The organism is Mycobacterium sp. (genome assembly GCF_047975165.1).
GTDB lineage: Bacteria > Actinomycetota > Actinomycetes > Mycobacteriales > Mycobacteriaceae > Mycobacterium.
On record NZ_JBKECZ010000033.1, the window covers coordinates 1 to 48,628 of the forward strand.

42 protein-coding genes and 1 pseudogene are annotated in these 48,628 nt (G+C 68.5%); 16 read left to right on the top strand and 27 right to left on the bottom strand.

Annotation, left to right across the window (positions count from 1 at the left end):
* The 4 genes from nudC to ACK5M9_RS02980 all read right to left on the bottom strand — a co-directional run.
* Positions 1-856: NAD(+) diphosphatase (gene nudC, locus ACK5M9_RS02965; RefSeq protein WP_416891714.1), on the bottom strand; the 856-nt coding region annotated here is incomplete at its 3' end.
* A complete protein-coding gene (locus ACK5M9_RS02970) occupies positions 853-1,923 on the bottom strand; it encodes a potassium channel family protein (RefSeq protein WP_416891715.1) in 1,071 nt (356 codons plus the stop codon). The genes nudC and ACK5M9_RS02970, both read right to left, overlap by 4 nt.
* 53 nt (positions 1,924-1,976) lie before the next feature.
* Entirely contained in the window at positions 1,977-5,339 is a 3,363-nt protein-coding gene (locus ACK5M9_RS02975) for an ATP-dependent helicase (RefSeq protein ID WP_416891746.1), read from the bottom strand.
* Positions 5,336-8,476 carry an ATP-dependent helicase gene (locus tag ACK5M9_RS02980; protein ID WP_416891716.1) on the bottom strand — a complete coding sequence of 1,047 codons (3,141 nt, stop codon included), beginning with the start codon at positions 8,474-8,476 and terminating at the stop codon, positions 5,336-5,338. The genes ACK5M9_RS02975 and ACK5M9_RS02980 overlap by 4 nt, the downstream gene beginning before the upstream one ends.
* Before the next feature lie 116 nt (positions 8,477-8,592).
* Between ACK5M9_RS02980 and ACK5M9_RS02985 the strand changes: the two genes are divergently transcribed.
* Together ACK5M9_RS02985 and ACK5M9_RS02990 are read left to right on the top strand one after the other, a co-directional pair.
* Positions 8,593-9,372 (top strand): alpha/beta fold hydrolase, encoded by a 780-nt coding sequence (locus ACK5M9_RS02985; protein WP_416891717.1) that lies wholly within the window; start codon positions 8,593-8,595, stop codon positions 9,370-9,372.
* Positions 9,373-9,374: 2 nt separating this feature from the next.
* The gene (locus ACK5M9_RS02990; RefSeq protein WP_416891718.1) at positions 9,375-9,677 is read left to right on the top strand and encodes an MGMT family protein; all 303 of its coding nucleotides are present in this window, start codon (positions 9,375-9,377) and stop codon (positions 9,675-9,677) included.
* Between the two features lie 42 nt (positions 9,678-9,719).
* Here ACK5M9_RS02990 and ACK5M9_RS02995 read toward each other — a convergent pair whose 3' ends face one another.
* The 3 genes from ACK5M9_RS02995 to ACK5M9_RS03005 form a co-directional block, all read right to left on the bottom strand.
* Entirely contained in the window at positions 9,720-10,574 is an 855-nt protein-coding gene (locus tag ACK5M9_RS02995; RefSeq protein ID WP_416891719.1) for a TIGR02569 family protein, read from the bottom strand.
* 63 nt (positions 10,575-10,637) lie between these two features.
* Positions 10,638-11,816 (bottom strand): adenylyltransferase/sulfurtransferase MoeZ, encoded by a 1,179-nt coding sequence (moeZ, locus tag ACK5M9_RS03000; RefSeq protein WP_416891747.1) that lies wholly within the window; start codon positions 11,814-11,816, stop codon positions 10,638-10,640.
* 14 nt (positions 11,817-11,830) lie between these two features.
* A complete protein-coding gene (locus tag ACK5M9_RS03005) occupies positions 11,831-12,862 on the bottom strand; it encodes a DUF3152 domain-containing protein (protein ID WP_416891720.1) in 1,032 nt (343 codons plus the stop codon).
* Between the two features lie 206 nt (positions 12,863-13,068).
* Here ACK5M9_RS03005 and ACK5M9_RS03010 point away from each other — a divergent pair, with 206 nt between their 5' ends.
* Entirely contained in the window at positions 13,069-13,755 is a 687-nt protein-coding gene (locus ACK5M9_RS03010) for a TetR/AcrR family transcriptional regulator (RefSeq protein WP_416891721.1), read from the top strand.
* 4 nt (positions 13,756-13,759) lie between these two features.
* On the opposite strand, the gene ACK5M9_RS03015 is transcribed toward ACK5M9_RS03010, so the two are convergent.
* Positions 13,760-14,014, bottom strand: coding sequence for a DUF3107 domain-containing protein (locus ACK5M9_RS03015; RefSeq protein ID WP_416891722.1), 255 nt, complete (start codon positions 14,012-14,014; stop codon positions 13,760-13,762).
* 546 nt (positions 14,015-14,560) lie between these two features.
* Here ACK5M9_RS03015 and ACK5M9_RS03020 point away from each other — a divergent pair.
* Positions 14,561-15,298 (top strand): annotated as a pseudogene (locus ACK5M9_RS03020) (MmpS family transport accessory protein); the annotation flags it as partial.
* 10 nt (positions 15,299-15,308) lie between these two features.
* On the opposite strand, the gene ACK5M9_RS03025 reads toward ACK5M9_RS03020, so the two are convergent.
* The gene (locus ACK5M9_RS03025; protein ID WP_416891748.1) at positions 15,309-15,953 is read right to left on the bottom strand and encodes a ferritin-like fold-containing protein; all 645 of its coding nucleotides are present in this window, start codon (positions 15,951-15,953) and stop codon (positions 15,309-15,311) included.
* A gap of 400 nt (positions 15,954-16,353) precedes the next feature.
* On the opposite strand from ACK5M9_RS03025, the gene ACK5M9_RS03030 reads away from it, so the two are divergent.
* Both ACK5M9_RS03030 and ACK5M9_RS03035 read left to right on the top strand, forming a co-directional pair.
* The gene (locus ACK5M9_RS03030; RefSeq protein ID WP_416891723.1) at positions 16,354-17,937 is read left to right on the top strand and encodes a DEAD/DEAH box helicase; all 1,584 of its coding nucleotides are present in this window, start codon (positions 16,354-16,356) and stop codon (positions 17,935-17,937) included.
* Positions 17,938-17,957: 20 nt separating this feature from the next.
* Positions 17,958-19,172, top strand: coding sequence for a hypothetical protein (locus ACK5M9_RS03035; RefSeq protein WP_416891724.1), 1,215 nt, complete (start codon positions 17,958-17,960; stop codon positions 19,170-19,172).
* Between the two features lie 16 nt (positions 19,173-19,188).
* On the opposite strand, the gene ACK5M9_RS03040 is transcribed toward ACK5M9_RS03035, so the two are convergent.
* Positions 19,189-19,980 carry a ParA family protein gene (locus tag ACK5M9_RS03040; protein ID WP_416891749.1) on the bottom strand — a complete coding sequence of 264 codons (792 nt, stop codon included), beginning with the start codon at positions 19,978-19,980 and terminating at the stop codon, positions 19,189-19,191.
* Positions 19,981-20,076: 96 nt separating this feature from the next.
* Between ACK5M9_RS03040 and ACK5M9_RS03045 the strand changes: the two genes are divergently transcribed.
* On the top strand, positions 20,077-20,688 hold the full coding sequence (locus ACK5M9_RS03045) for an acid phosphatase (RefSeq protein ID WP_416891725.1): 612 nt from the start codon (positions 20,077-20,079) through the stop codon (positions 20,686-20,688).
* The gene (locus ACK5M9_RS03050; protein WP_416891726.1) at positions 20,685-21,782 is read left to right on the top strand and encodes an isochorismate synthase; all 1,098 of its coding nucleotides are present in this window, start codon (positions 20,685-20,687) and stop codon (positions 21,780-21,782) included. Before ACK5M9_RS03045 ends, ACK5M9_RS03050 begins: the two co-directional genes overlap by 4 nt.
* Before the next feature lie 24 nt (positions 21,783-21,806).
* Here ACK5M9_RS03050 and ACK5M9_RS03055 read toward each other — a convergent pair whose 3' ends face one another.
* On the bottom strand, positions 21,807-22,223 hold the full coding sequence (locus ACK5M9_RS03055; RefSeq protein WP_416891727.1) for a hypothetical protein: 417 nt from the start codon (positions 22,221-22,223) through the stop codon (positions 21,807-21,809).
* 268 nt (positions 22,224-22,491) lie between these two features.
* Between ACK5M9_RS03055 and ACK5M9_RS03060 the strand changes: the two genes are divergently transcribed.
* Positions 22,492-22,746 (top strand): WhiB family transcriptional regulator, encoded by a 255-nt coding sequence (locus ACK5M9_RS03060; RefSeq protein ID WP_416891728.1) that lies wholly within the window; start codon positions 22,492-22,494, stop codon positions 22,744-22,746.
* A gap of 11 nt (positions 22,747-22,757) precedes the next feature.
* Here ACK5M9_RS03060 and ACK5M9_RS03065 read toward each other — a convergent pair whose 3' ends face one another.
* Together ACK5M9_RS03065 and ACK5M9_RS03070 are read right to left on the bottom strand one after the other, a co-directional pair.
* Positions 22,758-24,260 carry a sensor histidine kinase gene (locus ACK5M9_RS03065; protein WP_416891729.1) on the bottom strand — a complete coding sequence of 501 codons (1,503 nt, stop codon included), beginning with the start codon at positions 24,258-24,260 and terminating at the stop codon, positions 22,758-22,760.
* 53 nt (positions 24,261-24,313) lie between these two features.
* Positions 24,314-24,529 carry a biotin/lipoyl-binding carrier protein gene (locus tag ACK5M9_RS03070; protein WP_416891750.1) on the bottom strand — a complete coding sequence of 72 codons (216 nt, stop codon included), beginning with the start codon at positions 24,527-24,529 and terminating at the stop codon, positions 24,314-24,316.
* Positions 24,530-24,703: 174 nt separating this feature from the next.
* Here ACK5M9_RS03070 and ACK5M9_RS03075 point away from each other — a divergent pair, with 174 nt between their 5' ends.
* Positions 24,704-24,778: a 50S ribosomal protein bL37 gene (locus ACK5M9_RS03075; RefSeq protein WP_011728008.1), complete on the top strand. Its 75-nt coding sequence runs from the start codon at positions 24,704-24,706 to the stop codon at positions 24,776-24,778.
* 20 nt (positions 24,779-24,798) lie between these two features.
* Here ACK5M9_RS03075 and rsrA read toward each other — a convergent pair whose 3' ends face one another.
* A complete protein-coding gene (gene rsrA / locus ACK5M9_RS03080) occupies positions 24,799-25,110 on the bottom strand; it encodes a mycothiol system anti-sigma-R factor (RefSeq protein ID WP_416891730.1) in 312 nt (103 codons plus the stop codon).
* Positions 25,107-25,748, bottom strand: a complete 642-nt coding sequence (locus ACK5M9_RS03085; RefSeq protein ID WP_416891751.1) for a sigma-70 family RNA polymerase sigma factor — start codon at positions 25,746-25,748, stop codon at positions 25,107-25,109. The genes rsrA and ACK5M9_RS03085 overlap by 4 nt, the downstream gene beginning before the upstream one ends.
* Before the next feature lie 298 nt (positions 25,749-26,046).
* Between ACK5M9_RS03085 and ACK5M9_RS03090 the strand changes: the two genes are divergently transcribed.
* Positions 26,047-26,895 carry an SDR family oxidoreductase gene (locus ACK5M9_RS03090; protein WP_416891731.1) on the top strand — a complete coding sequence of 283 codons (849 nt, stop codon included), beginning with the start codon at positions 26,047-26,049 and terminating at the stop codon, positions 26,893-26,895.
* An 85-nt stretch (positions 26,896-26,980) separates the two neighbouring features.
* On the opposite strand, the gene ACK5M9_RS03095 is transcribed toward ACK5M9_RS03090, so the two are convergent.
* The gene (locus tag ACK5M9_RS03095; protein WP_416891732.1) at positions 26,981-28,489 is read right to left on the bottom strand and encodes a long-chain-fatty-acid--CoA ligase; all 1,509 of its coding nucleotides are present in this window, start codon (positions 28,487-28,489) and stop codon (positions 26,981-26,983) included.
* 87 nt (positions 28,490-28,576) lie between these two features.
* A complete protein-coding gene (locus ACK5M9_RS03100) occupies positions 28,577-29,320 on the bottom strand; it encodes an SOS response-associated peptidase (RefSeq protein ID WP_416891733.1) in 744 nt (247 codons plus the stop codon).
* A 60-nt stretch (positions 29,321-29,380) separates the two neighbouring features.
* On the opposite strand from ACK5M9_RS03100, the gene aroA reads away from it, so the two are divergent.
* A complete protein-coding gene (gene aroA, locus ACK5M9_RS03105) occupies positions 29,381-30,691 on the top strand; it encodes a 3-phosphoshikimate 1-carboxyvinyltransferase (protein WP_416891734.1) in 1,311 nt (436 codons plus the stop codon).
* A complete protein-coding gene (rsgA, locus tag ACK5M9_RS03110; RefSeq protein ID WP_416891735.1) occupies positions 30,688-31,668 on the top strand; it encodes a ribosome small subunit-dependent GTPase A in 981 nt (326 codons plus the stop codon). The genes aroA and rsgA overlap by 4 nt, the downstream gene beginning before the upstream one ends.
* A gap of 317 nt (positions 31,669-31,985) precedes the next feature.
* Here the strand turns inward: rsgA and ACK5M9_RS03115 are convergent, their stop codons facing one another.
* From ACK5M9_RS03115 to ACK5M9_RS03135, 5 genes are all read right to left on the bottom strand, one after another.
* A complete protein-coding gene (locus ACK5M9_RS03115; protein WP_416891736.1) occupies positions 31,986-33,218 on the bottom strand; it encodes a fatty acid desaturase family protein in 1,233 nt (410 codons plus the stop codon).
* An 86-nt stretch (positions 33,219-33,304) separates the two neighbouring features.
* Complete coding sequence (locus tag ACK5M9_RS03120; protein ID WP_416891737.1) at positions 33,305-34,480, bottom strand: ferredoxin reductase; 1,176 nt, start codon at positions 34,478-34,480, stop codon at positions 33,305-33,307.
* Between the two features lie 132 nt (positions 34,481-34,612).
* Positions 34,613-35,113 (bottom strand): DUF6912 family protein, encoded by a 501-nt coding sequence (locus ACK5M9_RS03125; protein ID WP_416891738.1) that lies wholly within the window; start codon positions 35,111-35,113, stop codon positions 34,613-34,615.
* 12 nt (positions 35,114-35,125) lie between these two features.
* Positions 35,126-35,956 carry a polyphosphate kinase 2 gene (gene ppk2, locus ACK5M9_RS03130; protein WP_416891752.1) on the bottom strand — a complete coding sequence of 277 codons (831 nt, stop codon included), beginning with the start codon at positions 35,954-35,956 and terminating at the stop codon, positions 35,126-35,128.
* Between the two features lie 44 nt (positions 35,957-36,000).
* Positions 36,001-37,410, bottom strand: a complete 1,410-nt coding sequence (locus tag ACK5M9_RS03135) for a WS/DGAT/MGAT family O-acyltransferase (RefSeq protein ID WP_416891739.1) — start codon at positions 37,408-37,410, stop codon at positions 36,001-36,003.
* A 294-nt stretch (positions 37,411-37,704) separates the two neighbouring features.
* Between ACK5M9_RS03135 and ACK5M9_RS03140 the strand changes: the two genes are divergently transcribed.
* The gene (locus tag ACK5M9_RS03140) at positions 37,705-38,262 is read left to right on the top strand and encodes an Rv3235 family protein (protein WP_416891753.1); all 558 of its coding nucleotides are present in this window, start codon (positions 37,705-37,707) and stop codon (positions 38,260-38,262) included.
* 101 nt (positions 38,263-38,363) lie between these two features.
* Here ACK5M9_RS03140 and ACK5M9_RS03145 read toward each other — a convergent pair whose 3' ends face one another.
* The 5 genes from ACK5M9_RS03145 to ACK5M9_RS03165 form a co-directional block, all read right to left on the bottom strand.
* Complete coding sequence (locus ACK5M9_RS03145; protein ID WP_416891740.1) at positions 38,364-39,512, bottom strand: cation:proton antiporter; 1,149 nt, start codon at positions 39,510-39,512, stop codon at positions 38,364-38,366.
* Positions 39,513-39,516: 4 nt separating this feature from the next.
* Entirely contained in the window at positions 39,517-39,999 is a 483-nt protein-coding gene (locus ACK5M9_RS03150) for a cation:proton antiporter regulatory subunit (protein WP_416891754.1), read from the bottom strand.
* 27 nt (positions 40,000-40,026) lie between these two features.
* Positions 40,027-42,879 carry a preprotein translocase subunit SecA gene (gene secA, locus ACK5M9_RS03155; protein WP_416891741.1) on the bottom strand — a complete coding sequence of 951 codons (2,853 nt, stop codon included), beginning with the start codon at positions 42,877-42,879 and terminating at the stop codon, positions 40,027-40,029.
* Between the two features lie 121 nt (positions 42,880-43,000).
* Positions 43,001-43,690 carry a ribosome hibernation-promoting factor, HPF/YfiA family gene (hpf, locus tag ACK5M9_RS03160; protein ID WP_416891742.1) on the bottom strand — a complete coding sequence of 230 codons (690 nt, stop codon included), beginning with the start codon at positions 43,688-43,690 and terminating at the stop codon, positions 43,001-43,003.
* 315 nt (positions 43,691-44,005) lie between these two features.
* Positions 44,006-44,647, bottom strand: coding sequence for a ComF family protein (locus tag ACK5M9_RS03165; RefSeq protein WP_416891743.1), 642 nt, complete (start codon positions 44,645-44,647; stop codon positions 44,006-44,008).
* An 891-nt stretch (positions 44,648-45,538) separates the two neighbouring features.
* On the opposite strand from ACK5M9_RS03165, the gene ACK5M9_RS03170 reads away from it, so the two are divergent.
* Entirely contained in the window at positions 45,539-46,417 is an 879-nt protein-coding gene (locus ACK5M9_RS03170; protein WP_416891744.1) for a L,D-transpeptidase, read from the top strand.
* A gap of 251 nt (positions 46,418-46,668) precedes the next feature.
* Positions 46,669-48,384, top strand: coding sequence for a PPE domain-containing protein (locus ACK5M9_RS03175; RefSeq protein WP_416891745.1), 1,716 nt, complete (start codon positions 46,669-46,671; stop codon positions 48,382-48,384).
* Positions 48,385-48,628: the final 244 nt, after the last annotated feature.

Here is a 48,628-nt window from a genome sequence, read left to right on the forward strand (position 1 = left end):
CCGTCGCACTGGTCCAGTCGCCGGCGGCCAGCGCCGCCCGGACCTCGTCCCGGGTGAACCAGGCCGCCTCGGCGATTTCGCCGTCGTTGAAGGAGAATTCTTCGGCCGGGTCCCCCAGCGCGTGAAATCCGATCATCAGCGAGCGCGGGAAAGGCCACGGCTGGCTACCGAGGTAGCGGACATCGCGGACGGTCAGGCCGATCTCCTCGCCGATCTCGCGCACCACACATGCTTCGAATGATTCTCCGGCCTCGACGAAGCCGGCCAGCAGCGAGAACATCCGGGGCGGCCAGGCATCCTGGCGGGCCAGCACCGCGCGGTCGGCGCCATCGTGAACCAGGCAGATCACCGCCGGGTCGATGCGCGGGAACTCCTCGTGCCCGGTGACCTGATTGACCCGCGACCACCCGGCGCGGGCCGGCTTGGTGGGTGTGCCGTCGACCGCGCTGAATCGGGCATTGTCATGCCAATTCAGCAATGCCAGCGCCGAGGACACCAATTGGCTGCCGGTGTCGTCGGTGACGTGGCGGAGCCGGCGCAGGTCGAGTACCTCGACCCGGGCATCTTCGGGGCCGTCCTCGGGCGGCACCAGTGCGGCCCGGACCGCCCAAACATGCCGGCCACCGTCGATGCACCCCAGAAAAACGGCCTCGGCGGGAGGTGTGTCGTCCAGCGCCACCGCCGGGGCCAGCAGCACCCGGCCATCGGCGACCAGGACCTGATTGCGGGAGTCCACCCGTAGCAGGGCGGCGTCGGCCCAGCCGGATTTCATCGCCTCGGGGTCGGTGCGCAACTCCTCGGCCCGGTCGACGCCACCGCGCGACAACAGGGGGACTTGGTGCAGATGGAGGGTCACGTCCCGGCTTTGCGGATGTAGAGCAGGCGGTCCTCGGCTTCCATGGCATCCACTTCCGGTGCGCCGATTCGCAGCAGCCGCCCGCCGCGCACCACACCGAGCACGATGTCGCGCAGGTGCCTCGGCGACCCGCCAACCTCCGAGGGCTCCACTTCCCGCTCGGCGATGGCCAGCCCCTCGTCGGGGGTCAGCAGATCCTCGATCATCTGCACCACGCTGGGTGTGGTGGTGGCCAGACCCAGCAGCCGACCGGCGGTCTCCGAGGACACCACCACCGAGTCAGCTCCGGATTGCTGCAACAGGTGCTGGTTCTCCGCCTCCCGGATCGACGCCACGATCTGGGCTTTCGGCGAAATCTCGCGTGCGGTCAACGTCACCAGCACAGCGGTGTCATCTCGGTTGGTCGCGACGATGATCGACGCGGCATGCTGTGTGCCGGCCAGCCGCAGCACATCGGACTTGGTGGCATCGCCGTGCACGGTTACCAGCCCGGCGGCTGCCGCCCGTTCCAGGGCCGGCCTCTCGGTGTCGACGACGACGATCTCCGCCGGGACGGTGTCGTCGCCGAGCATCGCCGCGATCGCTGTCTTGCCCTTGGTTCCGTACCCGATGACGACAATGTGATTTCGCACCTTGCTCCTCCAACGCTGGATCTTCAGTGCCTGCCGCGACGTTTCGGTGACCACCTCGAGGGTGGTCCCGACCAGCAGGATCAGGAACGCGATCCGCAACGGCGTGATGACCAGGACATTCGTGGCACGCGCAAACTCCGAGATCGGCGTGATGTCGCCGTACCCGGTTGTAGACAGGGTCACCGCGGCGTAGTACAGCGCATCGAGGAATGAGAGCTGGTCGCCCTGCGCATCGCGGTAGCCGTCCCGGTCGAGGTAGACGGTGATCGCGGCGATGAACAAGGCAATCAGTGCGATGGTGACGCGCCGGGTGATGATGCGGACCGGACTGTCCTGCCCCTGCGGGATACGCAGCACGCCGACCAGCGCGTAACTGGGCTGAACGGTCAATCTCTCATCGAGACTCCGGAGCCTCCGCCAGCTACCTTTCGCCACGGGAACCCCGGATCCCAGCGCAGTTCACAGGCACGGCATTCATGAAACCACGTTTACCCGGCCGCGGCTTGACCGGAGTCGGCGAGCAACGCAGCCAGCTCGACGACACCCGGTAGGTCGTCGGGGACAACGGTGGTGGCGCTACGCACGTAGTGGAAGGCCGCGCGCACCGACGATTCCGGGCTGTCCCGCAGGGCAGCCCACGCCACCCGGTAGACCGCCAACTGCACCGCGGCGTTCCGCATCTCCTCCGGCCCCCGGGGCGGCGCTCCGGTCTTCCAGTCGACCACGACGGCCCCGCCGTCGGGCTCGGCGAATACGGCGTCGATCCGGCCCCGCACCACGGTGGCACCGATCGCCATCTCGAACGGCACCTCGACCGCGATCGGGGTGCGTGCCGCCCACACCGACTCCTCGAATGCCGACTGCAATGCCGCCAGCTCGGCGGAGCGGCCCACGCCGGAGTCGGCGGCACCCGGCAGATCCCCCAGGTCGAACAGCAGCTCACCGGCGTAGAAACTCTGGACCCACGAGTGAAAGGCGCTGCCCAGCAATGCGTGTGGGTCCGGCCGAACAGGTAGCCGATGGAGCAGCCGTTGCATCGCCGTTCCGGGATCGCGCGACAACTCCACCAGCCCGCTGACCGAGACCTGGCCCGGTAGCGTGCGGTCGGGCGGTTCGGCCGCCCGGTCGCGCTCGGCCAGCAGCGCATCGACGTCGGCGGCCCAGCCCTCCGGGTCGAGGCCGGTGCCGGTGCTGGGGCCGGAGCTGGAGCTGGGGTCGGGGCCGGGGCTGGAGCTGGGGCCGACCGCCGGGCCGACGGTCGGCTCCTGTTCCCGACGAGCAATGGCCGCGGCCACCAGCACAGCGCCCCTCTCAACGTCGGCGCGCCTGGCGGCCAACGGATCCTCGGGCCACACCGCCTCGACAACCGCGTCGGGCAAGGGGTTTCGCTCTGCATCCGCTGGGGTGGGCGCCCACTGTTCGACGACACCGCAGGGTTGGCCCGCCTCCGCTGACCGATCGATGATGTCTTTGAGCTCACTCAGGAACACCGACGGCCCGTGCGGCTTGATCCCGGTGGCGCCCCATTGATGACCGGACACCAGCAGAGTGTCTTCGGCCCTGGTGACCGCGACGTACAGCAGCCTGCGTTCCTCGTCCACCCGCCGCTGATCGAGATCACGGCGGTGGTCGGAGATCTTGTCCGACAACTGTTTTCGGTTGATCACATCCGAAACGTCCAATACCGGCACTCCCGGCGCGCCACCGGAGGTGCGGTCGCCGCGCAGCAGCGGCGGGAGCTCGCCGGGATCGGTGAGCCAACTGCCTCGCGACGCGGCCGACGGGAAAACCCGACCCGACAGGTGCGCCACCGCCACCACCTGCCACTCCAGGCCCTTTGCGGCGTGCACAGTGAGCACCTGAACGCAGTCGCGGGCAACCGCCGGCTGGGCCGAGGCCAGCCCGTTCTCCACCTGCGCAGCCACATCCAGGTATGCCAACAACCCCGCAACCGTCGCCCGGACCGGCGCGTCCGCACCGGAGGTCCGGGTACCCGCGCGTTCGGCATAGCCGGCGACCTCGTCGGCGAACGCATCCAGATGCTCGGGTCCCGACCACTCCCCGGCGGCCCTGGCGCGCACCTCGCAGTCCAGCCCCATGACACGGCGCACCTCGGCCACCAGATCCGGCAGCGGGTGACCGAGCCGGCTGCGCAGCGCGCTAAGTTCGCCGGCCAAGGCGCCGACGCGCCGGTACCCCACCGCGGAGTAGCTGCCGGGCGGGCCCGGATCGCAGATCGCCTCGGCCAGGCATGGCGTGTCGGCGTCGGCGCCGGCGGCCAGGACGATCGACTCGGCCGAGGGGGCTTCGGCCGGCGGTGCGGAACCGGCGAGTTCCTGCGCGCGCCGCCACAGCGAGGCGATATCGCAGCCGCCGAGCCGCCAGCGCGGGCCGGACAGCACCCGCATCGCCGACGCCCCGGCAGTGGGATCGGCGATCAGACGCAGCATCGCCACCAGGTCGGCGACCTCGGGAACCGACAGCAGGCCGGCGAGTCCGACCACCTCGACCCCGATCCCGCGGGAGCGCAGCTCGTCGGCGATCGGTGCGGCATCGGCGTTGCGGCGCACCAGCACGGCCGCGGTCGGCGGAGCTACGCCCTGGCTGCCGGCCCGCAGGTAGATCTCCTGTAGATGTGTCGCAATCCAGGCCCGTTCGGCCGATACGTCGGGCAGCAGCGCGCAGCGAACCTCGCCGGGTGGGGCGTCGGGCCGTGCGCGCAGCGGCCGCACCGCGACCGACCGGCTGCGGGCCTCGGCCGATATCGCGTTGGCCACCTGCAGAGTCCGGGGCGGGTTGCGCCAGCTGGTGCACAGTTCGAGGGTCGGGGCGGGCGAACCGTCCGATCGCGGGAAGTCCGTGGTGAATCGCGGCAAGTTCGTCGCCGACGCACCTCGCCATCCGTAGATGGACTGGATCGGGTCACCGACCGCCGTCAGGGCGAGCCCGTCGTCGGCGCCGCCGCCGAACAGCGACGACAACGCGATGCGCTGGGAATGCCCGGTGTCCTGATACTCGTCGAGCAGCACCACCCGATAGCGGATGCGCAGTTCCCGGCCTACCTGCGGGAATGTCACCGCCAATCGTGCCGCGCTGGCCATCTGCATCCCGAAGTCCATCAGCTTTCCGGCAGCCAACCGTTGCTGCAGCGCGTCGAGCAGCGGCACCAGCTCGACCCGCTCGGCCTGGGTGTCGAGCATCCGCAACAGCGCCTGGTTGGGACCGTTCGCACGCTGGTTCGGCCCCGCCGGCAGGGTGTGCACCAGCCTTTCCAGTTCGGCGTGGGTGCCGCGCAACTGGCCGGTGTCGACAAGATGTTCGGCAAGTTGATCCCACAGCCGCAACACCAGGGAGGTGACGGCTGCCGGTGTCCGGTCGGTGTTCAGCTCGCCGGGGTGGCCGTTGACGACGTCGAAGGCCAGTTGCCACCGCTCCGACTCGGTGAGCAGCCGCGTGTCGGGCTCCACCGGCAGCAACAGGCCGAACTCGCGCAGCAGCGTGCCCGCGAAGGCGTGGTATGTGCTGACCTCCGGCGTGCCCACCGATTCCGTCCATTCGCCCTGGCAGACACCCAGGCCGGCCAATCGGGCCAGCCGGCTGCGGACCCGCCGCAGCAACTGGCCGGCGGCTTTGCGGGTGAACGTCAAGCCGAGTACCTGCCCGGGGCCCGCGAATCCGTTGGCGATCAGCCACACCACCCGCGCGGCCATGGTTTCAGTCTTTCCGGCACCGGCTCCGGCGACCACCACCAGTGGGCCGGGCGGGGCGGCGATGACGAGGGCCTGCTCGTCGGTCGGCGGGCAGACACCGAGCGCGGCGGCCAGTTCGGCGGGGCTGTAGCGCGGCATCATTGCGCCGAGCCGTCGACGTGGGCCGGGCACGACGGCCGGATCGGACAATGCGAACAGCCGTCGTTGCGCCGGGCGGTGAACTCCGGCCCCGCCGTCGCCTCGGCCGCTTGGCACACCAGAGCGCGCCAGTGCTCGCGGGCCTCGGGGGTCAACGGGTCCTGCTCACGTTCGGTGGCTCCGGAGGCCCCGGCCTTTCCCGGATAGACCAGCCGGGCACCACCGGGCTGATCGCCGGCTGCGACCAAGCCTTCGGCCACCGCCAGCTGATACATCGCCAGCTGAGCATGCAGCTGGGCGTCGTTTTTGCTCACCGGCGTCTTGCCCGTCTTGACGTCGACGATCACCAGCCGGCCGGCACTGTCACGTTCCAGCCGATCCGCCCGTCCGCGCAACCGGATCCCTCCCCCGTCGCGACGTGTCGCGTCGAGGACACCGCCCACGTCGACCTCGACACCGACTTCGGTCAGTTCACCTCGGGTCCGGGCACGCCACTGGACGAATGCCCGGATCATTTCGCGGTGCCGGGGACGTTCGTTGGCCGCATACCAGTCCGCCTCGAACGGCAGATGCCGCCAGACACGCTCCAGTTCGGCCAGCAGTTGTGATTCGCCAGCGCCGGGTTCGGCGAACAGCGCGTGCAGCACCGAGCCGACGGTGGAGCGCAGGTCCCGCGGATTGGTCCCGCCATTGCGTTCGACCAGCCAGCGCAACGGGCAGTCGTTGAGCGTCTGCAGGGTCGAGGGCGTCAACGCGACGACGTCGCCCGGCCCGTGCAGCGGCGCCTCGGTGCTGACCTGGGTCAGCCCGAGCCAGCTGGCCGGATCGGCGTCCGGCACACCGGCTTTGGCCAGCCGGGCCAATTGGGTTGCCGCCCGGTCGCGAACATCGTCGGCCACCGCGTCACTCGGCGCGCATACCGCCGCACGCAATCGGCCCACAACCGAAGCCGTGGACAACACCCGCGGGGTGGACACCGGTCGCGGATCGACCGGCTCACCATCGGCCAACTCCGCGAGTTCGAAGAAAAACGGTGACGGCATCGCGCCGTCCCGACCGCCACCGGTCTCACTGTCGGTCGCCGTCACCAGCAACCGTCGCCGTGCCCGGCCCATCGCCCCCACCAACAGCCGGCGTTCCTCTGCCAGCAGCGGCGCCCGCATCGACGCCTCCGGTGCGAGGCCGTCGAGCTCATCGAGCAGCCGCTGGGTGGCCAGCACTCCGCCACGTGGAATCGTGTTGGGCCACAACCCGTCCTGCAAGCCCGCTATGACTACAAGGTCCCATTCGCGCCCCAGCGAGGCGTGCGCGCTGAGCACGTCGACCCCCTCTGCCGGCGATGCCGGATCCGCGGTGGAGCGCGGCAACTGCAACGCTGTCACGTGCCCGACGAGTCCGTGCAGCGAGGCGCCGGCGGTGCGTGAGACGTACTCCTGGGCAATATCGAACAATGTGGTCACCGCTTGGAGATCCCGGGCGGCCTGCGCACCGGCGGCACCGCCGCGCTCGATGGCCGTCAGCCAACGGTTCTGCAGACCGGAGCGGTGCCACGCCGCCCAAAGCGTGTACCGAGGGTCTGCCGAACCGTGACGTGCCGCGGCGGCCAGCACCGCCCGCAATCGGTGCAGCGCACTCCATCGCTGTCCCTGCCCGGGCCCCTGTCCCTGCCCCGGCCGGGCAGGTATTTCCGGCGCGGTCAGGGCGGCCACCAGCAACTCGGCGAAGGTGGTCGAAGAATCCCCGGCCCGGGTACGCAGCAACGCCCTGCGCAGCTGGCGAAGCGATACCGGGTCGACCCGCCCGATCGGCCCGGTGAGCAACGCCAGCGCTTGATCGCCGTCGAGCCCGTCGGCCGTCGCCGCGAGGACGGTGAGCAACGCCTGCACCGCGGGTTCGGCGGACAACGCGCCACCCGCGCTCGGTGTGGTCACCGGAACCCCGGCCGCAGCCAGGGCACGGGGTAGCCGGGCGCCGGCCCCGGGTACCGACCGTACGATCACCGCCATCTGTGACCACGGCACCCCGTCGACGAGGTGCGCACGACGGAGGAAATCCGCCACCAGGGCCGCCTCCGCGTGAGGGGAACCGGCCAGGCGCACGGTCATCGACCCTTCGTCGCAACCCGCGCTCTCGATCCGCCTACCGATTCGGGCACCGGGCAGCCGGTCCGCCACGGCACTGACCACCCGGGCGATCGCGGGTGTACACCGATGAGACCGCGTCAACGTCACCGCGGGACCGTCACAGCCGAGCAGCGAGGCCGGCGCGCCTCCCCGGAATCCGAACACCGCCTGGTTCGGATCACCCGCAACCAGCGCCGTTTCACAGCCGTCGGCCAGCACGTGCACCAGCCGGGCAGCCTGCGAGTCGAGTTGCTGGGCGTCGTCGACCAGCAGGATGCGAATGCGGTCGCGTTCGGCGGCCAGCAGATCGGGGTCGACGGCAAACGCCTCCAGGGCCGCGCCGACCAACTCGGCCGCGCCGAGCGCCGGGGCGGTCGCCTCCGGCGCGGCGCCTCCTACCGCCCCGCGCAGCAACATGACCTGCTCGTACTGCCTGGCGAATCGACCGGCGGCAACCCATTCCCGGCGGCCGCACCGGCGGCCAACCCGCTCGAGCTCGCGTGCACTCACACCGCGTTCTGCACACCGTGCCAACAGGTTTCGCAACTCAGTGGCAAAAGCGGCGGTGGTGAGCCCGCACAGCAGATACGGCGGCCAGGCCGACTCCGCGGCCTTCGCGTCTTCGAGGTCGCCGGCAAGCAGTTCGCGGATGGCAGCGTCCTGTTCCGCACTGGTCAGCAGACGCGGCGGCGGCTCGCCGGCCCGTTCGGCGGCGCGGCGCAACACCGCGTACGCATAGCTGTGCACGCTGCGAACCAGTGGCTCCCGCACGACACTGCGACCCGCACCCGAGCCTAGAAAGGCCCTCGTCACAGTGCTGCGCTCCCGCACACCCAGACGGCCCGAGCCGGTGAGCAGCAGCACGGATTGCGGATCCGCCCCCGCGGCGATGCGGGTGACCGCCGCCTGGACGAGCAGACTGCTTTTGCCGGTACCGGGGCCGCCCAGGATGCGCACCCGCCCGCGCAGGCCGGGCCGCAGGGCTTCCCCGGCCTCGGCACCCCAGCTGTACGGCATGTCACGCATGCAACCACAGGGGTCTGACAAGTCGTCGAAAATCCCTTCGACCTGGTCTTCCTACCGCCGGTCGGAGCCCGGGGAACCGGTCGCCGATTTACTGACATCATCGACGGGTGACCCTTCATGTGCATCGCTTCGGTCCGCCCGACCCGATCCAGGTCCTGGCGCTGCACGGATTGACCGGACACGGCCGGCGCTGGCAGCACTTCGCCGAGCACCTACCCGAAATCGCCTTCGTCGCGCCCGATCTCATCGGCCACGGCCGGTCGTCCTGGGCGGCACCGTGGACCATCGAGGCCAACGTCGCCGCGCTGGCGGGGCTGCTCGACACCGAGAGCGCCGGAGCGGTCTCGGTGGTCGGGCATTCGTTCGGCGGCGCACTCGCCATCCATCTGGCGGCGGCCCGTCCAGATCTGGTGTCGGGGCTGGTCCTACTGGACCCGGCCATCGGGATGGATGGCCAATGGATGGCTCAGATCGCCGAGGCGATGCTGTCCTCGCCGGACTACCCCGACCGCGCGGAGGCCCGCTCGGAGATGGTGAACGGTGCCTGGGCGGACGTGGCGCCCGCGGTGTTGGACGCCGACATCGACGAACATCTCGTCGAGCTGGACAACGGCCGTTACGGCTGGCGGATCAGCCTGCCCGCGATGATGTCCTACTGGAGCGAATTGGCCCGCGATATCGTGCTGCCACCCGCCGGGATACCGACATCGCTGGTGCGCGCCCTGTGGACCTCGCCGCCCTATGTGAGCGGCCGGCTGATCGACGGCCTGTGGGACCGGTTGGGTCCCGTCTTCGAGGTGCTCGACTACGAGTGCGGCCATATGGTGGCCGACGCCAAACCTGACGACGTGGCCGCGCTGGTCCGCCGGCGGCTGGAAGCGCGCTAGCGATGGCGGAGGTGACCGACGACCAGATCGAGCGGGTGCGGTCGATAGTCGCTTCGATCCCACCGGGCAGGGTGTCGACGTACGGTGACATCGCCTGCGCCGCGGGCCTCTCCAGCCCTCGGGTGGTCGGCTGGATCATGCGCACCGATTCCGCGGACCTGCCCTGGCACCGGGTGATCACCGCATCGGGAAGGCCGGCCAGGCATTTGAGCGACAGGCAGTTGGCGATGCTGCGGGCCGAGGGTGTGGTGTCGCGTGGCGGGCGGGTCGCACTGACCGAGGTTCGGTACCGCATCGAGGTGTAGCCGGCGTCGCGCAACGAACCCGCCACCATCGCGAGAACCCGTTCAGAGAATCATCCGGACCAGCCCCGCGGTGCGGGCCAACCCGGGAAAAGCCCCGGCGGTGGATTGCGGATGCAGCGCATACACCGCCAAGCGAAACATCACCGCGCGCAACACCATCTGCGGCCACTCCGGTAATGCGCTCCACCGGTCGATGAGATCCTCGTCGCCTCCCCCCCAGGCAATCGCGTCGACCACGGCCACGCCCGCAGCCCACGACGCGGGGCGCCAGTACGGCGCGATATCGGTGATGCCCGGTGGCGCGGTTCCGGACAAAAGCACTGTGCCGTAGAGATCTCCGTGCACCAGCTGGCTGGGACTGCGGGTCGGCTTGCGCAGCGTCGCGAGTTGCTCGATCAGCTCCAGGGACGCCGCTCCGCCGGCCGCCGGCGGTGCGGTCCAAGCGCCCGGCGGCACGGACTGCAGGGGGTTCTCCTCCCATGCGGCGCGGTCGGCGGCCATGAGCACGTCGGCGTCCATCCACGGCGCTCCCGGCGCCTGGACCAGGAAGCGGGGGCGTTCCAGCTTGCCGGTTGCCTCGTGCAGTCGCACGGCGGCCGACACGACCTCGTCGTGGCGCGGCTCCGGCGTTCCGGCCACGAAGGTATCCGCTCGCCATCGGGAAACCACGTAGCGGCCGTCCGTCGACCGGACCGGCCGGGCCAGGCGCACACCGTCGACGAACAGTGTCTCGCGCACCCGGGCGGACCAGGCGGCCCGGGCATTGTCGGCGACCGTCGACAACACGACTTCACCGCATCGCCAGCCGCCTCCCCAGGCGTCCCCCAATGCTCCGGGCTGCACACCGGACAGGCCGAATGCCGCCAACACGTGTTCGGGGGGCGGCTCCACACTCACACCGCACAGCCTAATCGGGTCGCGATGCGCGCCAGGGCGGCGCGCTGAGGAAGCGACACAGCTTCAGTAGCCGACCATGCCGGGCTGAATCTGCTCGGCCCACGCCGTGATCCCGCCCTGCAAATGCACCGCGTCGCCGAATCCGGCCCGCTTGACCGCGGCCAGCGCCTCGGCCGAGCGCGCACCGCTCTTGCAGTAGAGCACGCAGACGCGCTCCCGGGGCAACAGCGACAGCGCCTCTCCGGACGTGATCGACGATTTGGGAATCAGTTGTGCGCCGTCGATGTGCGCGATATCCCACTCCGCTTGTTCCCGCACGTCGATCAGCGCGAACTTCGCACCGGAGTTCATCATCGCCTGCAGCTCCCGCGGGGTGATGGCGGATGCCTCCGCCACGGCGGTCACCTCCTCGGAGACGGCTCCGCAGAAGTGCTCGTAGTCGGCGAGCTCGGTGATTCGCCGGGCTGCCGGATCCTTGCGGACCCGGATCGTGCGGTATGTCATTGCCAGTGCGTCGTAGATCATCAGCCGGCCGAGCAGCGTCTCGCCGAGCCCGGTGATCAGCTTGATCACCTCGGTGCCCATCACCGACGCGATCGAGGCGCAGGTGACCCCCAGCACCCCGCCTTCAGCGCAGGACGGCGCCATACCCGGGGGCGGCGGCTCCGGGTACAGGTCCCGGTAGTTCACCCCCGCTCCGCCGGGGGCGTCCTCCCAGAACACCGACACCTGGCCCTCGAACCGGTAGATGGATCCCCACACGTAGGGTTTGCCCGCCAGTGCCGCGGCATCGTTGACCAGGTAGCGGGTTGCGAAGTTGTCGGCGCCGTCGACGATCAGGTCGTACTGCGCGAACAGTTCGACGGCGTTGTCAGGTTCCAGCCGGACCTCGTGCAGCCGAACCTGGGTGAAAGGGTTGATAGCGGCAATCGACTCACGCGCAGACTGCGCCTTGGAACGCCCGATATCAGCTGTCCCGTGGATGATCTGCCGCTGCAGATTGGATTCGTCGACAACGTCGAAGTCGACGACGCCGATGACACCGACGCCAGCGGCCGCCAGGTACAGCAGAGCCGGAGAACCAAGACCTCCGGCGCCGATCACCAGCACTCGCGCGTTCTTCAGCCGCCTTTGCCCCGCCATGCCCAGACCCGGAATGAGCAGGTGTCGGCTGTAGCGGGCCACCTCGGCGGGGCTGAGCCCGTCGGCCGGCTCGACGAGCGGCGGCAGCGGTGCCGGCACGGACATCTGCGGAGTCAGGCGATCGGGAACGGCCACGGGTTGAACCGGCACGTCTTGCCGTCGGCTTTGACCTGACCGGGATCGAATTTGCTCGCGTCGTCGTTGGCCGTGGAGAACGTCTGCTGCATCATCACCGGCGCCAACGCACCTTGTTGTTCGCAGGCGTCGTGGTGCAGATACCCGATGGCGTGACCCACCTCGTGGTTGATCAAATACTGCCGGTACGAACCGACATCGCCTTCGAAGGGAACCGCGCCGCGTACCCAGCGCGCTTCGTTGATGAATACCCGCGACTCCTCATCCGGTCCGTACAGCGGGTTGAAACAGGATGTCTCCAGGGGGAACTCGTAGCCGCACCCGACCCGCACCGTCATCGGCGACACCAGCGAAACGCGGAAATCGGGTTTTTCGGAGCTGGTTCCGTCGATTCTGACGAACGCGAATTCCGGTTCGTGCGTCCAGCCCTTCGGGTTGTCCAGCGTGAGGTCGACCATCTGGGCGAAGGCATCGTCGCCGCCGTACATCGTGGGGTCCAGCCCGTCCTCGACCTCCACGGTGTAGCGAAACACCTTGGTAGCACCCTTGCCCACCTGGGGCGTGGTCCCCGGAACCACCCGCCAGGTCTCGTCACCGGCCTGGGTGTACGGACCACCGGCGGGCAGCGTGCCGGCCGGCAGGTTCGCATCGAAGGCGGCCAGACCGCGGGGTGGCCTATCGATGATGGCGGTGCCCACGGCGCCGATCGCGGGTACGTCCTTGTGTGTGGAATGGGCGGCTGGCTTCGGCGTGCCCACCCCGGTGACCGTCTGATACGACACGACCAGGGTGATCACGATGAGAAACGGCAAGAAATAGGCGCGCCATCCGTATGTCGACACGAACCGCCCCAGCCAGGACTGCTTGCGCCATTGGCGCGGCCGGTCGCGATCTGCACGGGCGCGGCCCGCGCTCTCGCCCACCGGATCGAGCTGGGCACGCAGCGGTTCGCGCCAGTCGTCGCGGAGCACCGGCACGCCGGTACTGCCGCCAGGCCACGGGGACGTCACTTTCCCAGGATGACACAGCTACTCCCGGCGTGCGGCCCTGGCGCGCCCGACACGCCCACCGGCTCCACTTCGGCAGCGGGGCCGCGGCGCCGACTTGCCGCGGCCCGGATCGGCGCGACCTCGCAGGTAGTAGGCTTCGACACAGGAAGCGCACGACGCTGCGCCGGCAGCCGATTGCGGCACCAGTTCAATCAGATTGAGGACCGATGAGCGATCTCGCCAAGGCTGCACCACGGCGTGCCGTCAGATCCGGCGACGGCATTCGGTCGGGCGAGGGTGCCGCCACCGCGAACCGGCGGGGCAACCGGTTGCCCCGGGACGAGCGCCGCGGCCAGTTACTGACCGTGGCCAGCGACGTTTTCGTCGACCGCGGCTACCACGCGGCCGGCATGGACGAGATCGCCGACCGCGCCGGGGTCAGCAAACCCGTCTTGTACCAGCACTTTTCGAGCAAGCTGGAGCTCTACCTGGCAGTGCTGAGCCAGCATGTCGACAACCTGGTTTCCGGAGTGCAGCAGGCGCTGGGCAGGACTACCGACAACCGGCAGCGGCTGCGTTCGGCCGTCCAGGCGTTCTTCGACTTCATCGAGCACGACGGTCAGGGCTACCGGCTGATTTTCGAGAACGACAACGTCACCGAACCGGCAGTGGCGGCGCAGGTTCGGGTGGCTACCGAATCGTGTATCGACGCGGTATTCGCACTGATCGCCGAAGACTCAGGGCTGGACCCGCACCGCGCCCGGATGATCGCGGTGGGCCTGGTAGGTGCAAGCGTGGACAGCGCCCGGTACTGGCTGGACTCCGACCGGCCGATTTCCAAATCGGACGCCGTCGAGGGCACCGTGCAGTTCGCCTGGGGCGGACTCTCGCACGTTCCCCTGACTCGCGCTTAAGTCTTTACCCGCCGTCTTTACCCGCCGCTTCAGCGCCGATCCCGAAACCCACCCTGCGCCCGTCCGCTACGCCGATCTCGACGTAGGCGACCTTGCCCGAATTGACCAGGAAGCGACGGCCGCGCTCGTCGCTGAGGCTCAGTACACCCCCGTCTTGCCGGAGCGCGGCGTCGACGAGCTCTTCGATCTCGGCCGGCGTCTGGGCGCTGGAGAACGCCAGTTCGCGCGAACTGTCGGTGATACCGATCTTGACCTCCACGGGGGTTCCTTCCGTTGGCGTTGAAGCCCTAGGGGTGATTGAAGTCCAAGGCGTGTCAGCAGCAGGCTAGTGGACGGCCCCCGGTCCGGCACCGCGCCCTGTGCCTCGCCGGCGACGCGGGGATCAAAGGCCCTGCACGATCGAGGGAGCAGTCGGGGCCTGATACCGCCGGTTTTTCGACGGGGTCTGGTGCTGTCGTCGGCAGGGGCAGGGGCAGGGGAGGCCGAAACCGGCGGTGGAAATGCGCAGGCATTCGGGTGGGGCGCCATTGGGTGTCAACGCCCAGGCTTCACTCTCAACGCCGTGACCTCACTCTCGGCGGAGGCAAAACCTGACTACGCCCTCAACCACAAGCCGGATAAAACGAACCCATCACGATTCGGTCTAACGTGGGCCAACACCGCGCGCGAGGCCGGATCGGCGCATCATCACCCCGATACCATCGGCCCCATCGGTAACATACGTAACACCCTCTACGACTTCGTCCGGGATCTCGAAGACTTCCCGGAGAATAAGCGCTACGCGGACACCCGCTGGGCGGAAGACGGCTACGCCGACGACGACGACCGCCACGACGACGCCCAGAACTACCGCGACGACCGAGGCTACGCCGACCCAGCCGTCGGAGCCACCGGCGGCTGGGCATACGAGGACGAAGACTGGGGCTGGCCGGCCGACCACAGATGGCGTCCCCTGTTGATGTTCATCGGCACCATCGTCGCGATCGGCGCGGTGGCGACCGCAGTCATCATCAACAGCGGGGACAGCGCGACGACAAAGGCGACCGTCGGCGCCCCCGCCCCGCGACCGGTGATATCCACCACACCCAGCACCTCGGCGCCGCCGAGCAAGTCAGCCGCACCGGCCGCGCCGCCGGCGACGTCGCGCGCGCAGCTCCCACCGGAGACCCTGACCACCCTGACCCCGTCAAACCGCGTGCCCACCGCGGCACTGCCGGTGGCCCCGCTACCGGGCCAGGTACCGACCATGGCCGCGCCACGTGCCGCACTGGCCCCGCACACGGTCGTCTACAGCGTGACCGGCAGCAAACAGGTCCTCGACATGGTCAACATCGCCTACACCGATGCCCGCGGTTTCCCGGTCACCGAGTTCAACGTGGCGCTGCCGTGGACCAAAGTCGTCGTGCTCAACCCGGGTGTGCAGACCCAATCGGTCATCGCGACCAGCATCTACGGGAAGTTGAACTGTTCGATCGTCAATGATCAGGGTCAACCCGTCAAAGTGTCGGCGAGAAACTCCTCGATCGCCACCTGCACGCGCTAGCGGAAACCGGCTAGCCCAGACCGAGTTCGCGCATCCGCTGGTCGTGCGTGTGCTGAAGCCGATCGAAGAACCCCCCGAGCTGGCCCAGCCCGCCCGCGCCCGACACCACCAAATCCACCAGTTCATCGTGCTCGGCCAGCAACAACTGGGCCTGGGTGATCGCCTCGCCGAGCAGCCGTCGAGACCACAGCGCCAGCCGGCTGCGCTGCTTGCCGCTGGATGTGACCACCGAAAGCACTTCGGCCACGACGAACTGCGAGTGCCCGGTCTCCGACAACACCGCACGCACCACACCGAGAACCTCGTCCGACAGCCCACCGGCGATCTCCAGATACAGATCGGCGGCCAGCGCATCGCCGACGTAGGTCTTCACCAAGGCTTCCAGCCAGGTACTCGGAGTGGTCAGCCGGTGATAGTTCTCCACCGCCGACACATACTTCGACATCGCCGGCACCACATCGACACCCCGGAGCTCCAAAGCGTCGCGCAGCAGCTCATAGTGCCCCATCTCGGCGGCCGCAATGCCGGCCATCGAGATGCGACCACGCAGGTCCGGGGCCATTCGGGCTTCATCGGTCAACCGGTAGAACGCCGCCAGCTCGCCATAGGCGAGCAGGGCGAACAGCTCGTTGACACCCGGATGATCCAGCGGCAGCTTCGGCACGCGCGAGGCTGCCGCCGTGCCGGACCCGGCACCGGATTGCGCGGGCGGCGATGAGGACCCCGATGACGGCAGCGGCATGGCAACACTGTAGTAGGACGGCGATCGGCGGTAGCCGAGCGATTCCAGAGAACCCGGCCCGCGGGGCGCATCGGCTATGATGACTCTTCGGTAGCGGCTGAATCTGTGCTGCCGCCGCCAAGGAAATGTGCGTGCACATAGCCGCCCGGAGTCCGCTCGGCAATCGTTTCACTGCCTCGGCGGACCCGGCGACGGAGCCGAAGTCCGGAGTTTGTGCGCGCGTGAACCGCGACACAGAAGAAGTAGCGACAACACCGACATCACGTTCGGCTCTCGACCCCGGCTACTGTCACGAAAGGCTCTCCACCGGCGTATGACCGCACTCAAAAGCTCTCCCGACCACACCCCGCAGCCCGGATTCGCCGCACTGGGCGTACGCGACGAAATCGTCAAGGCTCTCGCCGAAAAGGGTATCGAGACCCCCTTCGCCATTCAGGAACTCACCCTCCCGCTGGCGCTCGCCGGCGAGGACGTGATCGGCCAGGCCCGCACCGGCATGGGCAAGACCTTCGGCTTCGGCGTGCCGTTGCTGCACCGCATCACCGCCGCGGACGCGACACGCCCGCTCACCGGCGCCCCGCGCGCGCTGGTGGTGGTGCCGACGCGGGAGCTGTGCCTGCAGGTCACCGGCGACCTCGCCGATGCCGCCAAGTATCTGACCGCTGCCACCGAAGACGGTGCACAGCGGCCCCTGTCGGTGATCTCCATCTACGGCGGCCGTGCCTACGAGCCACAGATCGAGGCGCTCCAGCGGGGCGTCGACGTCGTGGTCGGCACCCCGGGCCGGCTACTGGACCTGTGTCAGCAGGGTCACCTGCAATTGGGCGGGCTGTCGGTACTGGTGCTCGACGAAGCCGACGAGATGCTCGACCTGGGCTTCCTGCCCGACATCGAGCGAATTCTCCGACAGATCCCGGCCGACCGGCAGTCGATGCTGTTCTCGGCAACGATGCCGGACCCGATCATCACACTGGCCCGCACCTTCATGGTGCAGCCCACCCACATCCGGGCCGAAGCGCCGCATTCGCTGGCCGTGCACGACACCACCGAGCAGTTCGTCTATCGCGCTCACGCCCTGGACAAGGTCGAGCTCGTCAGCCGGGTGCTGCAGGCGCGCGACCGGGGAGCGACGATGATCTTCACCCGCACCAAGCGCACCGCCCAGAAGGTGTCCGACGAACTCCACGAGCGCGGTTTCGACGTCGGCGCGGTGCACGGCGACCTCGGGCAGGTCGCGCGGGAGAAAGCGCTCACAGCGTTTCGCACCGGGGGTATCAACGTGCTCGTCGCCACCGACGTCGCCGCCCGCGGCATCGACATCGACGACGTCACTCACGTGATCAACTACCAATGCCCCGAAGACGAGAAGATGTACGTCCACCGGATCGGACGCACCGGCCGCGCCGGCCGCACCGGCGTCGCGGTCACCCTGGTGGATTGGGACGACCTGCAACGTTGGGCGGACATCGACAAGGCCCTGGGTATTGACTCCCCCGACCCCGTCGAGACCTACTCCAACTCCCCGCACCTCTACAGCGAGCTGGCCAGTCCGGCCGAAGCCGGCGGGACTGTCGGGTCACCGCGGAAAGCACCGGTCCGGCGCCGCGAGGCCCGCGGCGCCAAGGCGGACGAGAAGGCCGGCGACAAGGCCCGCGAGAGGGCCGGTCGCTCACGGAACGGCAACCGGCGCAAACGCACGCGGGGCGGCAAGCCGGTGGGCGGGCACGCGGGCAGCCCGGCCGCAGACGGCCACACCGCTGCCGCGACGGATTCGCCAGGCCCGTCCGGTTCGGCGCACACATCCGGTTCGTCACCCACGTCCGGCTCGTCGTCGTCCGGTGCCCGCCGCCGTCGCCGCCGGCGCAAACCGGCCAAAGCCGCCGCGGCGACCACCTGACCGCCCGGTCCGACTAACCAATGGTCCAGCCGGAACGGCGCACCAGAGCCGATATCCTGGCCGCCACGGCCATCACCGCGGCCGTCGCCGCAATCGCGGCACTGATCTGGTGGAACAGCGATGCCCGGGCCACCACCAGCAGGCCGGCAACTACTCCCGCAGCCAATCCGCCCACCGCTGCGCACGTTCCGGCCGCCCTGAAACAACTCTGGTCGGCGCCCAGCCCGACGACCCGGGTGCCCGTCGCCGTGGGGGGCACAGTGGTGACCGGCGACCGGCACCGCGTCGACGGCCGCGATCGGGTGACCGGCCAAGCCCTGTGGAGCTATTCCCGCGGCAGCGACCTCTGCGGTGTCAGCTGGGTGCATCAATATGCCGTCGCGGTCTATCGCGACGACCGCGGGTGCGGTCAGGTCAGCACCATCGACGGGTCGACCGGCCGGCGCGGACCCACCCGCAGCAGCTACGCCGACGCGGCGGTCCAGCTGTCCGCCAACGGGGCGACGGTGTTGTCGGCAGGAGCCACCCGTCTGGAGATGTGGCGTTCGGACCTGGTCCGGATGATCGTCTACGGCGAAACCGACGCGCGGGTGAAACCGCCCGCCCGGGGCCTGCACTCGGGATGCACGCTGGAATCGGCCGCCGCCAGTTCGACGCAGGTGTCGGTCCTCGAGTCCTGCGCGGACCAGGCCGACCTGCGTCTGCTGCTGCTGCACCCGGGCAAGGACGACGACGAACCCAAGCAGCAGGTCGTGCCGCAGCCCGGGGTGCCCCGGGGGGCCGGTGCCCGCGTCCTGGCCGTGTCGCAGGAACGCACCGCGGTATACCTGCCGGGCCCGCAGCCGCGAGTCGAGGTGATCGACGACACCGGCACCACGGTGTCGAGCACCGCACTGGCCGGGCAGCCGTCGCACTCAGCCGCGGTCTCGCGGGCCGGAGACCTGGTCACCTGGTGGACCGGGAACTCGCTGATGGTTTTCGACGCCGCCGGCCTGACACTGCGCTACACCATCGCCGCCGGCGAGACCACGCAGCCGCTGGGCCCCGCGACGATGATGGCCGGCCAGTTGCTGGTGCCGGTCACCGACGCGATCGGCGTATATGACCCGGCAAGCGGCGAGGCCGTCCGCTACCTCGAGGTCCAGCGGCAACCCGTAGACGCACCCGTCGTCCCGGCCGTGGTGGGCTCGCAGGTGATCGAGCAGCGCGGCGACACCATGGTGGCACTGGGCTGACCGAAGGCTCACCGGACTAACACTCGACGGCGAAAGTCGGCAGCTCCGAACCGTTCTTCCAGTGCTTGAGCAGCGCCTGAGCCAACTCGCGGTAGGCCAGCGCACCCTTGTTCTTGCGTCCGGACAGCACCGAAGTGCCCGACGCACTGGCCTCGGCGAAACGCACCGTCCGCGGAATCGGCGGTGCCAGCACCGACAGCTGATAGCGGTCGGCGACGTCGAGCAGCACATCGCGGGTGTGGGTGGTGCGCGAGTCGTACAACGTGGGCAGCGCACCCAGCAACCGCAGGTCCGGATTGGTGATCTGCTGGACGTCGGCGACGGTGCGCAAAAACTGACCCACACCGCGGTGCGCCAGCGTCTCACACTGCATCGGAACCATCACCTCGTCGGCGGCCGTGAGCCCGTTGAGGGTCAGCACACCCAGCGACGGCGGACAGTCGATGATCACCACGTCGAAATCACCGGCGAGTTTCGCCAGCGCCCGCTTGAGGGCGTATTCGCGTCCGGCCCGCATCAGCAACAGCGCCTCGGCCCCCGCAAGATCGATGTTGGCCGGCAGCAACACCATGCCCTCTGCGGTCGTGACCAGCGCGGCATCGGGTTCCACCTCCCCCAGGAGCACATCGTGGACACTGACCGGCAGCTTGTCGGGGTCTTGGCCCAGCGAGAACGTCAGGCACCCCTGCGGATCCAGATCGACCAGGAGCACCCGCTTTCCGCTGTCCACCATCGCGGCACCCAACGAGGCGACCGTCGTCGTCTTGGCCACACCGCCCTTCTGGTTGGCGACGGCAAGTATGTGCATTCGTGTCACGGTGCCATCCTGACATGCACCCCGCGCATCGGCTCCGCTGGCGGGTCCGGCACGGCTCCCGGCGTGTCTCGTGCAGAATCGGTCGGCATGGGTGTCGAGGACCACCGGCTGGTGCTGCTGCGCCACGGCGAGACCGAATGGTCGAAGTCGGGGCGGCACACCGGCCGCACCGACATGGCGCTGACCACCGCGGGGAGCACCCAAGCCGAATTCGCCGGGCGGGTTCTGGCTGACCTCGCCTTGGACAATCCCTATGCGGTTTGCAGCCCGCGCCGCCGGGCCCTGGCCACCGCCGACTCGGCGGGAATCATGATCGACCAGGTGACGCCACTGATCGCCGAATGGGACTACGGCGACTACGAGGGCCTGACCACCCCCCAGATCCGCCAATCCGAGCCCGAGTGGTCGATTTGGACGCACGGATGCCCCGGCGGCGAGAGCGTCGCGCAGGTCAGCGATCGCGCCGATCGGGCGGTCGAACGGGCCCTGGAGCTGATGCAGTCGCGCGACGTGCTGTTCGTCAGCCACGGTCACTTCTCCCGCGCGGTCATCGCGCGATGGCTGATGCTCCCGCTCCGCGAGGGCAGCCGATTCGACATGCCGACGGCAACGATCACGATCTGCGGGTTCGATCGCGGTGTCCGGCAGCTCAGCCGGCTGGGGCTCAGCTATCACCTCCGGCCGTTCCCGACGGCGTGAACCCCGAACCCCGATTCGCGCTGAGCAGTCCGGACGGCATCCTGGTTGCCGACGGGGTGGCCGTCCGCTACCGGGACATCGCATCGGCCCAAGCGGCCTTGCGGCTCGGTGACGTGCCGATAGTCGTGGGAGCATTGCCTTTCGACGTGACCCGGCCGGCGGCGCTGCTGGCGCCGGAGGTGGTGCACCGTCATGACGTCCTGCCCGAGTGGCCGGCCGGGCCGCTGCCGGCGGTGCGAGTCGACGCCGCGATCCCGCCGGTGGCCGAGCATCGGGCACGGGTCGGCCGCACTCGCAACCTGCTGGCCGCGCGGCACAGCTCGCTGAGCAAAGTGGTGCTGGCCCGGGCGCTGAGGCTGGCCGCCGACGGCGTGCTCGACGGCCGCGTCATCCTGCGCAGGCTGGTTGCCGCCGACCCGGGGGCCTACGGCTACCTGGCGGACCTGACCGCTGCCGGCGGGGACTACACCGGAACGGCCCTGGTGGGCGCCAGCCCCGAACTGCTGGTGGCACGATCCGGCCGCAACGTCGTGTGCCGGCCTTTTGCCGGTTCGGCGCCGCGGCACCCCGACCCGGAGGAGGACGCCGCCCTGGGGTCCGCGCTGGCCGCCTCCGCCAAGAACCGCCACGAGCATCAGCTGGTCGTCGACACCATGCGGGAAGCCCTGGCGCCATTGTGCGACGAGTTGTCGTGGGCACCCGAACCGCAACTGAGCCGCACCGCGACGGTCTGGCATCTGTGTACTCCGATAGCTGGACGGCTCCGCGATACCTCCACCACGGCAATCGATCTGGCGCTGGCGCTACATCCCACTCCCGCGGTCGGCGGGGTTCCCACCGGTCAAGCGGTGGCATTGATCAACGCCCTGGAGGGCGACCGTGGCTTCTACGCCGGTGCGGTGGGATGGTGCGACTCCGGCGGAGACGGCAACTGGGTTGTCGCCATCCGGTGCGCGCAGCTGTCCGCCGACCGCCGGACCGCGCTCGCACACGCCGGCGGGGGGATAGTCGCCGAATCCGATCCCGACGACGAGGTCGCGGAAACCACAGCGAAATTCGCGACCACCCTCAATGCGCTCGGCGTCGAGCGATGAGAACTGCCGGGACGACCGCCGGGACTACCTCCGGCCGCCTCCGGCCTGTCCCGCCGCCCCGTCACCGGCGGCCCAGCCGACGGCCGGCCGGCTGAACAGCAGTGCCAGCGTGATTCCCGCCACCAGCCCGACCGGGATCCCCAATTGCGGCCGGTGCGAATCCACCGCCATGTACCAGGCAACGGGCAGCAGCAGCAACTGAGTGAACACCGCCAATCCCCGGCCCCAGCGCCTGCCCGCCACCAGCGCCCAGCCGCCGGCCAGTACCCCGGCGCCGATCAACACGAACCACACCGCGGTGCCCAGCCCGTTGACCACCCGCTGGTCGGCGCCGGCGATCCCGCGAACCACCAGGATCACCGCCATCACCACAGCCGCCGCACCCTGCGCCAGGACGATGAATCCGGCTCCGCGGACGATAGCCGGAGTGCGAGCGGTCACAGCGTCAGCGTAGTCATCCCGACGGGCCGTGCCGCCCACAGTCGGGCCCGCAAGGGTACCTTCGGCTGCGTCGACAAGCCGGTACGGGAAGCGCAAAGTGAGATACCCCACGCCCCGCCGTAACGCTATTGACATCTGTTGAGCCTGTGTAACCATTAAACGATTGATGCAGAGATACGGAAACCTGTCTTGTGCAACGTTTATCGCTTATCGGGCAAGAGGAAATCTCCGTGTGGGGTTCTGCGCACATAGTGAGGAGTAGCGACTAATGGATTGGCGCCATAGGGCGGTGTGCCGCGACGAGGATCCCGAGCTGTTCTTCCCGGTCGGGAACAGCGGCCCGGCACTCGCGCAGATTGCCGACGCGAAACTGGTCTGCACTCGGTGCCCAGTGACCACCGAATGCCTGACCTGGGCGCTCAGCACCGGCCAGGACGCCGGCGTGTGGGGTGGAATGAGCGAAGACGAGCGGCGCGCACTCAAGAGGCGCAATGCCCGGACCAAGGCTCGCAGCGGGGTCTGACCACCCGGATTTCACAGCACCAGTCGTCCCCGCCGGCCGATCGGTACCCGCAACACCACATCGGTGCCGCCGTCAGCGCCCCTCTGCATCTCCAGCGAACCGTCCAACTCCGCCGAAACCAGCGTCCGCACAATCTGCAATCCCAGGCTGTCGGACTTCTCCAGGCTGAACTCCGCGGGCAAGCCGCGCCCGTCGTCATTGACCACGACGTCGAGCCAACGCGCCGAGCGCTCAGCGCGGATTGTCACCGCCCCCCCGGTCGACATCAGGCCGAATGCGTGCTCGATGGCGTTCTGCACCAGCTCGGTGATCACCAAAATCAGCGCGGTCGCCCGGTCGGAGTCCAATACCCCCAGGTCACCGACCCGGTTGATCCGGATGGGCCGGTCCACCGAGGCCACATCGTTCATGATGGGCAGGATGCGGTCGATGACTTCGTCGAGATTGACCTTCTCGTCCACCGACATCGACAGCGCATCGTGGACCAGGGCGATCGAGGATACCCGGCGCACCGATTCGATGAGCGCCTCCCGGCCCTCGGCATTGACGGTTCGCCGGGCCTGTAGACGCAGCAACGCGGCGACGGTCTGCAGATTGTTCTTCACCCGATGGTGAATCTCGCGGATCGTGGCGTCTTTCGATATCAGGGCCCGGTCCCGGCGCTTCACCTCGGTCACGTCGCGGATCAAGATCGCCGCACCCGCATTCTCGCCGTGCACGACCAGCGGCAGCGTCCGCAACAGCACGGTTGCGCCGCCGGCGTCGACCTCCAAGCGCATGCTCGATCCGCCGGAGAGCAGGTTCAGAACGTGCTCGGCCACTTCCTGAGCGTCGAACGGATCCGAGACCAGCGGCCGGGTGACCGCGATCAGATTGTTTCCCTCCAACTCACTCTTCAGACCCATCCGGTGGTAAGCCGACAACGCGTTCGGGCTGGCATATGCCACGACTCCGTCGACGTCCAGCCGGATGAAGCCGTCACCGGCACGCGGAGTCGACCGGGACAGCGCGACGTCGCCGACGTCTGGAAACGTGCCCTCGGCAAGCATGTGCAGCAGATCTTCGGCGCAATGCCGGTAGGCGGTTTCCAGCCGGCCCGACATGCGCTCGGCGACCCATTCGGTCTGGTGCTGCGTCAGCACCGCCACGACCTGGTCGTCGTAGCGGACCGGGGAAGTGACGACGTTGGACCCGAGCTGATACCCCGAATGCGGTTCGACGCCGGTGAACTCCGGCACACAAACACTCTTGGCGAAGGCATCCGCAACCAACGGCAAACGATCGGCGGGAACGACACCGCCCACCGCATCGCCCTGCATGACCGTCGAGGCGGTGTTGGGCCGGCACTGGGCGACACATACCAGCGCTCCATCGTCCCGGCGAACCCACATCAGATAGTCGGCGAACGCCAGGTCGGACAGTAGCTGCCACTCCCCGACCACCGCGTGCAGGTGATCGACCGCATTGCCCGGCAGCACGGTGTGCTCGGCAAGCAGATTACCGAGGGTGGACATGGTTGACTCCCGAGTCCATCCCGGCCGGGGCGGCGGCCGAGGATTGTCGAAGGCTAGCTGATCACGGCGATCAGATCGCCGGCCTGGATGACGTCACCCACCGAGACACTCACCGTGCTGACGGTTCCGGCGATCTCGGCCAGCACCGGGATCTCCATTTTCATCGACTCCAGCAGCACGACCACATCCCCCTGGCCGATCTCGTCTCCCTCGTTGACGACGACTTCGAGCACGCTGGCCACGATCTCGGCGCGAACCTCCTCGGACATCATCACTCCACTCGTATCGGCCGCGGCGCACACTGGTCTGTCGGGCTCTCTACATCGAACCATAGGGCCCGGTCCGCAGGCTGATGGCGCCACGGCGGGTTTCACATGAGACAATGGGTAACAATCGAGCGGCCACGGGCCGCCCCGCAATCCGATGATCGGAAGGTTCTCACCATGGCGAAGCGTGGCCGCAAGAAGCGTGACCGCAAACACAGCAAGGCCAACCACGGTAAGCGGCCCAACGCCTGACCAAAGCCGGCGGCCAAGCGCTAGGCGCCGGGCCCGCCACGGATGATGGTGGTGCGGCTGATCTCCAGCCGCAGCCGCTCGCGCATGCCGTCCGGCGCCCGCTCACCACGGCATTTGCTTGCGATCAGGACCTTGATCCGCTCCTCGATCCCGTAGTGTCGGAAGCATTCCGGACACGCCTCGAGGTGCCGCCGCAGCTGTTCCTGGCTGTCCGGGTTGCATTCCCCGTCCAGCAAAGTCCACACCTCGGCGATCACCTGGCTGCAGCCGAGGTGTCCATGCGATTCCCCATCGTCGAAGGGGGAACCGGACGAGCCGCTGACCTCGTTCACGACGACACCTCCTCGGGGGTGTGCTGGGGCGCCTGCTCGCCGCGGATGAAACCGCGTTCCTTGGCGACGCCGGCCAGCAGTTCGCGCAGTTGGTTCCGGCCACGATGCAGCCGCGACATCACGGTGCCGATCGGGGTACCCATGATCTCGGCGATCTCCCGGTACGGAAAACCCTCGACGTCGGCGTAGTAGACCGCCATCCGGAAATCTTCCGGCAACGCCTGCAGGGCTTGTTTGATCTCGGTATCCGGCAGCCCTTCGAGAGCCTCGATCTCGGCAGACCGCAGTCCGGTCGAGGAATGCGCGGCCTGCGAGGCCAGCTGCCAATCGGTGATCTCCTCGGTCGGATACTCCGCCGGCTGGCGCTGCTTCTTTCGGTATCCGTTGATGTAGGTGTTGGTCAGGATGCGGTACAGCCACGCCTTGAGATTGGTGCCGGCACGGAACGACCGAAAGCCGGCATAGGCCTTGACCATCGTTTCCTGCAGCAGGTCCTCGGCGTCAGCCGGATTCCGGGTCATCCGCAGCGCACCGCCGTAAAGCTGGTCGAGAAGGGGAATCGCATCCCGCTCGAACCGGGCCGTCACCTCGGCGTCGGTCTCCTCATACTCAGGCGGCCGGCCATCGATGTCGGACATCTTGATCAGCACGGTCCCTTCGGTTGCGGGGTCACCATACGGCGAAATCGTCGCCGCCGGACTCGCGGGGAATCGATCCGACCGCTGGTCACAACGCACGCTCGTCGCAGCCGGCACCCGATTCCCTCCTGACAATCTATAGCCCCCACCATCTGACGGGCGCGACCGACGGCCGACGGGTGCCTGCCCCGACCCGCCCCACAGCCGAGTTCACCGGTACCGGTGAGACCGCCGCATCGAACAACGCAATCGGCCGACGCAGTATTTCCCGGCGCGCACTGCGCGTTACTGTGACGCCATGTCCCTCAACGGCAAGACCATGTTCATATCCGGCGCCAGTCGCGGCATCGGCCTGGCGATCGCAAAACGAGCCGCCCGCGACGGCGCCAACATCGCGCTGGTCGCCAAAACCGCCGAACCTCACCCCAAGCTGTCCGGCACGGTGTACACCGCCGCCGCCGAGATAGAGGAAGCCGGCGGTCAGGCACTGCCGATCGTCGGTGACGTCCGCGACCCCGAGTCCGTGGAGTCCGCCGTCGCCAGGGCAGTCGAGCAGTTCGGCGGTGTCGACATCTGCGTGAACAACGCCTCGGCGATCAACCTGGGGTCGGTGACCGACGTACCGATGAAGCGCTTCGATCTGATGAACGGGATCCAGGTGCGCGGCACCTACGCGGTGTCACAGGCGTGCATCCCGCACATGAAGGGCCGGGACAATCCGCACATCCTGACGTTGTCGCCACCGGTGCAGCTGGACAAGAAGTGGCTCAAGCCGACCGCATACATGATGGCGAAATTCGGTATGACGCTGTGCGCGTTGGGTATTGCCGAGGAGATGCGCCACGAGGGCATAGCCTCGAATACGCTGTGGCCGCGCACGCTGGTGGCAACGGCAGCCGTGCAGAACCTGCTCGGCGGCGACGAGGCGATGCGCCGCGCCCGCAAACCGGACGTCTACGCCGACGCCGCCTACGTCGTCCTCAACCGGAACTCCCGCGAATACACCGGCAACTCGGTGTTCTGCGAGGACGTGCTGGTGGAATCGGGTGTCACCGACCTGTCGGTGTATGACTGCGTGCCCGGTGCCGAACTGGGTGTCGACTTGTGGGTCGAACAGGTCAATCCCCCCGGGTACGCCGGGCCCTGAGTTCCCGGGGCCCGGCCCCCGGCCCGCAGCCCGCAGCCCGCAGCCCGCAGCCCGCAGCCCGCAGGGATACCCGGATTACCCCCGGCTAGCCCGCGCCGTCGGTATCGGGAACGGTGATGTCGCGCTTCTGGATCTTTCCGGTGGCCCCCTTGGGCAGCGCGTCGACGAGCCACACCCGGCGAGGGTACTTGTAGGCCGCCACCCGCGCCCGGACGTATTCGCGCAACTCATCCGTACTCAGGGACGCACCCTCCTTGAGGACGACCGCCGCGCCGACTTCCTCGCCGAGCGACTCGTGCGCAATACCGATGACCGCGGCTTCGGCAACCGATGGATGCTCGTAGAGCACCTCCTCGATCTCCCGGGGATACACGTTGTAGCCGCCCCGGATGATCATGTCCTTGGTCCGGTCGACGACGTAGAAAAAGCCGTCCTCGTCCACGCGTCCGACATCGCCGCTGTTGAACCAGCCCTCGGGGGTGATGGCTGCCTGGGTCGCCTCCGGTAGGTTCCAGTAACCCGTCATCACGTTGTGCCCGCGGATCTGGATTTCGCCGGACTCGCCCGGAGCGGCCTCCCGGCCGTTGAGATCGACGAGCCGCATCTCGACACCTTCGATCGGTGTGCCGATAGAACCGGGCTTGCGCGGCAGGTGCGGATGGTTGAACGAGGCCGCGGGCGAAGTCTCGGACAACCCGTAGCCTTCCAGGACCGCACAGCCGAAAGCCTTTTCGAAGTCCGTGAGAACCTGGACCGGCAGCGCCGCACCTCCGGAGACACATATCCGCAGGTTCCGCACCGCATCGGCCGGCGCTTCGGCCGCCACGCCGAGCAGCGCTGAGTACATCGTGGGCACCCCCTCGAACACCGTGACACCGTCGCGCGCCATGACTTTCAGCGCCTCGCGCGGGTCGAACCGGGGCATGAGCGTCAGCGTCGCGCCCACGAGCACGCTGGCGTTGAGCCCGCAGGTCAGACCGAAGACGTGGAACAGCGGCAGACAGCCCATCACCACGTCGCCGGATCTCACCTCGATCAGGGTGCGGACGCAGACTTCGGCATTGCGACCCAGATTCCCGTGAGTGAGCATGGCGCCCTTGGGCTTTCCGGTGGTACCCGAGGTGTGCAGGATGACCGCGAGGTCCTCGTCGTCGCGATCCATCGCGGTGCCGCCAGGCAACCCGGAGGTCAACTCGGCCAGTCCGGCATCGTCCACCAGCCAGCACTGCGCGCCGGCCTCGGCGGCTCCGGCGGTGGCCTCCGCGGCGAAAACAGGCGTGGCGAACATCGCCGTGGCGCCGGTGTTGGACAGGTAGAAGGCCACCTCGCGGGACTTGAGCAGCGGGTTCATCGGAACCGCGATGGCACCGCGGTACATGATGCCGTAGAACACGACGGCGAACACCGGCGTATTGGGCAGCATCACACCCACCCGATCGCCCGGCTGCACCCCGGCACGCTCCAGCAGCGTGGACACCCGCGCGGCCGCCGCGTCGAGTTCGGCGAAGGTCAATTCCAGATCATTGCAGCGCACCGCAACCCGGTCGGGGTGGTGCTCCTTGGATGAAATGAGATTCGCACTCAATGCGGTCACGGGACGCCTCCGGGCTGAGTTGATGTGGCCGACCTCCATCCTGGCCTCGCCGAGAGCACAGCACAACCGCTCTATCGAACCGGCCGGTCATACCGGATCCAGGAGCTCCGGCCCGTTGTTGCCGACGGAGTTGACCAGGGTCGACACCCGCCGCACCTCGACGCCGCGCACATCGGGCGGGCCGGCCAGCAACTCAGGATCCAGCGGGGCATCCGGATCCAGCCAGGGGTCCCAAGCCTCCTCGGCCAGGATGTAGGGCATACGGTGATGAACCTCGGCGAGCTCCCCGACGGCTTCGGTGGTGATGATGGCGCAACTCCACAGCGGATCGGCGTCCCCGGACGGTTTCCAGGCCGACCACAACCCCGCCATGAACAGCATCCCGCCATCGCCGCGATGCATGAAGAACGGCGTCTTGGGGGATTTCCCGGTGTCCGGGTCGGGCCGCCACTCGTACCAGCCATCCATCGGCACCAGGGCGCGCCGGCTGTGCGCGGAGTTCCGGAAGGCCGGCGAGGTGGCGACCGTCTCGGCGCGGGCGTTGATCAGCAACGGGCCTCGGGTGTCCGGTGCGCCATCGGGGCCCGGCTTGACCCACGGCGGCAGCAGCCCCCAGCGCATCAGGCGCACCCGGCGGGTGGGGTCGTCGCCCGGCTCTCCGTGGCGGGCCACCACCGTGGTGATCGGGGTCGTGGGTGCGACGTTGTAGTTGGCCCTCGCCGAGTAGTCGGCGTGCGCCGAGGCGCCCGAAGCGCCCGTCACCTCGTCGATTGCGGCGATCTTCACGGCCAGCGAAGCCGGGTCGGTGGTCATCACGAAACGCCCGCACACATCTCCATGGTGGCAGAGCCGCCCGACACCCAACGAGGGACGACAGACGATAATGGGCCGGTGAGCACCTGGCCGGCCCCGTCCGCACCGTCGCCGGTGCACGCCACGGTGACGGTTCCGGGTTCGAAGTCCCAGACCAACCGGGCCCTGGTGCTGGCCGCACTGGCGGCCGCGCAGGGTCGGGGCACATCCACCATCAGCGGGGCGCTGCGCAGCCGCGACACCGACCTGATGATCGGGGCGCTGAACACCCTTGGGCTGCGGGTGGCTGGGGCCGGCTCCGAACTGACCGTGAGCGGGTGCATCGCGCCCGATCCCGGCGCCCGCGTCGACTGCGGCCTGGCCGGCACGGTCCTGCGCTTCGTCCCGCCGCTGGCCGCGCTGGGCGCCGTGGGAGTCGTTTTCGACGGCGACGAGCAGGCCCGGGCCCGGCCCATCACGCCGCTGCTGGACGCGCTCCGCGATCTCGGGGTGCCCGTGGACGGGACCGGGCTGCCCTTCCGGGTCGACGGCCACGGGGAGGTGGCCGGTGGATCTGTGGACATCGACGCATCGGCTTCGTCGCAGTTCGTGTCGGGCCTGCTGCTGTCCGGCGCATCGTTCACCAACGGCCTGACCGTGCAGCACACCGGCGGGTCGCTGCCATCGGCCCCGCACATCGCGATGACGGTGCAGATGCTCCGCCAAGCCGGTGTCGTCGTCGACGACACCGGTGCAGACCGCTGGCACGTGCAGCCGGGTGCCGTGGCGGCTCGGCACTGGCGGGTCGAGCCGGATCTGACCAACGCGGTGGCGTTCCTGGCCGCCGCCGTGGTCACCGGCGGCACCGTGCGGATCACCGGGTGGCCCCGGGAAAGCGTGCAACCCGCCGGTCGCATCCTGGACATCCTGGGCGAGCTCAACAGCGTTGTCAGCCATGACGGTTCGAATCTTCAGGTGCGGGGCGCACCCGAGTACCACGGATTCGACGTGGACCTGCGCGATGTCGGCGAGCTGACGCCGTCGCTGGCCGCGCTGGCCGCGACGGCGCGGCCGGGGTCGATATCGCGGCTCCGGGGAATCGCGCACCTGCGCGGCCACGAAACCGACCGTCTGGCCGCCCTGAGCACCGAGATCAACGGGCTGGGCGGCGACTGCCGGGAAACCGCCGACGGCCTGGAGATCACCGCGACCCCGCTGCGGGCCGGGCTGTGGCGCGCCTACGCCGACCACCGGATGGCCATGGCGGGCGCGATCATCGGTTTGCGGGTCGGCGGCGTCGAGATCGACGACATTGGCGCCACGACCAAGACGCTCCCGGAGTTCCCCGAGCTGTGGTCCGAGATGGTAGCGGCGGGGTCGGCGGTGGCCGGCCGGGGGGCGCTCGGTTGAGGGCCGGCGACTACGACGAATCCGACGTCAAGGTCCGCTCCGGCAAAGGCTCGCGGCCTCGCACCAAGACCCGCCCGAAGCACGCCGATGCCGAGGCCGCCATGGTGGTCAGCGTCGACCGCGGCCGCTGGGGATGCGTGCTGGGCGGGCACCCCGACCGCCGGGTGGTGGCCATGCGGGCGCGCGAACTCGGCCGGACCCCGATCGTCGTCGGCGACGAAGTCGACGTGGTGGGTGACCTGTCCGGGCGGGTCGACACCCTGGCCCGCATCGTGCGGCGCCGCCACCGGCGCACCGTGCTGCGGCGCACCGCGGACGACACCGACCCCACCGAACGGGTGGTCGTCGCCAACGCCGACCAATTGCTGATCGTGGTCGCGCTGGCCGATCCGCCGCCGCGTACCGGCCTGGTCGACCGGACGCTGATCGCCGCCTACGCCGGCGGGTTGGCACCGATCCTGTGCCTGACCAAAACCGACCTCGCGGAGCCGGAACCCTTTGCCGGGGAATTCGCCGACCTGGATCTGACGGTGGTCGCCGCCGGCGTCGACGATCCGCTGCCGGCGGTAGCGGATCTGCTGGCGGGGAAAACCACCGCGCTGTTGGGGCATTCCGGGGTGGGCAAGTCCACCCTGGTCAATCGTCTGGTGCCCGAAGCGGACCGGGCTGTCGGCGAGGTGACCGGCATCGGCCGAGGGCGGCATACCTCGACACAGTCGGTAGCGCTGCCGCTGGAGTCCGGGGGCTGGGTGATCGACACTCCGGGTATCCGCTCGTTCGGGCTCGCCCACATTCGGCCCGACGACGTTCTGGCCGCGTTTTCCGACCTGGCCGAGACCATTGGGCACTGCCCACGGGGTTGCGGACACCTGGGCCCGCCAGCCGCTTCCCAGTGCGCGCTGGATCAGTTGGACGGCAGCGCGGCACGGCGGGTCACCGCCGCCCGTCGGCTGCTGTGCAATCTCGGGGAGGTCTGAGGGTTCGCCTCGGGGCGCTGGATCCCGCAGGCCCTGCAACGCTCGCCCCTCGCCCCTCGCCCCTCGCCCCCCGCCGCGCCCGGGCCCGGGCCCGGGCCCGGGCCCGCCAGACCCCCCACCCCCGCCGAGCGTGCAACTACTGCGGAAAAACGGCCCAGATTCACCAGCAGTTACACGCTCGGCGAGGGGCGAGGGGCGAGGGGCGAGGGGCGAGGGGCGAGGGTGAGCGCCGACGCGACCAGGACGGGCGGCGGAGTTGGGCGCCAACGGCGAGGGCGGGCGCCAGCGCCGGCCCCGCACCAGCGGCGAAGGCACCCTCAGCGCCGACCCCGCACCGCGGCAATCGCCGTTCGCAGACCGCGCCGACGGCCGGTAACGGGCTCAATACCCGCGAAATCGGGATCCAGGCCGGCGAACATCCGCTCGCTGCGGGTCTCCGGCGCATCGTCACAGCTATCGCGCAGGCAGGCGTCGGGCAGCGACAACTTCGCCAGCGTCCGCCACGTCTTGGCGTACTGCACCGCGAACGGCCCGGTGGTGTAGGGCAGGTCGTATTTGTCGCAGAGTTGGCGAACCCGCAGTGAGATGCCGTGGAGGCGGTTGCTCGGCAGGTCGGGATACAGGTGGTGCTCGATCTGGAGGCACAGGTTGCCGCTCATGAAGCGCAGCGCGGGACCGGCCTCGAAGTTGGCGCTGCCGAGCAGCTGCCGCAGATACCACTGTCCCTTGGATTCGCCGGCCATGTCGGTGGTGGTGAATTTCTCGGCGCCGTCGGGAAAGTGGCCGCAGAAGATGACGGCGTTGGCCCACAGGTTGCGGATGACATTGGCCACCGCGTTGGCCCTCAGCGTGGACCTGAAAGTCGCACCCGGAGACACCGACGTCAGCGCCGGGAACGCCAGGTAGTCCTTGAACACCTGGCGACCGACCTTACCCGAGAGTTCGCGAAGCCGAACCTTGGCGGCCTCGCGTTCGGCGGGGCCTTTGAAAATCTTGCCGAACTCCAAGTGCTGCAACGCGATTCCCCACTCGAATCCGATCGCAAGGATGGCGTTGAAGATCAGGTTGAACATGTTGTGGGGCTTCCAGCGGTGGTCGCGGGTAACCCGCAGCAGCCCGTAGCCGACGTCGTCGTCGACGTCGAGGATGTTGGTGTACTTGTGGTGCACGAAGTTGTGGGTGTAGCGCCAGTGTTTGGATACCCCGCTCATGTCCCATTCCCAGGACGACGAGTGGATCTCGGGGTCATTCATCCAGTCCCACTGGCCGTGCATGACGTTGTGGCCAATCTCCATGTTCTCGATGATCTTGGCCACCCCGAGCAGCATCGTGCCCGCCCACCAGGCCCGACGCCGTGACCCGGCGGCCAGGACGACCCGGCCGGCCACCTCGAGCGCACGCTGGGCGGCTATGGCGCGCCGGATGTAGCGGGTGTCGCGCATCCCGCGGGAGTCTTCGACGTCGCGCCGGATGGCGTCGAACTCGCCGGCCAGGCTTTCGACGTCCGCATCCGTCAGATGCGCAAAAGCGTCGACGTCGGTGACCGCCATCGCTGTTCTCTCCTGACTCGCGGCCCCAACCGGCGCGACCTAGGGCGATCGTAACCTACGAAACCGTAGGTTACTCCATGGTAACTTTAGACGTCGACCGCGCAATCGCCCGATGCGACCGACACACACGTCTGCACCCGGGACCCCGGATCGTGCTCCCGACCCGTTCGCAGGTCACGCACATGCCCTTCCAGGAGTTCGACCACACACGACTGGCAGATACCCATCCGGCAGCCGAACGGCATCCGCACGCCGGCACCCTCACCCGCCTCCATCAACGATGTCGCGGCATCGGCCTCGACACTGCGGGCGCTGCGGGCGAACGTAACCGTGCCGCCGCTCCCCCCGGCCCCGCCGCTCCCGTCGCCAGCCGCAGTCGCCCGCGACACCGCGAAGCGCTCCAGGTGCAGACGGTCGCCGACACCCGCTGCCGACCACACCTTTTCGGCCTGGTTGAGCATGCCCTCCGGCCCGCAGGCCCAGGTCTGCCGGGCACGCCAGTCCGGCACCTCGGACCCCAGGCGCGACAGGTCGAGCCGGCCGCGCGTACGCGTCTCGCGCACCGACAGCCGGTACCCGGGCTCAGCGCAGGCAAGCGCGGCGAGTTCGGCTCCGAACATCACCGCGGATTCGACAGGCGCCGAATGCAGGTGCACGATGTCGCCGATCTGGTTGCTCCGGGCCAGCGTCCGAAGCATCGACATCACCGGCGTGATGCCGGACCCCGCCGTCAGGAACAGGATCGACGACGGCGCCGGGTTCGGCAGCACGAAGTTGCCCTGCGGCGCGGCCAGGCGTACCACGGTTCCGGGCTCGACCCCGGCTACCAGGTGGGTGGACAGGAAGCCGTCGGGCATCGCCTTGACGGTGATGGCGATGGTGCGGCGCTCCGAACCGGACCGCCCGGTCACCGGAATCGAGGTGAGCGAATAGGACCGCCAGCGCCAGCGGCCCTCGACACGCAGCCCGATCCCGACGTACTGGCCCGGCCGGTAGTCGAAACCGAAGCCCCAGCCGGGTTTGATGACCAGGGTCGCCGAGTCCTCGGTTTCGCGGCGCACCTGCAGGATCCGGCCGCGTAGCTCCCGCGCCGACCACAGCGGATTGGCCAGCTGCAGGTAGTCGTCGGGCAGCAGTGGCGTCGTGATACCGGTGGCCAGGCGCCGCAGCAGGTGCGACATCCGATGCTTGTCCGCCCCGGCGACCTTCGGGCGTCGGGTATCGATGACGTCGGCGGCCAGCGGCGCGTGCGTGCTACTCATCAAGGCTCCTGCTCCGGATCGCGCCATTGGTGTGCACCAGCCAACTGCGGCGGTCACATCGGGCGCCGATGCCGCCCGCGGACAAGGCTACGGTACCGTAAGTTACGGCCTTGCCGTTTCCGACGGGCCTGTTCAGAGGAGTTCGAGCAGGAAAGCCAACTCCTGATTCGCATACCAGGCCAGATCATGGTCCTGAGCATCACCGACGATCAGGTCGGCATCGGCGTCACCCAGATCAGCGGCGTCGATCGCCTCGATCGCCGCCGCCACCGCCGGCTCCGCATCGGCGTTGTCCACATACGCCGCTATCACCGCGTCCAGGGCTACCGGCCCGGCCAACCGGACCACCGCATCGTCCAGATCGGGGCGGTAGTCGGCATCGTCGACCTCCGCGGACAGCACCGCACGCCGCAGTGGCTGCGCACCATCGTCGTCGGCCGCCAACAGCCGCAGCGATGCCAGCGCCGCCTCCCCCAGCGCCACCTCGGCGAGTTCGTCATCGTCTCCCCGGGCATAGAACTCGCGCAGCTTCGGCGTCACCGCAAAGGCGGTGCCGTTGACCGGCCGGAGAGCGCCCTCAGCCACGAGTCGCTGCAACATGGCCACGGTCGCGGGAATATAGACCCGCATCACGGCATCACCGCATCACCGCATCAACGTTGCGACGTGGTCGTCGACGTAGGTCTGCAACTCCCGTGCCGACCGCTGGTAGTTGCCGGTCACGACGGGCCGCTCCGGCAGTTCGACCTTCGGGATTTCCACGTCGGTGTAGCCGATCGTGGACAGCAGGTGGGCGATCATATTCAGCCGTGCGTGCTTCTTGATGTCGGACTCCACCACGAACCAGGGGCTGACCGGGGTGTCGGTGTGCACCATCATCTCGTCCTTGGCGCGCGAGTAGTCCTCCCACCGGTACACCGATTCCAGGTCCATCGGGCTGAGCTTCCATTGCCGCAGCGGGTCATTGCGCCTCGACTTGAACCGGCGCAACTGCTCGGCATCGGAAACCGAGAACCAGTACTTGCGCAGCAGAATGCCGTCGTCGATCAGCATCTGCTCGAAGATCGGCGTCTGCCGCAGGAACAGCGCGTGCTCCTGCGGAGTGCAGAACCCCATGACCTTCTCGACGCCTCCGCGGTTGTACCAGGACCGGTCGAACAGCACGATTTCGCCCTTGGTTGGCAGGTGAGCGATGTAGCGCTGGTAGTACCACTGACCCTGTTCCCGGTCGGTCGGCGCGGGCAGCGCGGCAACGTGGACTATGCGGGGGCTCAGGTACTGCATGATTCGCTTGATGGCGCCACCCTTGCCGGCGGCGTCGCGGCCCTCGAAGATGATGACCAAGCGCGCACCGGTATGGCGCACCCATTCCTGCAATTTGACGAGTTCCGTCTGCAGCCTGAACAGTTCGGCTTCATAGACGGCGTTGGGAATCTTCGCCCGGGCAGACGCGCCAGACTTCTTCTTGGTCTTCACTGCGTCGGCGCCCGTCGAGGTACTCACATCAACGAATGCTAGCCCTATCGCGCAACCGCCAGCAGCTCGTCCAGCGATTCCTGCAGCAGGTCCGGCAGCAGGTCCACGTCGCTCATCGCGTCGCGGTCGGCATTGATGCCGAAGTACAGCATGCCGTTGTAGGACGTGACGCCAATGGCCAGCGCCTGGTTGTGCAGCAACGGCGGCACCGCGTAGGTCTCCAGCAACTCGGCTCCGCCCACGTACATCTGCGACTGCGCACCCGGCGCGTTGGTGATCAGCAGGTTGAACATCCGGGCCGCGAAGGTGGTCGCCACCCGGATTCCCATGGCGTGCAGTGTCGGCGGCGCGAACCCCGACAGCGTGACGATGGTCCTGGCGTCCACCAGGCTGGCCGCGGTCGGATTCAGCTCGGTGGCGTGCGCGATCTGCGACAGCCGGATCACCGCGTTGCCCTCGCCCACCGGCAGGTCCACCAGGAACGGCGTCACCTCGCTCATCGCCTGGCCGGGACCGGATCGATCGAGTTGGTCGTCGGGGTACACCGACATCGGCGCCATCGCCCGTACCGTCGCATTGGTGGGGACGGCCTCGCCCCGCGACATCAGCCAGTTGGCCAACGCACCCGCCACCACTGTCAGCACCACATCGTTGATGTCGCAGTCGTAACGCGCCCGCACCGCCCGGTAATCGTCGAGCGTCCCTTTGGCGACCGTCAGCCGCCTGCTGTGCGAAACGGCGGCATTGAGCGGGCTGCTGGGCGCCGCACCCCTGGCCACAGTGCGCGCGATGTCGAAGGCGCGACGGCCCGCACCGGCCAACCTCCCCGAGTTGGTCAGCGCCCCGGCCATCGCCGAACCGACGGCCCGCAGTTGCGCTCCCGGCCCGCCGACCCAGTCGCCGATCGAGTTCAGCAGCAGCCGGGTATTGCCCGGATCCCGCTCCGGTAGCCAGATGTCCTCGGGAAACGGGGGTGGCCGCCGGGTGCGATCGGCGATCACGTGGTTGATCTCCAGCGCGCCCATGCCGTTGACCAACGCCTGGTGGGACTTCGTGTACAGGGCCAGCCGGCCGTTGGCCAGACCCTCGATGAGATACATCTCCCACAGCGGCCGCTCGGTGTCCAAGGGGCGGGCGGTCAGCCGGGCGATCAGTTCGTGCAACTGCCCGTCGCTGCCCGGCGACGGCAGCGCCGAGCGCCTGACGTGGTAGGTGATGTCGAAGTCCTGATCATCGATCCACACCGGCCGTGCGATGGCCCCTCTGATCTGGCGTACCTTCTGCCGGTACCGCGGGATCTGCGGCAGCCGCGCTTCGATGGTGGCCAGCAGCTTCTCGTAACTCAGCCCGGAGCGCTGCCGACGCAGGATCGACAACGTCCCGACATACATCGGGGTGGCCGTGTTCTCCATCCGGAAGAACGCCGCGTCCGCCGTCGACAGCCGCGCTGCCATTTACGGCACGATCCTTTGCGTCACGGCGCCCCCACATGGTCGGCGGAACTTCGTCGGCAGGACTTCTCGTCGGCGGGCCCACGTTCCGCCCACGGTAGCCGCACCGGCGCGGCAGCGACGGCCCGGGTGGCCGGTGGCCTGTGGGCGGCGGGCGGGCGGCGGTGGCGGGCATCGGAGCTGTGGATCGCCGCCGGAGGGTGAATACCGCAAAACCCCGCGGTCTGTCACTCTCCAGCGGGTACGTCATTGACGTCGCCGCCCGTCGGATCGCAACTTCTGGAGATACCCGTGCCCATGTTCGCCGTCACACCGGTGATCGAATACGAACCGCCCACCCGCGGCCTGCGCCGGCACCTGCCGTCATCGCCGTCGGTGCGGCCGCGGACGGCGCAGCCGGCGCGGATGGGCTCCGCAGCCGCGCACCCCGGCGACCGGCCGAGCCAGCGGCAGTACGGCGCGCCACCGTCCCCGCAGATGCCACCGTCCCCGCACGTGCCACCGTCCCCGCTGATGCGCCAGGCGGCGGTGTTCGCCGACTCCGCTCTTCGGCGCGTGCTGGAAGTGATCGACCGGCGCCGCCCCGCCGCACAGCTGGGTTCGATGCTGGCATACGGGCAGGTCGAGGCGCTGCGGGCGGTCGCGCAGGCAGTCGCCGATGAGCCCGGAGTGGCCGTGCTGCGCAGGATACGACTCCAGCCGGCCGGCCGCCCCGGGCGCGATACCGCCGCCGAAGTGTTCGGCACCTACAGCCGCGGCGAACGCATGCACGCGATCGCCTGCCGAGTGCAGCGGCTACCCGGCGCCGGTGGCGGTGCGGGCCGATGGCTGGTGGTGGCACTGCACATCGGCTGATCCCGGGCACCCGGCGCCCCGCTCCCCCCGGCCCCCGCCCCGGCTCCCGCCCCGGCCCCGGCCCCGGCCCCGGCCCTGGCCCCGGTAGCTGTATCCGCCGCTCACACCGGTTTCGCCGGGACCGGCCCGTCGGCATAGCGCGACAGCACCGGGCCGAGGATCGCCATCATGAAGACGTAGGACATCGCCAGCGCCGACATCCCGGGGATCGACGCCCCGACCAGGCCGATGATGATCAGCGAAAACTCGCCCCGGGCGATCAGCGCGGTCCCGGCACGCCGCTGTCCGCGCCAGCCCACTCCGTCGCGGCGGGCGGCGAATATCCCGGTAAGCAACTTCGTCGCCCCGGTGGCGACGGCCAACGCAACGGCCACCGGCAGCATGGGAAGCAACTGCTTGGGATCGACCGACAGGCCGATCGCCAGAAAGAAGATGGCGCTGAACAAGTCGCGAAGCGGAGCCAGCACCCGGCGCGCGCGGGTGGCCGCCTCGCCGGTCAGAGTCAGGCCGACCAGAAACGCCCCCACCGCGGCCGACACCCGCAGGGTCTCAGCCAGCGCGGCGACTATCAGGGTGATGCCCAGAACCCTGAGCAGCAGTTGATCGGAATCGGGGTGGGCCACGAACCGCCCCAGGAGATGCCCCCACCGGTAGGAGGCCGCGAAGGCGGCGATCAGCGCACCGACGGCCGCAACCATCCCGCCAACCGCTTCCACCCACGTTCCGCCCGCTGCCAGCACCGTCAGCAGCGGCAGGTAGGGCGCCATCGCGAAGTCCTCCAGCACCAGCACCGCCAGCACCGCCGGTGTCTCGCGGTTGCCCAACCGGCCCAGATCCTCCAGCAGGCGCGCTATGACCCCCGAGGACGAGATGTAGGTGACTCCGGCCAGCGCCAATATCCCGACACCGCTCCACCCCAGCAGCCAGCCGGCCAGCGCACCCGGGCCCGCGTTGAGGACGATGTCGACGCCCGCCGACGGGAGATGGCGGCGCATGCTGGTCGCGAATTCCGTCACCGAGAACTCCACACCCAGGGTCAACAGCAACAGCACAACCCCGATCGGCGCGGCGGTGACGACGAAGTCGTCGGCCGCAGCCACCGGCAACATCCCGCCGTTGCCGAGCGACAACCCCACGATCAGGTACACCGGTATGGGCGACAGGGTGAACCGGCGCGCAACCCCGCCGAGCAGCGCCAGCGTGGCCAGGAGCGCGCCCAACTCGAACAGCAGCGCGCCGGAAACCTCCACCGGCTCAGCCCCGGTCGACGAGCTGCTCGACCGCGGCGATGCCTTCGTCGGTACCTATCACGATCAGCACGTCATTGGCCCGCAGCGGTTCGGCCGGCCCCGGTGAGACGAGTACGTCGTCACCGCGCACGATCGCGACGATCGACGCTCCGGTACGGGTTCGGGCGCGGGTGTCGCCCAGCGGGTGGCCGGCGAACGGGCTGCCGGGCCCGACGCACACCTGGCCGGCTTCGAGTCCGGGGACTTCGCGGGTGAGTTCGGCAAAACGCTCGGCGATCCTTGGCGCACCGAAAATTTGGGCTACGGCTTCGGCTTCGTCTCCGGTGAGTGCGAACAGCGGCCGGGCCTGGTCGGGGTCTTTGGCGGCATACACCACCACATCGAAGTCACCGTTTCGGCGCGCGACGATGCCGATGCAGTCGCCCTGATGATTGGTGAATTCGTACCGCAGGCCGACGCCGGGCAGCAGCACTTCCTTGACATCTATGCGATCCACCATTGCGTCGACTCCCGGTCAGCGCTTCTTCACCGATTTGGGCGGCTTGGGGCCACGACCCTGCTGGCGGGCGGCCGCCCGGCGCTCGCGGCGACTGGCACCGGCCGGCGCGCCCGCCGGCGTCTTGGCCGCGGCGCCGCCGTTGTTGCGTTGCACCTGCGTAGAACCGTCCTCGGACGGACCGGAGTAGGTCAGGGCGGGTTCGTCGGCGCCGATCCCCTTGGCGCGCAACGTGCTCGCCGGTTCCTTCGGAGACCGTTCGGTTGCCGGCGGCTTATTCTTGCCTGCCGCAGACTCAGCGGCGCCGGCGTATTCGGCCAGGCCCTCGGGCTGCTCGACCGGGGCGACGTCCACCTGCGGGGCCGGGACCGCCTCCACGCTGACGTTGAACAGGAAGCCGACCGACTCCTCCTTCAATCCGTCGAGCATGGCGATGAACATGTCGTAGCCCTCCCGCTGATATTCGACCAGCGGGTCGCGCTGCGCCATCGCCCGCAGCCCGATGCCCTCCTTGAGGTAGTCCATCTCGTAGAGGTGTTCGCGCCACTTGCGGTCGATGACGTTGAGCAGCACGTTGCGTTCGAGCTGGCGCATCGCGCCTTCGCCGCCGAGCTCTTCGATCTCAGTTTCCCTTGCCGCATAGCATTTTTCGGCATCGGCCAGCAGTGCCTCAAGCAACTCCTCGCGGGTGAGGTCGTCGCGCTCGGAGTCCGCGTCGTGGCGCGTCAGTGTCTCGTGGTCGATACCCAGCGGGTACAGGGTCTTCAGCGCGGTCCACAGTGCTTCCAGATCCCAGTCCTCGGCGTAGCCCTCGGCTGTCGCACCGTCGACGTAGGCGGTGATGACGTCGGTGAGCATCTCCGTGGCCTGCCCCTGAAGGTTCTCGCCTTCGAGGATGCGGCGACGCTCGGCATAGACGACCTTGCGCTGCTGGTTCATCACTTCGTCGTACTTGAGGACGTTCTTGCGCATCTCGAAGTTCTGCTGCTCGACCTGCGTCTGCGCGCTCTTGATCGCCCGGGTGACCATCTTGGCCTCGATGGGCACGTCGTCGGGCAGGTTGAGCCGGGTCAGCAGGCTCTCCAAGGCGGCCCCGTTGAACCGCCGCATGAGTTCGTCACCCAGCGACAGGTAGAAGCGCGATTCCCCGGGGTCGCCCTGCCGGCCGGACCGGCCGCGCAGCTGGTTGTCGATGCGCCGCGACTCGTGGCGTTCGGTGCCCAGCACGTACAGCCCGCCGGCCTGGACCACCTCTTCGGCCTCGGCGGTCGCCTCCTGTTTGACCTTGGGCAACTCCGCGTGCCAGGCCTCCTCGTACTCCTCGGCCGTCTCCACCGGGTCCAGACCGCGGTCGCGCAGCCGCTTGTCGGTGAGGAAGTCGACGTTGCCGCCCAGCACGATGTCGGTGCCGCGGCCGGCCATGTTGGTGGCCACGGTGATGCCGCCGCGCCGGCCCGCCTCGGCGATGATGCCGGCTTCCTGTTCGTGGTACTTGGCATTCAACACGTTGTGCGGGATGCGCCGCTTGGTGAACTGCCGCGAAAGGTATTCCGAGCGTTCCACGCTGGTGGTGCCGATCAGGACCGGCTGCCCGTTCTCGTAGCGCTCCGCGACGTCGTCGACGACCGCGATGTACTTGGCCTCTTCGGTTTTGTAGATGAGGTCGGACTGGTCTGCCCGGACCATCGGCTTGTTGGTGGGAATCGAGACGACGCCGAGCTTGTAGATCTCGTGCAGTTCGGCCGCCTCGGTCTGGGCGGTACCGGTCATGCCGGCGAGCTTGTCGTAGAGCCGGAAGTAGTTCTGCAGCGTGATGGTGGCCAGCGTCTGGTTCTCCGCTTTGATCTCGACATGCTCCTTGGCCTCGATGGCCTGATGCATGCCTTCGTTGTAGCGGCGGCCGATCAGCACGCGGCCGGTGAACTCGTCGACGATGAGCACCTCACCGTCGCGGACGATGTAGTCCTTGTCGCGGTTGAACAGCTCCTTGGCCTTCAGCGCGTTGTTGAGGTAGCTGACCAGCGGCGAGTTGGCTGCCTCGTACAGGTTGTCGATGCCCAGCTGGTCTTCGACGAACTCCACGCCCTTCTCGTGCACCCCGACGGTGCGCTTGCGCAGATCGACCTCGTAGTGGGTGTCCTTGGCCATCAGCGGAGCGATCCGGGCGAACTCGGTGTACCAGTTGGAGGCGCCGTCGGCCGGGCCGGAAATGATCAGCGGGGTGCGGGCCTCGTCGATCAGGATCGAGTCGACCTCGTCGACGATGGCGAAGTTGTGCCGCCGCTGCACCAGGTCGTCGAGCGAGTGGGCCATGTTGTCGCGCAGGTAGTCGAAGCCGAACTCATTGTTGGTGCCGTAGGTGATGTCGGCGTTGTAGGCGACGCGCCGCTGGTCGGGCGTCATCTGCGCCAGGATGACGCCGACCTCCAGGCCCAGGAACCGGTGCACCCGGCCCATCCACTCGCTGTCACGTTTGGCCAGGTAGTCGTTTACGGTGACGACGTGCACCCCGTTGCCCGACAGTGCGTTGAGATACGCGGGCAACACGCAGGTCAGCGTCTTGCCCTCACCGGTCTTCATCTCGGCCACGTTGCCCATGTGCAGCGCGGCCCCGCCCATCAGCTGGACGTCGAACGGGCGCTGGTCGAGCACCCGCCAGGCCGCTTCGCGGGCCACCGCGAACGCTTCGGGCAGCAGGTCTTCGAGGGTCTCGCCGTCGGCCAGGCGCTTCTTGAACTCGTCGGTCTTGGCCCTGAGTTCGGCGTCGGTGAGTTTTTCGAATTCGCCGGATAACGCGTCGACATAGTCGGCCACCTTCTTGAGGCGCTTGACCATGCGACCTTCACCGAGGCGCAGCAACTTCGACAGCACAGCATTGTCCCCTGCGGGTAGGAGTCTTCTTCGATTCAGCGAGTCCCATCGTAGGCGACTGCCGGGCGAGGACTCGCTGCCCGCTGTCGTTCGCCGGGCCGGCCGGATCGCCCCGGCTGGATCACGCCAGCCGGATCAACCCGTAGTCGTAGCCGTGCCGACGGTAGACCACCGACGGCCGCTGGGTCTGCTCATCGAGGAAAAGGAAGAAATCGTGCCCGACCAACTCCATCTCGTAGAGCGCGTCGTCGACAGACATCGGCTCGGCGGGGTGGTCCTTGGTGCGCACCACCCGTCCCGGCTTGCGCTCCCCGGCGCGTGCCTCGCCGCCGGCGTGATCGTGCGGCTCGGCCGGTCCGATGTCGAATGCCTTGGACGGCGGCGCCGCCGCGGTGGCCTCGGCAACCGACACCGGCGTCTTGTCGCCGTAGTGCACCTTTCGGCGGTCCTTACCCCGGCGCAGGCGGCTCTCGAGTTTGGCAACCGCGGATTCCAGAGCGGCGTAGAAGCTGTCGGCGCAGGCCTCGCCGCGGACGACCGGGCCACGGCCCCGGGCCGTGATTTCCACACGTTGACAGGCTTTGCGCTGGCGGCGGTTGCGTTCGTGGTCGAGTTCGACGTCGAAAAGATAGACGGTCCGGTCGAGGCGCTCGCAACGGGCGAGCTTCTGTGAAACATGGCTGCGGAAATGATCCGGGATCTCGACGTTACGGCCCTTGAATACGATCTCGGCACCGGCTGTCGGCTCGGCCTGGTCTTCAGTTCCGGTCTGGTTCAGGACCTGCGCGGAATCCGCGGAAAACCTTGACATTCGTGGCAACTCGTTTCTCTTATCACGTCACACGCACCCTGCGCGGACGGCACTGACGATGTGCGCCGACGGGGTTAGAGCGGGCTGTGGAAGCCCCCGCCACAGGCTGCCCGCCGGAGCAAAGAAGACGAATTCTCACCTCCTACCACGCTGCTCAACCTGGCGATTTCACAACCCTGAGTTGAGGCCTGGGGCCAACGTTAGTCGTTGCTCACCTCACTGTGCCACCCGAATCGCGGGCCTGTCGCGAGTTCCGCAGAACGCGGTCACTTCATCGGTCAAGCCCGGATTCCGGGCAAGGATTCCGGCTTCCGGTCAGGCCGCCGCTATCGCCAGAACCGCTGTCACCCGCACACCGCCGTGCCGCAGCACCCGGACCGATTCCGACGCGGTGGCGCCGGTGGTGACGACGTCGTCGACCAGCAGCACCTCGCCGCGCGGCCGGTCGCCGCGCAGCACGATGGCGCCCGCCAGGTTGCGTTGGCGGGCCGATGTCCCCAGCCCCACCGAGTCGCGCACGAATCCGCGCAGGCGCAGCACCTGCGCGACACCGATACCCGGATGACCAGCCACCGCGGCGGAGACCATCCGGGCAACCGGGTCGCCGCCACGCTTCCGGGCCGCCCAGCGCCTGGTGGGCGCGGGCACGACCGTCAGCGGAGTCTCGGCCATACCCCAGGACAGCAGCCGGTGCACCCCGACGGCCAGCGCACGGGCCAGCGGCCCGACGAGATCGCCGCGCCCTCGCTCTTTGAGCGCCAGGATCGCCTGGCGGCGCGTACCGCAATAGCGGCCCAGCGCGAACACCGGCACTCCCGGATCGACCCGGGGGCGCAGCACCAGCGGATGGCCCGGCGAAACCCACAGCTCGCGGTCGCAGGCCGCGCACCAGCGAACCGACGGCGCTCCGCACCCGCCGCATTCCAGCGGCAGGACGAGATCGAACGGGCCGGACATGGCGCCAGTATCGCCGCACCGGACGACACCACAAGTCAGCCCCGGCCCGAGGCGCCGATTCGCCCGTTGCCCGGCTCTTCGCGGTCGAAAGTGCAGTCGGGGTTCGAACCTGGTCGCGTCGACTGTGAACGTAGGGCGTCGACTGTGACAGCAGCGCGCTCACTCCCCACCGCGCCACCCGAACCGGCTCTTCGAAACCGAGCGGGTACAACACGTCGGGGTGTCGTTGCCGACGGTGCGGGCGAGAGCGAGGACGCGGGCAAGGGCGAGGGCCAGGACGCGGGCGAGGACGAGGACCAGGCCGCGAGCGAAGGCGAGAAGGAACCGGTGAATTCAGGACCCGACTGCGCCCTCAATGCGGATCTTCGCGATAGAGGGTGTGGCCGGTGGCCGGTGGCCGGTGGCCGGTGGCCGGTGGCCGGCGGCCCGCGACGAGCTTCCTCGGCATCCGCCCCGAGGGGGTGACCTCGCTGAGAGCATTACCCCCGCGACGCAGTGCCGGTGGATCGTCGAGGTGGCCTCGGCGCCATTGTCTCGGCCGTGGCAGCGGCTGCGGCTGCGGCTGCGGCACACCGATCCCCTCTGCACCCTCGACGCCCGGTTCACACTCGCAGTCGCGGGCCGCCGGTACGGGCCCAGGGCGAGCACCCCAGCACCCCAGCACCCCAGCACCCCAGCACCCCAGCACCCCAGCCGAGTACCGGCCACACCTTCGATGGCGAAGAGCCCTCAATACCATCAATTGTGAAGAGCCCGTTATCCAGGGAGACCCACCTGTAACCAAACGCTGATCGACTTGCCTACGCGCGCTTCCCGATTCGCCGTCGCACCCCACCTACGATCCGACTGACGACGATTTCTAGCCGACCCGAGCGGCGTTGGGAGGGTGCGATGCGAGCGACGTTACGGCCTCTACTCGCTGTGGCTGTGGTTGTCTCGGCGATACTCACCGGGCACACCGATACCGCCCTGACCGCAGCGATCGGCCGGTCCGCTCAACCGGGCGTCGCAAGCATCCAACCCGCACGCGGCGCGATGGTGGGCGTCGCACACCCGGTGATCGTGACGTTCGCCGATCCGGTGACCGACAGGCCGGCCGCGGAGCGCGCCATAGCGGTGAAATCCGAACCCGCCATGTCCGGCGGTTACGAATGGCTCGACAACCGCGTCGTGCAATGGGTCCCCGACCGATTCTGGCCGGCGCACAGCACGGTCGCACTTGCGGTGGGCAGTGAGCACACCGAATTCAAGACCGGGCCCAAGGTACTCGGTGTCGCCGACATCGAGAATCACACCTTCACCGTGAGCATCGACGGTGTCGTGGCCGGTCCGACGCCGCCCCTGCCGGCACCGCACCACCGGCCCCACTGGGGTGAAGACGGAGTACTGCCGGCGTCCATGGGCAGGCCGGAATTCGCCACTCCCGTCGGCACCTACCGCGTGCTGTCCAAAGACCGCTCCGTGACGATGGATTCCAGCTCGGTGGGCATCCCGGTCGATTCGCCCGACGGCTATCGACTGAAGGTGGACTACGCCGTGCGCATCACCGACCGCGGCCTCTTTGTGCACTCAGCGCCGTGGGCTGAGTCCTCCATAGGTGTGGAGAACACCAGCCACGGCTGCATCAGCCTGGCCCCAACCGATGCCGAGTGGTACTACGACACGGTCAGCGTGGGAGATCCGGTAGTGGTCACCCAGGGAGTCCCCTTCAGCCGCTCGGACAAACAAGTCGGCCCCAAGCTCCAAACCCCGGAGCGCCCGCCCTCCTAGACACTCTCAAAGCAGCCCTTCGAGCCGCCCGACCGCCGCCCGCCCCCAGGCCCCCTGGCCCTCAGTCCCCAGCCCCGCGGCCCCAGGCCCCAGGCGCCAGGCGCCAGGCGCCAGGCGCCAGGAGTCCCCGGCGGCCGGTCGGCGCCCGGGGCTGATATTCGCGAAAGCCAACCAAGCCCATCGCTACGCCGATAGGCTGAGAACAATTTTCACATCGCCCACACCGGGCGGTCGTTCACTCGGAGTTCACTGTGGCTGGTTTTGTGTCGTTGCCCCCGGAGATCAATTCTCTGCGGATGCTGTTGGGTGCGGGTTCGGCGCCGATGCTGGCGGCCGCCGCCGCCTGGAACAACCTGGCCGAAGAGTTGGGCTCCGCCGCCGGTTCGTTCTCGTCGGTGACTTCGAATCTGACCGGCCAAGCCTGGCAGGGCCCGGCCGCCACCGCAATGGCACAGGCCGCAGCGCCGTATTCGGCCTTCCTGGAGGCGGCCTCGGCCCGAGCCCTGATCGCTTCGAGTCAGGCCAATGCCGTAGCCGGCGCATTCGAGACGGCCAGGGCCGCCATGATCAACCCCGAGGCCATCGCCGCCAACCGCAACGCGTTCGCGCAACTGGTGCGCTCGAACTTCCTGGGCCTCAACGGGCCGATGATCGCCGCCGCCGAAGGCGCCTACGAGGAGTTCTGGGCCGCCGACGTCACCGCGATGTTCGGCTACCACGGCGGGGCATCGGCGGCCGCGGCTCAGTTGTCCTCGTGGCAGCAGGCACTCGGGGGACTGCCGGGTGTCGGTGGCCTGTTCGGCAGAGGAGCCGCGGGTAGCGCGGCCGCCGGCGAGCCGAACCTCGGTGTCGGCAACAATGGTGGCGGCAACATCGGCAACGGCAACAACAGCGGCACCGGCGGCGGCAACATCGGCAACGGCAACTTCGGCAGCGGCAATCTCGGCGGCGGCAACATCGGTATCAAGAACTTCGGCAGCGGCAACTTCGGTGAATGGAACTTCGGCCTCGGTAACCGGGGCTTTGAGAACATCGGTTTCGGCAACACCGGTGACAACAACATTCTCGGCTTCGGCAATCACGGCGACTACAACGCCGGAATCGGAAACCACGGCACCGGCAACCAGGGGTTCGGCAACACCGGTGACAACAACATCGGTTTCGGGCTGACCGGCAACAATCTCATCGGGGTCGGCGGTGCCTACTACGACACATTGACCGGCACGTTCCACTTCGACGGCAACACCGGCACCGGGAACCTGGGGCTATTCAACTCCGGCACCGGCAACATCGGGTTCTTCAACTCCGGCGACGGCAACCTCGGATTCTTCAACTCCGGCGCCAATATCGATCCCAGCCTCACCGGGCTGGTCCAGACCGTGGGCATCGGCAACTCCGGCTACGGCAATGTCGGTCTGCTGAACAGCGCCCCCAACGAGGTTCTTTCACCGGCGGGCGATTCCCCAGTGCTCGGGGGGAACTTCGGCATAGGCAACAGCGGCTCGATGAATACCGGATTAGGCAACGCCGGCGACTACAACACCGGTTTCGGCAACGCCGGCAGCTACAACACCGGCAACCACAACTCCGGCTACACCAATACGTTCAGCGGAAACTCCGGCGACATCAACACCGGTTTCTTCAACTCGGGGCACCTCAACACCGGCTTCGGGTCGATCACCGACGCCGAGGGACCCAACTCGGGCTTCAACAACACCGGCAACGGCGTATCGGGCTTCAACAACACCACTGCCGACCCGCACCCCCTCATCAGCGGCCGGAATCACGTGTCGGGCTTCTTCAACGAGGCCCTGGGAGGGGAGTTTGCCAACGGGAGGATGTCCGGCTGGTTCAACACCGGAGTGCCCATCCACAATTCGATAGGAGGTGACCTCACCATCAGCGGCTTCACCTCCGGCTACTTCAACTACGGCTCCCTGATCAGCGGGCTCTTCGGCCTCGGCTGACCCCTGGCCCCGACCCCCTGCCCCCTGGCCCCTGCCCCCTGCCCCCTGCCCCTGACCCCCGCCCCTCGGCGCCTGGCCCCCTGAATTCGGACATTTTGCTCAGCACCCAGGCGTGAGCGCGAGTCGTTCGCGAGCGTAACGTGGCTGCGATTTCGCGCGCCGGATTTCGCCCTGGCGTTACGCTCGCTAGCAAGCAGGCTGAATCTCGCCCCGGAGCGATTCACCACCACCGCGCGAACCTACC

What these genes read in the sequence shown, in the direction of transcription:
- ACK5M9_RS03170 (WP_416891744.1), top strand. Translation starts at nt 45,539, where the DNA reads ATGCGAGCGACGTTACGGCCTCTACTCGCTGTGGCTGTGGTTGTCTCG.
- ACK5M9_RS03085 (WP_416891751.1), bottom strand. Translation starts at nt 25,748, where the DNA reads ATGTCCGACATCGATGGCCGGCCGCCTGAGTATGAGGAGACCGACGCC.
- ACK5M9_RS03045 (WP_416891725.1), top strand. Translation starts at nt 20,077, where the DNA reads ATGGGTGTCGAGGACCACCGGCTGGTGCTGCTGCGCCACGGCGAGACC.
- ACK5M9_RS03060 (WP_416891728.1), top strand. Translation starts at nt 22,492, where the DNA reads ATGGATTGGCGCCATAGGGCGGTGTGCCGCGACGAGGATCCCGAGCTG.
- ACK5M9_RS02990 (WP_416891718.1), top strand. Translation starts at nt 9,375, where the DNA reads ATGGCGGAGGTGACCGACGACCAGATCGAGCGGGTGCGGTCGATAGTC.
- ACK5M9_RS03065 (WP_416891729.1), bottom strand. Translation starts at nt 24,260, where the DNA reads ATGTCCACCCTCGGTAATCTGCTTGCCGAGCACACCGTGCTGCCGGGC.
- hpf (WP_416891742.1), bottom strand. Translation starts at nt 43,690, where the DNA reads ATGTCAAGGTTTTCCGCGGATTCCGCGCAGGTCCTGAACCAGACCGGA.
- ACK5M9_RS03135 (WP_416891739.1), bottom strand. Translation starts at nt 37,410, where the DNA reads ATGGCAGCGCGGCTGTCGACGGCGGACGCGGCGTTCTTCCGGATGGAG.
- ACK5M9_RS03035 (WP_416891724.1), top strand. Translation starts at nt 17,958, where the DNA reads ATGGTCCAGCCGGAACGGCGCACCAGAGCCGATATCCTGGCCGCCACG.
- ACK5M9_RS03115 (WP_416891736.1), bottom strand. Translation starts at nt 33,218, where the DNA reads ATGGCGGTCACCGACGTCGACGCTTTTGCGCATCTGACGGATGCGGAC.
- ACK5M9_RS03140 (WP_416891753.1), top strand. Translation starts at nt 37,705, where the DNA reads ATGTTCGCCGTCACACCGGTGATCGAATACGAACCGCCCACCCGCGGC.
- ACK5M9_RS03120 (WP_416891737.1), bottom strand. Translation starts at nt 34,480, where the DNA reads ATGAGTAGCACGCACGCGCCGCTGGCCGCCGACGTCATCGATACCCGA.
- ACK5M9_RS03010 (WP_416891721.1), top strand. Translation starts at nt 13,069, where the DNA reads ATGAGCGATCTCGCCAAGGCTGCACCACGGCGTGCCGTCAGATCCGGC.
- ACK5M9_RS02980 (WP_416891716.1), bottom strand. Translation starts at nt 8,476, where the DNA reads ATGCCGTACAGCTGGGGTGCCGAGGCCGGGGAAGCCCTGCGGCCCGGC.
- ACK5M9_RS03090 (WP_416891731.1), top strand. Translation starts at nt 26,047, where the DNA reads ATGTCCCTCAACGGCAAGACCATGTTCATATCCGGCGCCAGTCGCGGC.
- ACK5M9_RS03030 (WP_416891723.1), top strand. Translation starts at nt 16,354, where the DNA reads ATGACCGCACTCAAAAGCTCTCCCGACCACACCCCGCAGCCCGGATTC.
- ACK5M9_RS03070 (WP_416891750.1), bottom strand. Translation starts at nt 24,529, where the DNA reads ATGTCCGAGGAGGTTCGCGCCGAGATCGTGGCCAGCGTGCTCGAAGTC.
- ACK5M9_RS02975 (WP_416891746.1), bottom strand. Translation starts at nt 5,339, where the DNA reads ATGATGCCGCGCTACAGCCCCGCCGAACTGGCCGCCGCGCTCGGTGTC.
- ACK5M9_RS03040 (WP_416891749.1), bottom strand. Translation starts at nt 19,980, where the DNA reads ATGCACATACTTGCCGTCGCCAACCAGAAGGGCGGTGTGGCCAAGACG.
- ACK5M9_RS03165 (WP_416891743.1), bottom strand. Translation starts at nt 44,647, where the DNA reads ATGTCCGGCCCGTTCGATCTCGTCCTGCCGCTGGAATGCGGCGGGTGC.